The sequence below is a fragment of the Pseudomonas sp. ZL2 genome (assembly GCF_054788455.1).
Genome location: NZ_JBGOGX010000065.1, coordinates 1 through 56449, shown reverse-complemented (window position 1 = coordinate 56449; position 56449 = coordinate 1). Strand labels below are relative to the sequence as shown.

The 56449-nt window shown below is 59.6% G+C and carries 53 protein-coding genes and 1 pseudogene (1 of these 54 cut by a window edge); 39 read left to right on the top strand and 15 right to left on the bottom strand.

The genetic code is table 11. The features are described 5' to 3' along the window. From ABM562_RS27570 to ABM562_RS27555, 4 genes are all read left to right on the top strand, one after another. Positions 1-180: the 3' end of a DsbA family protein gene (locus ABM562_RS27570; RefSeq protein WP_115085815.1), read on the top strand. It extends 453 nt beyond the left edge of the window; the window shows 180 of its 633 coding nt (coding positions 454-633); its start codon lies off the left edge, out of view; it ends in the stop codon at positions 178-180. Beyond that, a complete protein-coding gene (locus tag ABM562_RS27565) occupies positions 173-2005 on the top strand; it encodes an ABC transporter ATP-binding protein (protein ID WP_115085816.1) in 1833 nt (610 codons plus the stop codon). Before ABM562_RS27570 ends, ABM562_RS27565 begins: the two co-directional genes overlap by 8 nt. A 105-nt stretch (positions 2006-2110) precedes the next feature. Next, entirely contained in the window at positions 2111-4567 is a 2457-nt protein-coding gene (locus ABM562_RS27560; RefSeq protein ID WP_258578222.1) for an EAL domain-containing protein, read from the top strand. A 36-nt stretch (positions 4568-4603) separates the two neighbouring features. After that, positions 4604-5398, top strand: coding sequence for a TenA family transcriptional regulator (locus ABM562_RS27555; protein ID WP_115085818.1), 795 nt, complete (start codon positions 4604-4606; stop codon positions 5396-5398). A 2-nt stretch (positions 5399-5400) separates the two neighbouring features. Here ABM562_RS27555 and ABM562_RS27550 read toward each other — a convergent pair whose 3' ends face one another. The 4 genes from ABM562_RS27550 to ABM562_RS27535 all read right to left on the bottom strand — a co-directional run bounded on the left by ABM562_RS27550 (position 5401) and on the right by ABM562_RS27535 (position 9030). After that, positions 5401-6141, bottom strand: a complete 741-nt coding sequence (locus ABM562_RS27550) for a YciK family oxidoreductase (protein ID WP_010224149.1) — start codon at positions 6139-6141, stop codon at positions 5401-5403. 123 nt (positions 6142-6264) lie between these two features. Continuing rightward, a complete protein-coding gene (gene mupP, locus ABM562_RS27545) occupies positions 6265-6936 on the bottom strand; it encodes an N-acetylmuramic acid 6-phosphate phosphatase MupP (protein WP_115085819.1) in 672 nt (223 codons plus the stop codon). A gap of 2 nt (positions 6937-6938) precedes the next feature. Continuing rightward, positions 6939-7637 carry a bifunctional 2-polyprenyl-6-hydroxyphenol methylase/3-demethylubiquinol 3-O-methyltransferase UbiG gene (gene ubiG / locus ABM562_RS27540; protein WP_115085820.1) on the bottom strand — a complete coding sequence of 233 codons (699 nt, stop codon included), beginning with the start codon at positions 7635-7637 and terminating at the stop codon, positions 6939-6941. A gap of 61 nt (positions 7638-7698) precedes the next feature. After that, complete coding sequence (locus ABM562_RS27535) at positions 7699-9030, bottom strand: TRZ/ATZ family hydrolase (RefSeq protein ID WP_460423930.1); 1332 nt, start codon at positions 9028-9030, stop codon at positions 7699-7701. 108 nt (positions 9031-9138) lie between these two features. Between ABM562_RS27535 and mtnA the strand changes: the two genes are divergently transcribed. From mtnA to ABM562_RS27410, 25 genes are all read left to right on the top strand, one after another. Continuing rightward, positions 9139-10215: an S-methyl-5-thioribose-1-phosphate isomerase gene (mtnA, locus tag ABM562_RS27530; protein ID WP_134061668.1), complete on the top strand. Its 1077-nt coding sequence runs from the start codon at positions 9139-9141 to the stop codon at positions 10213-10215. 278 nt (positions 10216-10493) lie between these two features. After that, on the top strand, positions 10494-13136 hold the full coding sequence (gene gyrA / locus ABM562_RS27525; RefSeq protein WP_115085823.1) for a DNA gyrase subunit A: 2643 nt from the start codon (positions 10494-10496) through the stop codon (positions 13134-13136). Positions 13137-13235: 99 nt separating this feature from the next. Beyond that, on the top strand, positions 13236-14321 hold the full coding sequence (serC, locus tag ABM562_RS27520) for a 3-phosphoserine/phosphohydroxythreonine transaminase (protein ID WP_166675659.1): 1086 nt from the start codon (positions 13236-13238) through the stop codon (positions 14319-14321). After that, positions 14321-15415: a prephenate dehydratase gene (pheA, locus tag ABM562_RS27515; RefSeq protein WP_134061674.1), complete on the top strand. Its 1095-nt coding sequence runs from the start codon at positions 14321-14323 to the stop codon at positions 15413-15415. Before serC ends, pheA begins: the two co-directional genes overlap by 1 nt. 44 nt (positions 15416-15459) lie before the next feature. Further along, positions 15460-17700 (top strand): bifunctional prephenate dehydrogenase/3-phosphoshikimate 1-carboxyvinyltransferase, encoded by a 2241-nt coding sequence (locus ABM562_RS27510; protein ID WP_177414840.1) that lies wholly within the window; start codon positions 15460-15462, stop codon positions 17698-17700. Beyond that, positions 17697-18383 carry a (d)CMP kinase gene (gene cmk / locus ABM562_RS27505; RefSeq protein ID WP_115085826.1) on the top strand — a complete coding sequence of 229 codons (687 nt, stop codon included), beginning with the start codon at positions 17697-17699 and terminating at the stop codon, positions 18381-18383. The genes ABM562_RS27510 and cmk overlap by 4 nt, the downstream gene beginning before the upstream one ends. Before the next feature lie 125 nt (positions 18384-18508). Beyond that, positions 18509-20185, top strand: coding sequence for a 30S ribosomal protein S1 (rpsA, locus tag ABM562_RS27500; RefSeq protein WP_115085827.1), 1677 nt, complete (start codon positions 18509-18511; stop codon positions 20183-20185). Positions 20186-20431: 246 nt separating this feature from the next. Beyond that, on the top strand, positions 20432-20731 hold the full coding sequence (gene ihfB / locus ABM562_RS27495; protein WP_134061676.1) for an integration host factor subunit beta: 300 nt from the start codon (positions 20432-20434) through the stop codon (positions 20729-20731). 21 nt (positions 20732-20752) lie between these two features. Next, the gene (locus tag ABM562_RS27490; protein WP_346617572.1) at positions 20753-20980 is read left to right on the top strand and encodes a DUF1049 domain-containing protein; all 228 of its coding nucleotides are present in this window, start codon (positions 20753-20755) and stop codon (positions 20978-20980) included. 162 nt (positions 20981-21142) lie between these two features. Then, positions 21143-22195, top strand: a complete 1053-nt coding sequence (locus tag ABM562_RS27485) for an LPS O-antigen chain length determinant protein WzzB (RefSeq protein ID WP_346617571.1) — start codon at positions 21143-21145, stop codon at positions 22193-22195. A gap of 189 nt (positions 22196-22384) precedes the next feature. Beyond that, on the top strand, positions 22385-23716 hold the full coding sequence (locus ABM562_RS27480; RefSeq protein WP_346617570.1) for a Wzz/FepE/Etk N-terminal domain-containing protein: 1332 nt from the start codon (positions 22385-22387) through the stop codon (positions 23714-23716). Between the two features lie 341 nt (positions 23717-24057). Further along, complete coding sequence (locus ABM562_RS27475) at positions 24058-24459, top strand: sugar 3,4-ketoisomerase (RefSeq protein WP_346617569.1); 402 nt, start codon at positions 24058-24060, stop codon at positions 24457-24459. A gap of 2 nt (positions 24460-24461) precedes the next feature. Further along, entirely contained in the window at positions 24462-24929 is a 468-nt protein-coding gene (locus ABM562_RS27470) for a GNAT family N-acetyltransferase (RefSeq protein WP_346617568.1), read from the top strand. Further along, complete coding sequence (locus ABM562_RS27465) at positions 24917-25849, top strand: GNAT family N-acetyltransferase (RefSeq protein ID WP_346617567.1); 933 nt, start codon at positions 24917-24919, stop codon at positions 25847-25849. The genes ABM562_RS27470 and ABM562_RS27465 overlap by 13 nt, the downstream gene beginning before the upstream one ends. Continuing rightward, complete coding sequence (locus tag ABM562_RS27460; RefSeq protein WP_346617566.1) at positions 25850-26971, top strand: DegT/DnrJ/EryC1/StrS family aminotransferase; 1122 nt, start codon at positions 25850-25852, stop codon at positions 26969-26971. A gap of 4 nt (positions 26972-26975) precedes the next feature. Beyond that, positions 26976-28238, top strand: a complete 1263-nt coding sequence (locus ABM562_RS27455; protein ID WP_346617565.1) for an O-antigen translocase — start codon at positions 26976-26978, stop codon at positions 28236-28238. Further along, positions 28238-29113: a glycosyltransferase gene (locus ABM562_RS27450; protein WP_346617564.1), complete on the top strand. Its 876-nt coding sequence runs from the start codon at positions 28238-28240 to the stop codon at positions 29111-29113. Before ABM562_RS27455 ends, ABM562_RS27450 begins: the two co-directional genes overlap by 1 nt. 4 nt (positions 29114-29117) lie before the next feature. Further along, positions 29118-30185: a hypothetical protein gene (locus ABM562_RS27445; RefSeq protein WP_460423929.1), complete on the top strand. Its 1068-nt coding sequence runs from the start codon at positions 29118-29120 to the stop codon at positions 30183-30185. Then, positions 30182-31159, top strand: a complete 978-nt coding sequence (locus ABM562_RS27440) for an NAD-dependent epimerase/dehydratase family protein (RefSeq protein WP_346617562.1) — start codon at positions 30182-30184, stop codon at positions 31157-31159. Before ABM562_RS27445 ends, ABM562_RS27440 begins: the two co-directional genes overlap by 4 nt. Then, positions 31156-32295, top strand: coding sequence for a glycosyltransferase (locus tag ABM562_RS27435; RefSeq protein ID WP_346617561.1), 1140 nt, complete (start codon positions 31156-31158; stop codon positions 32293-32295). The genes ABM562_RS27440 and ABM562_RS27435 overlap by 4 nt, the downstream gene beginning before the upstream one ends. Before the next feature lie 49 nt (positions 32296-32344). Beyond that, positions 32345-33307, top strand: a complete 963-nt coding sequence (locus tag ABM562_RS27430; protein ID WP_346617586.1) for a UDP-glucose 4-epimerase family protein — start codon at positions 32345-32347, stop codon at positions 33305-33307. Next, the gene (locus tag ABM562_RS27425) at positions 33304-34323 is read left to right on the top strand and encodes an MraY family glycosyltransferase (protein WP_460423928.1); all 1020 of its coding nucleotides are present in this window, start codon (positions 33304-33306) and stop codon (positions 34321-34323) included. Before ABM562_RS27430 ends, ABM562_RS27425 begins: the two co-directional genes overlap by 4 nt. Positions 34324-34432: 109 nt before the next feature. Then, positions 34433-36427: a polysaccharide biosynthesis protein gene (locus ABM562_RS27420; protein ID WP_346617559.1), complete on the top strand. Its 1995-nt coding sequence runs from the start codon at positions 34433-34435 to the stop codon at positions 36425-36427. Between the two features lie 221 nt (positions 36428-36648). Beyond that, on the top strand, positions 36649-36969 hold the full coding sequence (locus ABM562_RS27415) for a ComEA family DNA-binding protein (protein WP_346617558.1): 321 nt from the start codon (positions 36649-36651) through the stop codon (positions 36967-36969). Between the two features lie 143 nt (positions 36970-37112). Then, complete coding sequence (locus ABM562_RS27410) at positions 37113-37907, top strand: SDR family NAD(P)-dependent oxidoreductase (RefSeq protein WP_460423927.1); 795 nt, start codon at positions 37113-37115, stop codon at positions 37905-37907. A gap of 30 nt (positions 37908-37937) precedes the next feature. Here the strand turns inward: ABM562_RS27410 and ABM562_RS27405 are convergent, their stop codons facing one another. Then, complete coding sequence (locus ABM562_RS27405; RefSeq protein WP_010224101.1) at positions 37938-38105, bottom strand: DUF2897 family protein; 168 nt, start codon at positions 38103-38105, stop codon at positions 37938-37940. A 178-nt stretch (positions 38106-38283) separates the two neighbouring features. Between ABM562_RS27405 and pyrF the strand changes: the two genes are divergently transcribed. Next, positions 38284-38985 carry an orotidine-5'-phosphate decarboxylase gene (pyrF, locus tag ABM562_RS27400; RefSeq protein WP_115085845.1) on the top strand — a complete coding sequence of 234 codons (702 nt, stop codon included), beginning with the start codon at positions 38284-38286 and terminating at the stop codon, positions 38983-38985. Here the strand turns inward: pyrF and ABM562_RS27395 are convergent. Beyond that, a complete protein-coding gene (locus ABM562_RS27395; RefSeq protein ID WP_346617556.1) occupies positions 38975-39979 on the bottom strand; it encodes an NADP-dependent oxidoreductase in 1005 nt (334 codons plus the stop codon). The genes pyrF and ABM562_RS27395 overlap by 11 nt on opposite strands. 230 nt (positions 39980-40209) lie before the next feature. On the opposite strand from ABM562_RS27395, the gene ABM562_RS27390 reads away from it, so the two are divergent. Continuing rightward, positions 40210-40971 carry an SDR family oxidoreductase gene (locus ABM562_RS27390; RefSeq protein WP_233673633.1) on the top strand — a complete coding sequence of 254 codons (762 nt, stop codon included), beginning with the start codon at positions 40210-40212 and terminating at the stop codon, positions 40969-40971. Here ABM562_RS27390 and ABM562_RS27385 read toward each other — a convergent pair. Further along, a complete protein-coding gene (locus ABM562_RS27385) occupies positions 40964-42133 on the bottom strand; it encodes an MFS transporter (protein WP_115085848.1) in 1170 nt (389 codons plus the stop codon). The two genes, ABM562_RS27390 and ABM562_RS27385, sit on opposite strands and share 8 nt — an antisense overlap. Positions 42134-42245: 112 nt before the next feature. Here ABM562_RS27385 and ABM562_RS27380 point away from each other — a divergent pair, with 112 nt between their 5' ends. The 3 genes and pseudogenes from ABM562_RS27380 (at position 42246) to ABM562_RS27370 (ending at position 45699) form a co-directional block, all read left to right on the top strand. Further along, positions 42246-43643, top strand: a complete 1398-nt coding sequence (locus ABM562_RS27380) for an aminotransferase-like domain-containing protein (protein WP_460423926.1) — start codon at positions 42246-42248, stop codon at positions 43641-43643. After that, positions 43573-44838 (top strand): annotated as a pseudogene (locus tag ABM562_RS27375) (HAMP domain-containing protein); the annotation flags it as partial. The gene ABM562_RS27380 and the pseudogene ABM562_RS27375, both read left to right, overlap by 71 nt. Beyond that, positions 44818-45699, top strand: coding sequence for a methyl-accepting chemotaxis protein (locus ABM562_RS27370; RefSeq protein WP_460423937.1), 882 nt, complete (start codon positions 44818-44820; stop codon positions 45697-45699). The pseudogene ABM562_RS27375 and the gene ABM562_RS27370, both read left to right, overlap by 21 nt. Positions 45700-45737: 38 nt before the next feature. Here the strand turns inward: ABM562_RS27370 and ABM562_RS27365 are convergent, their stop codons facing one another. Continuing rightward, complete coding sequence (locus ABM562_RS27365) at positions 45738-46931, bottom strand: benzoate/H(+) symporter BenE family transporter (protein ID WP_134061729.1); 1194 nt, start codon at positions 46929-46931, stop codon at positions 45738-45740. Between the two features lie 146 nt (positions 46932-47077). Here ABM562_RS27365 and ABM562_RS27360 point away from each other — a divergent pair, with 146 nt between their 5' ends. Continuing rightward, positions 47078-47680, top strand: coding sequence for a glutathione S-transferase family protein (locus ABM562_RS27360; protein WP_115085851.1), 603 nt, complete (start codon positions 47078-47080; stop codon positions 47678-47680). A 4-nt stretch (positions 47681-47684) separates the two neighbouring features. Here ABM562_RS27360 and ABM562_RS27355 read toward each other — a convergent pair whose 3' ends face one another. The 5 genes from ABM562_RS27355 to ABM562_RS27335 all read right to left on the bottom strand — a co-directional run bounded on the left by ABM562_RS27355 (position 47685) and on the right by ABM562_RS27335 (position 50325). Beyond that, on the bottom strand, positions 47685-48053 hold the full coding sequence (locus tag ABM562_RS27355; RefSeq protein ID WP_115085852.1) for a glutathione S-transferase N-terminal domain-containing protein: 369 nt from the start codon (positions 48051-48053) through the stop codon (positions 47685-47687). Between the two features lie 59 nt (positions 48054-48112). Next, on the bottom strand, positions 48113-48658 hold the full coding sequence (folE, locus tag ABM562_RS27350) for a GTP cyclohydrolase I FolE (protein ID WP_038994069.1): 546 nt from the start codon (positions 48656-48658) through the stop codon (positions 48113-48115). Positions 48659-48727: 69 nt separating this feature from the next. Beyond that, complete coding sequence (locus ABM562_RS27345; RefSeq protein WP_134061731.1) at positions 48728-49285, bottom strand: Smr/MutS family protein; 558 nt, start codon at positions 49283-49285, stop codon at positions 48728-48730. A gap of 52 nt (positions 49286-49337) precedes the next feature. Continuing rightward, on the bottom strand, positions 49338-49658 hold the full coding sequence (locus ABM562_RS27340) for a hypothetical protein (protein WP_115085857.1): 321 nt from the start codon (positions 49656-49658) through the stop codon (positions 49338-49340). 76 nt (positions 49659-49734) lie between these two features. Further along, positions 49735-50325 (bottom strand): cysteine hydrolase family protein, encoded by a 591-nt coding sequence (locus tag ABM562_RS27335; protein ID WP_010224084.1) that lies wholly within the window; start codon positions 50323-50325, stop codon positions 49735-49737. A 189-nt stretch (positions 50326-50514) separates the two neighbouring features. On the opposite strand from ABM562_RS27335, the gene prmB reads away from it, so the two are divergent. Further along, entirely contained in the window at positions 50515-51423 is a 909-nt protein-coding gene (gene prmB, locus ABM562_RS27330; protein ID WP_115085858.1) for a 50S ribosomal protein L3 N(5)-glutamine methyltransferase, read from the top strand. A gap of 84 nt (positions 51424-51507) precedes the next feature. Here the strand turns inward: prmB and ABM562_RS27325 are convergent, their stop codons facing one another. Together ABM562_RS27325 and ABM562_RS27320 are read right to left on the bottom strand one after the other, a co-directional pair. Beyond that, a complete protein-coding gene (locus ABM562_RS27325) occupies positions 51508-52305 on the bottom strand; it encodes a hypothetical protein (RefSeq protein WP_115085859.1) in 798 nt (265 codons plus the stop codon). 106 nt (positions 52306-52411) lie between these two features. After that, a complete protein-coding gene (locus tag ABM562_RS27320) occupies positions 52412-53374 on the bottom strand; it encodes an alpha/beta hydrolase (protein WP_115085860.1) in 963 nt (320 codons plus the stop codon). Positions 53375-53507: 133 nt separating this feature from the next. Between ABM562_RS27320 and aroC the strand changes: the two genes are divergently transcribed. From aroC to ABM562_RS27305, 3 genes are read left to right on the top strand one after another with little or no spacing between them, the layout of a single operon-like run. Then, the gene (aroC, locus tag ABM562_RS27315; RefSeq protein ID WP_038994078.1) at positions 53508-54599 is read left to right on the top strand and encodes a chorismate synthase; all 1092 of its coding nucleotides are present in this window, start codon (positions 53508-53510) and stop codon (positions 54597-54599) included. A 38-nt stretch (positions 54600-54637) separates the two neighbouring features. Further along, positions 54638-55786 (top strand): MFS transporter, encoded by a 1149-nt coding sequence (locus tag ABM562_RS27310; RefSeq protein WP_115085861.1) that lies wholly within the window; start codon positions 54638-54640, stop codon positions 55784-55786. A gap of 36 nt (positions 55787-55822) precedes the next feature. Next, positions 55823-56341 carry a 1,2-dihydroxy-3-keto-5-methylthiopentene dioxygenase gene (locus ABM562_RS27305; RefSeq protein WP_460423925.1) on the top strand — a complete coding sequence of 173 codons (519 nt, stop codon included), beginning with the start codon at positions 55823-55825 and terminating at the stop codon, positions 56339-56341. The last annotated feature ends 108 nt before the right edge of the window (positions 56342-56449 follow it).

Genomic DNA, 56449 nt, shown 5'->3' with positions numbered 1-56449 from the left:
GAACAACGCTCGGCCACGGCGGCAGACTTCACCTGGGTCCAGGACCTGGGCATCGCCGGTTTCCCGACCCTGCTGGCCGAGCGCAATGGCCAGCTGGCCTTGCTGACCAACGGCTACCAGACCCTCGAATCCCTCGAACCGCTGCTCGGCCGCTGGCTGAAGCAGGCCGCCTGTGCTTGACCTGCCGGGTTCACCCGACCCGGTACCAGGGCCAGGCCCTGTGCATGCTGATCGCTTGAGCTGGGCAGAAATCCGCCGCCTGGCCTTGCGTCATAAAAAAGCCCTGTGGATCGCCAATGGCGTGGCCGTGCTGGCGGCATTGTGCAGTGTGCCGATCCCCTTGCTGCTGCCGTTGCTGGTCGACGAAGTACTACTCGGCCATGGCGATGCCGCACTGAAGTGGATGAACCAGTTCCTGCCCGGTAACTGGCAGGTTGCTGCTGGCTACATCGGCCTGATGCTGCTGTTCACCCTGACCCTGCGCTGCGCCGCCCTGGCCTTCAACGTGGTGCAGGCCAAGCTGTTCGCGGGCCTGGCCAAGGACATCGTCTACCGCTTGCGCATTCGCCTGATCGAGCGCCTCAAGCGCATCTCCCTCAGCGAGTACGAGAGCCTCGGTAGCGGTACCGTGACCACCCACCTGGTCACCGACCTGGACACCCTCGACAAGTTTGTCGGCGAAACCCTCAGCCGCTTTCTGGTGGCCATGCTGACCCTGACCGGTACCGCCGCCATCCTGATGTGGATGCACTGGAAGCTGGCGCTGCTGATTCTGCTGTTCAACCCGTTGGTGATCTTCGCCACGGTGCAATTGGGCAAGCGGGTCAAGCACCTGAAGAAGCTGGAGAACGACAGCACCTCGCGCTTCACCCAGGCGCTGACCGAAACCCTCGATGCCATCCAGGAAATCCGCGCCAGTAACCGCCAGGGCTATTTCCTCGGTCGCCTCGGCCTGCGCGCCCAGGAGGTGCGTAACTACGCCGTCGCCTCGCAATGGAAAAGCGATGCCAGCGGGCGTGCCAGTGGCTTGCTGTTCCAGTTCGGTATCGATATTTTCCGCGCGGCGGCGATGCTCACGGTGCTGTTCTCCGATTTGTCGATCGGGCAGATGCTGGCGGTGTTCAGCTACCTGTGGTTCATGATCGGCCCGGTCGAGCAACTGCTGAACCTGCAATACGCCTATTACGCCGCCGGCGGCGCCTTGAGCCGGCTCAACGAGCTGCTGGCGCGTGCCGACGAGCCGCAGTATCCCGGCGGCATCGACCCGTTCAAGGGCCGCGACACCGTCGGCATCGAAGTGCAGGGTTTGCGCTTTGCCTACAACGACGAGCCGGTGCTCGATCAGCTCAACCTGTCGATCGCCCCGGGCGAGAAGGTCGCCATCGTCGGCGCCAGCGGCGGCGGCAAGAGCACCCTGGTGCAACTGCTGCTGGGCTTGTACAGCGCCCAGGCCGGGACCATCCGCTTTGGTGGCTCGACCCTGCAGGAAATCGGCCTGGAAACCCTGCGCGAGCATGTCGCGGTCGTGCTGCAGCACCCGTCACTGTTCAACGACACGGTGCGCGCCAACCTGACCATGGGCCGCGACTGCAGCGATGATGCCTGCTGGCAGGCGCTGAACATCGCCCAGCTCGACGCCACCATCGCTGCCTTGCCGCAAGGCCTGGACAGCGTGGTTGGCCGCTCCGGGGTGCGTTTGTCCGGTGGCCAGCGCCAGCGCCTGGCGATTGCGCGGATGGTCCTGGCCGAACCCAAGGTGGTGATCCTCGACGAGGCCACCTCGGCGCTGGACGCGGCCACCGAATACAACCTGCATCAGGCCCTGACCCGCTTTCTCAGCGCCCGTACCACCCTGATCATTGCCCATCGCCTATCTGCAGTGAAGCAGGCCGACCGGGTGCTGGTGTTCGACGGCGGCCATGTCGCCGAGGACGGCGATCACCAGCAACTGATCGCCGATGGTGGCTTGTACGCCAAGCTGTACGGCCATTTGCAACAGAGTTAGGGCAAATTGGTGTGCAAGTGAGAAAAGCTCTGCAGTATTAATGGCAAATAGCCTAGGCTGTGCTTTGGTAGGTGGGATTCATCCGGCTCTGTTGCAAGGGACCTCATGAAGCGAAAACGGACTCTCGAAGCGCCAAAGTTGTTGGGCATTATCTGGCCATTTGTTGCTGTGGTGCTGTTTCAGGCCTTGCTCGGGAGCATCAGCCTGTACGCGCTGTCGGCAGTGCGTGGTTATGTGGCGGGGGAGAGCCTGTGGTCCAAGGGCCAGAAAGACGCCATCTATTACCTCAACCAGTACGCTGACAGCCGCGACGAGGTGGCCTTTCAGAAGTATCGCAAGGCGATTGCCGTGCCCCAGGGCGGGCATGACCTGCGCGTGGCCCTCGACCTGCCGACCCCGGATATCGACGCCGCACGCCGTGGCATCCTCCAGGGCGGCAACCATCCCGACGACGTTTCCAGTGTGATCTGGCTGTACCTGAACTTTCATCAGGTCAGCTATATGCAGAAGGCCATCGAGCTGTGGGCGGTCGGTGACGGATTTTTGCGCCAGCTGGATGAAGTGGCCGAGCAGATGTACAGCGGTTTTCGTGCTGGCCGTGCCGATGCCCGTAGCGTCGCGGGCTGGAAGGCGCAGATTGCTTCGATCAACGATGCCGTGACCCCGGCTGCCCGGGCGTTCAGCGATGCCCTGGGTGAAGGGTCGCGGATGTTGCTGCGGGTATTGCTGGTCACCAACCTGGCCACTGCGCTGTTCCTGATTGCCCTGGCCTGGATGCGTTCGAGCAAGCTGCTGGCTCAGCGCCAGGCCTTTGCCAATGCCCTCGAAGTGGAGAAGGAGCGGGCGCAGATCACCCTTGAGTCGATCGGCGATGGCGTCATCACCACCGATGTCGAAGGCTGCATCGCCTACATGAACCCGGCCGCCGAACAGTTGACCCACTGGCATGCGGCCCAGGCCCAGGGCTTGCCCTTGGCTGCGCTGTTCAGCCTGCTCGACGAGAATGCCGAAAAGGACAGCCTGACCCTGGTCGAGCGCGTGCTCGAAGGTGGCCTCAAGGGCGGCAGTGAACATACCAAGCTGATCCAGCGCCTGGACGGCAGCACCGTGTCGGTCACCCTGGTAGGTGCGCCGATCATGGCTGAGGGTAAGATCAGCGGCATCGTCCTGGTGCTGCACGACATGACCCAGGAGCGTCAGTACATCGCCAACCTGTCCTGGCAGGCGACCCACGACGCCCTGACCGGCCTGGCCAACCGCCGCGAATTCGAATACCGCCTGGAACTGGCGCTCAACGCCATGGCGCGCAAACCGGCGCGCCACTCCTTGATGTTCCTTGACCTGGACCAGTTCAAGCTGGTCAACGACACCTGCGGTCATGCCGCCGGCGATGAGTTGCTGCGGCATATCTGTGCTGTGCTCCAGGCCGGCCTACGCGAAGGCGACACCCTGGCGCGGCTGGGTGGTGACGAGTTCGGTATCCTTCTGGAGAACTGCCCCCAGGAGCAGGCCGAGCGCATTGCCGAGAGCCTGCGCCAGGCCGTGCAGAGCCTGCACTTCGTGTGGAAAGGGCGGCCGTTCATGACCACCGTCAGCCTGGGCCTGGTGCATATTGCCCAAGGGCCGACCACCCTCGAAGCCTCGCTGCGGGCCGCCGACATGGCTTGCTACATGGCCAAGGAGAAGGGCCGCAACCGCGTGCAGGTGTATCACGCCGATGACAGCGAGCTGTCCATGCGCTTTGGCGAGATGGCTTGGATCCAGCGCCTGCACGTGGCCCTGGAAGAAAACCGTTTCTGCCTATATGCCCAGGAAATTGCCGCCCTTGGACCCCATGAAGGCGCCGGGCATATCGAGATCCTCCTGCGCCTGCACGACGAGGGCGGCCGCATCATCCTCCCTGACAGCTTCATTCCCGCCGCCGAGCGCTATGGCCTGATGACCGCGCTGGACCGCTGGGTGGTGCGCAGTGTGTTCAAGGTCATCCGCCAGTGCCTGGACGAACAGCGCGATGGCCCGTTGGCCATGTGCGCGATCAACCTGTCGGGCAGCAGCATCGGTGATGACAAGTTCCTCGAGTACCTGCAGCGGCTGTTCAGCGAGTTCGCCATCCCGCCGCACATGATTTGTTTCGAAATCACCGAAACCAGCGCGATTGCCAACCTCGGCAGTGCCATCCGCTTTATCAACGAGCTCAAGGGCCTAGGTTGCCGGTTCTCGCTGGATGACTTTTGCGCCGGTATGTCGTCGTTCGCTTATTTGAAGCATTTGCCTGTAGACTTTCTGAAAATCGACGGGAGTTTCGTCAAGGACATGCTCGATGACCCGATCAACCGGGCCATGGTCGAGGTGATCAATCACATCGGTCACGTGATGGGCAAACGCACCATCGCCGAGTTCGTCGAAACCCCGTTGATCGAGCAGGCCCTGCAGGAAATAGGCGTGGACTACGCCCAGGGATACCTGATCGAGCGGCCACAGGTGTTCACCTGTGACAGCTTGCAGCGCAAACGGATTGCTGCAAGGCCCCTGTTGTTCAAGGCGCCGGGGACCTTTCGCTGAGATCCACCGATAATCACAAGGAACAAGGAGCTGACAGTGATTGACGCGTTTATTCGTACTGGTCCATTGATGGACCCCAGCAGTTACCCGCTTTGGGCCCAGCAGTTGATCAAGGACTGCAGCGAGAGCAAGCGTCGGGTGGTGGAGCACGAGCTTTATCAACGCATGCGCGATGGCCGCCTCAGTGGCCGGACCATGCGCCAGTACCTGATCGGCGGTTGGCCGGTGGTCGAGCAGTTTTCCCTGTACATGGCCAAGAACCTCACCAAGACCCAGTACGCCCGCCACCCCGGCGAAGACATGGCGCGGCGCTGGCTGATGCGCAACATTCGCGTCGAACTCAACCATGCCGATTACTGGCTGTTCTGGGCCCAGGCCCATGGCGTCAGCCTCGAAGACCTGCAGGCGCAGGAAGTACCTAGCGAACTCAACGCCCTCAGCGACTGGTGCTGGCATACCTGCGCGACCGATTCGCTGGTGGTTGCCATTGCTGCCACCAACTACGCCATCGAAGGCGCAACCGGTGAGTGGTCGGCGGTGGTTTGCTCGACTGGCGTCTACGCCCAGGGCTTCCCGGAAGAAGGCCGCAAGCGCGCGATGAAGTGGCTGAAGATGCACGCCCAGTACGATGACGCACACCCTTGGGAGGCCTTGGAGATCGTCTGCACCCTGGCCGGCAATAACCCGTCGGTGGCGCTGCAAACCGAATTGCGCCGGGCCATCTGCAAGAGCTATGACTATATGTTCCTGTTCCTTGAGCGCTGCATGCAGCAAGAGCAGGAACAGCGCCAGCAGCCCGCCCGGGCCCGGGCGGAGCTGGCCGAGGGCTGAGCTTACTGGGCGTTGAACGCCTGGCCGTTGATGCCGGTGCTGTCTGGACCCATCAGGTACAGGTAGACCGGCATGATCTGCTCTGGCAGCGGATTGTTTTCCGGTGTTTCCGCAGGGTAGGCCTGGGCGCGCATGCTGGTACGGGTGGCGCCCGGGTTGACACTGTTGGCACGCACCGGCGCCACACCTTCAAGCTCGTCGGCGAGGGTCTGCATCAGGCCCTCGGTGGCGAACTTCGACACTCCATAGGCACCCCAGTAGGCCCGGCCTTTGCGCCCGACGCTGCTGGAGGTGAAGATCACCGAACCATCCGCCGACAGCTTGAGCAACGGCAGCAGGGTGCTGGTGAGCATGAACATGGCATTGACGTTGACCTGCATCACGCGCATGAAGTTGTCGCCCGAAAGCTGCTCCAGCGGCGTGCGCGGGCCGATGATCGAGGCGTTGTGCAGCAGGCCGTCGATATGGCCGAACTCGGCTTCGATCATCGCTGCCAGCTCGTCGTACTGATGTGGCAGGGCAGTCTCCAGGTTGAACGGGATGACCGCGGGTTTCGGGTGGCCGGCCGCTTCGATCTCGTCGTAGACCTGGCTCAGGTTGGCTTCGGTCTTGCCCAGCAGCAAGACGGTGGCGCCATGGGCGGCATAGCTCTTGGCCGCAGCCGCGCCGATGCCGCGACCGGCGCCGGTGACCAGGATGGTCCGGCCTTTGAGCAGGTCGGGGCGGGCAGAGTAATCGAACATGGGGTTACCTCTAGGTAGGTGATGGCTTCATCGCTGGCAAGCCAGCTCCCACAAGGTTGATGGTGGCCTGTGGGAGCCGGCCTTGCCGGCGATGCAAGGCAAAGCCTTGCCAGTACGAAGGTTTCAGCAGCCGCAAAGCGCGTTATCGAGCACCTTGCGCAGCTCCAGCGGATGATCGACCACGACATCCGCGCCCCAGTTGTTGGGGTTGTCATCTGGATGAATATAGCCGTAGCGCACTGCCGCAGTGCGGGTGCCGGCATCGCGGCCCGACTCGATGTCGCGCAGGTCGTCGCCGACGAACAGCACGCTGGCCGGGTCCAGGTTGAGGGTCTTGCAGGCGAGGATCAGCGGCTCGGGGTCCGGCTTGCTGTTCTTCACGTGGTCCGGGCAGATCAACAGCGCCGAACGCTCGCTCAGGCCCAGCTGCTGCATGATCGGCTCGGCGAAACGCACCGGCTTGTTGGTGACCACGCCCCAGATCAGGTTGCTTTTCTCGATGTCGGCCAGCAGTTCGGCCATGCCGTCGTAAAGCTTGCTGTGCACCGCGCAACCTTGCTGGTAGCGCTCGAGGAATTCCAGGCGCAGAGCCTCGAAGCCTTCGGCTTCAGGGTCGAGGTTGAAGGTCACCGAGACCATGGCCTTGGCGCCGCCGGAGACCACGTCGCGGATTTTCTGGTCCTCGATGGCCGGTAGGCCGCGCTCGGCGAGCATGGCCTGGCAGATGGCGATGAAGTCCGGCGCCGTGTCGAGCAGGGTGCCGTCCATGTCGAAAAGTACCGCTCGCAAACGCATGCTTATTCCTCGCGCAGGGTCTGGATCATGTAGTTGACGTCAACGTCGTTGGCCAGCTTGTAGTGCTTGGTCAGCGGGTTGTAGGTCAGGCCGATGATGTCCTTGACGGTCAGGCCGGCGTCGCGGCTCCAGGCGCCAAGTTCGGACGGGCGGATGAATTTCTTGAAGTCATGGGTGCCGCGCGGCAGCAGCTTCATGATGTATTCGGCGCCAATGATGGCGAACAGGTAAGCCTTGGGGTTGCGGTTGATGGTCGAGAAGAACACCTGGCCACCCGGCTTGACCATGCGGAAGCAGGCGCGGATCACCGAGGACGGGTCTGGCACATGCTCGAGCATCTCAAGGCAGGTGACCACGTCGAACTGCTCGGGCAGCTCTTCGGCCAGGGCCTCGGCGGTGATCTGCCGGTACTCGACGTTGACCCCGGATTCGAGCTGGTGCAACTGGGCCACGGCCAGTGGCGCTTCACCCATGTCGATGCCGGTGACGGTGGCGCCACGCAGGGCCATGGCTTCACTGAGGATGCCGCCGCCGCAGCCGACATCGAGGACCTTCTTGCCGGCCAGCTTGACCCGCTCGTCGATCCAGTTGACCCGCAGCGGGTTGATGTCGTGCAGCGGCTTGAACTCGCTCTCGCGGTCCCACCAGCGGTGGGCCAGGGCTTCGAACTTGGCGATTTCGGCGTGGTCGACGTTGCTCATGGAACAGTCCTCTGAAACTTGGATAATTTGCTCTTGCCCGCCAGCACTGGCTGCCGGGCGCTTATTCGTTGTGCTCGCCGATCCGCTGGCCCCAGGCGCAGGCGGTGGCGTGCAGGGCCTGTTCGTCCAGGCGGGTCAGGCGCCGGTCGTCAAGCAGTGGCTTGCCGGCGACCCAGACGTGCTTCACGCAGTTCCGGCCGCTGGCGTAGATCAGTTGCGAAACCGGGTCATACACCGGCTGCTGGGCCAGGCCCGAAAGATCGAAGGCGACCAGGTCGGCAGCCTTGCCCAGCTCCAGCGAGCCGGTAATCGCCTCAAGGCCCAGGGCCCGGGCGCCGTTGAGGGTTGCCATGCGCAGCGCCCGATGGGCATCCAGGGCACTGGCCGAGCCGGCCACGGCCTTGGCCAGCAGGGCAGCGGTACGGGTTTCGCCGAGCAGGTCGAGGTCATTGTTGCTGGCCGCGCCGTCGGTACCGACGGCAACGTTGACGCCGGCCTGCCACAAGCGCTCGACCGGGCAGAAGCCGCTGGCCAGCTTGAGGTTGGACTCCGGGCAGTGCACCACACTGGTGTTGCTTTCTACCAGCAGGGCCAGATCCTCGTCGCTGACCTGGGTCATGTGAACCGCCTGCAAGCGTGGGCCGAGCAAGCCGAGGCGGGCAAGCCGGGCCAGGGGGCGCTCGCCGCGGGTCTGCAGCGATTGCTCGACCTCGAAGGCGGTTTCATGGATGTGCATGTGGATCGGCGCGTCCAGCTCTTCGGCGATGACGCGGATCTTTTCAAGGTTGTCGTCGCTCACCGTGTACGGCGCATGCGGGCCCAGGGCCACGGTGATGCGCGGGTGGTGGCGCAGGTCGCCGAATAGCTCGATGCCCAGTTGCAGGGCTTCTTCGGTGCTGCGCGCGCCGGGGATCGGGAAATCCAGCAGGGGCACGGCGATCTGCGCACGGATGCCGCTGTGGTGCACGCGCTCGCTGGCCACCTTGGGGTAGAAATACATGTCGCTGAAGCAGGTGATGCCGCCCTTGACCTGCTCGGCGATGGCCAGGTCGGTACCATCACGGACGAAGTCTTCATCGACCCAGCGCCCTTCGGCCGGCCAGATGTGCTCTTCGAGCCAGGTCATCAGCGGCAAGTCATCGGCCAGGCCGCGGAACAGGGTCATCGCCGCATGGCCGTGGGCGTTGACCAGCCCTGGGCTGAGCAGGCAGCCCGGCAGTTCGCGGGTTTCGCCAGCGATGAACGCCTGGGCCTGGCTGCGCGGGCCGATGAACACGATCTGCCCGTCGCGGATGCCCAGGGCATGATCCTTCAAAACCACTCCGGCAGGTTCGACCGGCACCAGCCAGGTAGGCAGGAGCAGCAGGTCGAGCGGCGTAGCGGGTTTGGGCATGACAGGTTTCCCTGGGCGACTGAAGGTGAGGGCGAAGTATACCCGAGCGTCCGCGCCTGGGGCTCGCTATAATCGTCCGCTTTTGATGTCCGAATGATGGGGTGAGGCATGCGCGATCGACTAATGGCTGCAGAGAAGGTGAAAGCCATCGATTGGCGGGATGGCACCCTTTATCTGCTCGACCAGCGCGCGCTGCCGGGCACGCAGGTCTGGCTGGCCTGCAGCGATGCCGCCGCAGTGGCGGAGGCCATTCGTTCGATGGTGGTGCGCGGTGCGCCGGCCATTGGCATCAGCGCCGCCTATGGCCTGGCCCTGGCGATTCGTCAGCGCCTGGCCGCCGGTGGTGACTGGGAGATGGCCCTGGAAGAGGATTTCGAGCTGCTGGTGCATGCCCGGCCGACCGGCGCCAACCTGTTCTGGGCCCTGAACCGCATGCGCGAGCGCTTGCTGCGGCTCAAGGAAGGTGATGACGTGCTGGCCATCATGGAGGCCGAAGCCATGGCCATCCATGAAAGCGACCGCGAAGCCAACCTGACCATGGCACAGCTGGGTGTCGACCTGATCCGCAAGCACCAGGGTAACGAGCAGGCAGTCCTTACCCACGGCAATACCGGCGCCCTGGCCACCGGCGGCTTCGGCACTGCCCTCGGGGTGGTGCGCGCCGCTTACCTGGAGGGCATGATCGAGCGCGTCTATGTCGATGAAACCCGCCCGTGGCTACAGGGTTCGCGCCTGAGTGCCTGGGAGCTGGCAGGCGAGGGCATCCCGGCAACCATTACCGCCGATTCCGCCGCCGCCCACCTGATGAAAACCAAAGGCATCACCTGGGTGATCGTCGGCGCCGACCGCATCACCGCCAATGGCGATGTGGCGAGCAAGATCGGTACCTACCAGCTGGCGGTCAATGCCATGCACCACGGCGTGCGTTTCATGGTCGTGGCGCCGAGTTCGAGCATCGACATGAACCTGGAGAGCGGCGACGACATCCTCCTCGAAGAGCGCAGCGCCAGCGAGTTGCTGGCGCTTGGCGGCGAGCCGCTGGGCGCTGCTTTCGAGGCGTTCAACCCGGTGTTCGACGTGACCCCGGCCGACCTGATCGACGTGATCATCACCGAGAAAGGCATCGTCGAGCGCCCGGACACGGTGAAGATGGCGCAACTGATGTGTCGCAAGCGTTTGCATTGAGACTTTGCCCCCGTCTGCGGCCTGCTGTAGCGGCTAGCGGGCGTTCTCGACGAGCAGTAGGGTAGTAGTGCCGCAGCCTACTCCCACCCTCTGGGCGATTGTGGTAACATCCGACGGTTTCCAAGGCTGCCCCGCGGGGCTGCCTTTACTGCGCAGATCCATGGCATAACTCGTTGATTTGTCGTAAGTCGTTGCAAGGAGTCACTTTGCAGCGGCGAGCTTCGTTCGTCCCATATGGATGTGACGAGGTTTCACCAGAAAAAGGAATCAGGCTTCTCATGGGCGAACTGGCCAAAGAAATCCTCCCGGTCAATATCGAAGACGAACTGAGACAGTCCTACCTCGACTACGCGATGAGCGTCATTGTCGGGCGTGCACTGCCCGATGCGCGTGATGGCTTGAAGCCCGTGCATCGCCGCGTTCTGTATGCGATGAGCGAACTGGGTAACGACTGGAACAAACCGTACAAGAAATCCGCCCGTGTGGTCGGTGACGTGATCGGTAAGTATCACCCGCATGGTGATACCGCCGTTTACGACACCATCGTACGCATGGCCCAGCCGTTCTCGCTGCGTTACCTGTTGGTCGACGGCCAGGGTAACTTCGGTTCGGTCGACGGCGACAACGCCGCCGCCATGCGATACACCGAAGTCCGCATGACCAAGCTGGCCCACGAACTGCTGGCCGACCTGCATAAAGAGACGGTCGACTGGGTACCCAACTACGACGGTACCGAGCAGATCCCGGCGGTCATGCCGACCAAGATCCCCAACCTGCTGGTCAACGGTTCCAGCGGTATCGCCGTGGGCATGGCGACCAACATTCCGCCACACAACCTCGGTGAAGTCATCGATGGTTGCCTGGCACTGATCGACAACGCCGACATCACCATCGATGAGCTGATGCAGTTCATCCCGGGCCCCGACTTCCCGACCGCCGCGATCATCAACGGCCGCCAGGGCATCATCGAGGCCTACCGCACCGGTCGCGGCCGCATCTACATGCGCGCCCGCTCGATGGTCGAAGACATCGACAAGGTCGGTGGCCGCCAGCAGATCGTCGTCACCGAGCTGCCGTACCAGCTGAACAAGGCGCGTCTGATCGAGAAGATCGCCGAGCTGGTCAAGGAGAAGAAACTCGAAGGCATCACCGAGCTGCGCGACGAGTCCGACAAGGACGGTATGCGCATCGTCATCGAACTGCGTCGTGGCGAAGTGCCGGAGGTGATCCTCAACAACCTCTACGCCCAGACCCAGCTGCAGAGCGTTTTCGGCATCAACGTGGTTGCGCTGATCGACGGCCGTCCGCGGGTGCTGAACCTCAAGGATCTGCTCGAAGCCTTCGTTCGTCACCGTCGTGAGGTGGTCACCCGTCGTACCGTGTTCGAACTGCGCAAGGCGCGTGAGCGCGGGCACATCCTTGAAGGCCAGGCGGTTGCCCTGTCCAACATCGACCCGGTAATTGCCCTGATCAAGGCCTCGCCGACGCCTTCCGAGGCCAAGGAAGCGCTGATCAGCACGCCGTGGGAATCCAGCGCCGTGCAGGTGATGGTCGAGCGCGCTGGCGCCGACTCCTGCCGCCCGGAAAACCTCGATCCGCAGTTCGGTCTGCGCGACGGCAAGTACTTCCTGTCGCCGGAACAGGCCCAGGCCATTCTCGACCTGCGCCTGCACCGCCTGACCGGTCTTGAGCACGAGAAGCTGCTGGCCGAGTACCAGGAGATCCTCAACCAGATCGGCGAGCTGATCCGCATCCTCAACAGCGCCGAGCGCCTGATGGAAGTGATCCGCGAAGAGCTGGAACTGATCCGTGCCGAATACGGCGACGTGCGCCGCACCGAGATCCTCGATGCACGCCTGGACCTGACCCTGGGTGACATGATTCCGGAAGAAGACCGGGTCGTGACCATCTCCCATGGCGGCTACGCCAAGACCCAGCCGCTGGCCGCCTACCAGGCCCAGCGTCGCGGTGGTAAAGGCAAGTCGGCTACCGGCGTCAAGGACGAGGACTACATCTCGCACCTGCTGGTCGCCAACAGCCACACCACCCTGCTGCTGTTCTCCAGCAAGGGCAAGGTGTACTGGCTCAAGACCTATGAAATTCCCGAGGCCTCCCGTGCCGCGCGCGGTCGACCGCTGGTCAACCTGCTGCCGCTGGACGAGGGCGAGTACATTTCGACCATGTTGCCGGTCGAGGAGTACACCGAAGGTCACTTCATCTTCATGGCGACCGCCAACGGCACCGTGAAGAAGACCCCGCTGGAGTCCTTCAGCCGTCAGCGCAGCGTCGGCCTGATCGCCCTGGAGCTGGACGAAGGCGACGTGTTGATTTCCGCGGCCATCACCGATGGCGAGCGTGAGGTCATGCTGTTCTCCGACGCCGGCAAGGTCACCCGCTTCAAGGAATCCGACGTTCGCGCCATGGGTCGTACCGCCCGCGGTGTACGCGGCATGCGTCTGACCGAAGGGCAGAAGCTGATCTCCATGATCATCCCGGAAGAAGGCAGCCAGATCCTTACCGCTTCCGAGCGTGGTTACGGCAAGCGTACCGAAATCGCCGAGTTCCCCGAGTACAAACGTGGCGGTCAGGGCGTTATCGCCATGGTCAGCAACGAGCGTAACGGTCGCCTGGTGGGTGCAGTGCAGGTGCAGGATGGCGAGGAAATCATGCTGATTTCCGACCAGGGCACCCTGGTGCGTACCCGTGTCGGTGAAGTCTCCAGCCTGGGTCGTAACACCCAGGGTGTGACCCTCATCAAACTGGCCAGCGACGAGACCCTGGTGGGGCTGGAACGGGTCCAGGAGCCATCCGAAGAGGAAGGCGACGAGGACTTCGACGCCGAGGTGGATGGCGCTGAAGTGGACGCCGATGCGGCACCACAGGCCGACGCCGCTGCCGACGAAGAGGCACAGCCGGAATAAATTAGTAGCGCAACCCTGGTGGGGGAAGGCCGCGGCAGTCGAGCACAGCTCGCTGCCCGGCCGGCTCCTGCGGACATCGAGAGCAGAGCGAGAGTGGATGTGAGCAAACGAGCCTTTAACTTCTGCGCAGGCCCTGCTGCGCTCCCTGACGCTGTACTGCAGCGCGCCCAGGCTGAAATGCTGAACTGGCGTGGCAAAGGCCTGTCGGTGATGGAGATGAGTCACCGTAGCGACGACTACGTGGCGATCGCCGAGAAGGCCGAGCAGGATCTGCGCGACCTGATGTCCATTCCTTCCAATTACAAGGTGCTGTTCCTGCAGGGCGGCGCGAGCCAGCAATTCGCTGAAATCCCGCTAAACCTGCTGCCTGAAGACGGCACTGCCGACTATATCGAAACCGGTATCTGGTCGAAAAAGGCCATCGAGGAAGCCCGTCGTTACGGCAACATCAACGTTGCTGCCAGCGCCAAGGCTTACGACTACCTGGCCATCCCTGGCCAGAACGAATGGAACCTGAGCAAGAACGCCGCCTATGTGCACTACGCCTCGAACGAGACCATCGGTGGTCTGGAGTTCGACTGGGTGCCGCAGACCGGTGACGTACCGCTGGTGGTCGACATGTCGTCGGACATCCTCTCGCGTCCGGTTGACGTCTCCGACTTCGGCCTGATCTATGCGGGTGCCCAGAAGAACATCGGCCCGAGCGGCCTGGTGGTGGTGATCGTCCGTGAAGACCTGCTCGGCCGTGCCCGCAGCAGCTGCCCGACCATGCTCGACTACAAGGTCGCGGCCGACAACGGCTCGATGTACAACACTCCGGCGACCTATTCCTGGTACCTGTCCGGGCTGGTCTTCGAGTGGCTGAAAGAGCAGGGCGGCGTCGAGGCCATGGAGCAGCGCAACCGGGCCAAGAAGGATCGTCTGTACGGTTTCATCGACAACAGCGACTTCTACACCAACCCGATCAGCGTCAACGCCCGTTCGTGGATGAACGTGCCGTTCCGCCTGGCTGACGAGCGCCTGGACAAAGCCTTCCTCGCTGGCGCCGACGCCCGTGGCCTGCTCAACCTCAAGGGTCACCGTTCGGTTGGCGGCATGCGCGCCTCGATCTACAACGCCCTGGGCCTGGACGCCGTCGAAGCGCTGGTTGCCTACATGGCTGAATTCGAGAAGGAGCACGGCTGATGTCGGAGCAGGAACTCAAGGCGCTGCGGGTGCGCATTGACAGCCTCGACGAGAAGATCCTCGAGCTGATCAGTGACCGCGCCCGTTGCGCGCAGGAAGTGGCGCGGGTCAAGACCGCGACCCTGGCCGAAGGCGAGACGCCGGTGTTCTACCGCCCCGAGCGGGAGGCGCAGGTGCTCAAGCGCGTCATGCAGCGCAACCAGGGGCCACTGGGCAACGAAGAGATGGCGCGCTTGTTCCGCGAAATCATGTCGTCGTGCCTGGCTCTGGAGCAGCCGCTCAAGATCGCTTACCTCGGCCCTGAGGGTACCTTTACCCAGGCTGCGGCAATGAAGCATTTCGGCCATGCGGTGATCAGCAAGCCGATGGCGGCGATCGACGAAGTGTTCCGTGAAGTGGCGGCCGGTGCCGTCAACTTTGGCGTGGTGCCGGTGGAAAACTCCACCGAAGGTGCGGTCAACCACACCCTCGACAGCTTCCTCGAGCATGACATGGTGATCTGCGGCGAAGTCGAGCTGCGCATTCACCACCACCTGCTGGTGGGTGAGAACACCAAGACCGACAGCATCAGCCGTATCTACTCCCATGCCCAGTCGCTGGCCCAGTGCCGCAAGTGGCTGGATGCCCACTACCCGAATGTCGAGCGCGTGGCGGTATCGAGCAACGCCGAAGCGGCCAAGCGGGTCAAGGGCGAGTGGAACTCGGCGGCCATCGCCGGCGACATGGCGGCGGGCCTGTACGGCCTGACCCGTCTGGCCGAGAAGATCGAAGACCGTCCGGACAACTCCACGCGCTTCCTGATGATCGGTAACCAGGAAGTACCGCCGACCGGCGACGACAAGACCTCGATCATTGTCTCCATGAGCAACAAGCCGGGCGCTTTGCACGAGTTGCTGGTGCCGTTCCACGAGAACGGTATCGACCTGACCCGTATCGAGACCCGTCCGTCGCGCAGCGGCAAATGGACCTACGTGTTCTTCATCGATTTCGTCGGCCACCACCGCGATCCGCTGATCAAGGCCGTGCTCGAGCAGATCAGCCAGGAAGCCGTGGCCCTGAAGGTGCTGGGTTCCTACCCGAAAGCGGTACTCTGAGGCTATGAATGGCGTGCATGCAGTTTTGAACAGGGTCCAGCTCCGTGGGTGAAGTCGTGGTAAACAAGCCTGGGCCGGTCATCGGTCGCCTGGTGGTAGTCGGGTTGGGCCTGATTGGCGGGTCCTTCGCCAAAGGCTTGCGTGAAAGCGGCCTGTGCCGCGAAGTAGTCGGTGTCGACCTTGACCCGCAGTCGCGCAAGCTGGCGGTGGAACTGGGCGTGGTCGACCGCTGCGAAGAAGATCTCGCCGTCGCCTGCGTCGGCGCCGATGTCATTCAGCTTGCCGTGCCGATCCTGGCCATGGAAAAACTCCTCACCCGCCTGGCTCGGCTCGATCTGGGGCAGGCGGTGCTGACCGACGTCGGCAGTGCCAAGGGCAATGTCGTGCGCGCAGCCCGCGAGGCCCTTGCCGGGCGTTTGCCGCGTTTCGTGCCTGGCCATCCGATTGCCGGCTCCGAGCAGAGCGGGGTGGAGGCTTCCAATGCTTCTCTGTTCCGCCGCCACAAAGTCATTCTTACACCGCTGGCCGAAACCGATCCGGCTGCCCTGGCGCTGGTCGATCAGCTCTGGCGTGCGCTGGAGGCCGATGTCGAGCACATGCAGGTCGAGCGCCACGACGAAGTCCTGGCCGCTACCAGCCACTTGCCACACCTGCTGGCCTTCGGCTTGGTCGATTCCCTGGCCAAGCGCAATGAAAACCTCGATATCTTCCGTTACGCTGCCGGAGGCTTCCGCGATTTCACGAGAATCGCCGGAAGCGACCCGGTCATGTGGCACGACATCTTTCTCGCCAACCGCGAAGCTGTCCTGCGCACACTCGATACATTTCGCAGCGATCTCGACGCCTTGCGCGACGCGGTCGATGCAGGGGATGGGCATCAACTGCTGGGCGTCTTCACTCGCGCCCGTGTTGCCCGCGAGCATTTCAGTAAAATCCTGGCCCGCCGGGCCTATGTGGACGCTATGAACTCCAACGACCTGATTTTCCTGGCAAATCCTGGTGGCCGCGTGTCTGGCCGTATTCGTGTACCAGGTGACAAATCGATTTCCCATCGCTCGATCATGCTCGGCTCCCTGGCCGAAGGCACCACCGAAGTGGAAGGTTTCCTCGAGGGCGAAGACGCCCTGGCGACCCTGCAGGCCTTCCGTGACATGGGTGTGGTCATCGAAGGCCCGCACCATGGCCGGGTGACCATCCACGGCGTTGGCCTTAATGGTCTGAAGCCGCCACCGGGCCCGATCTACCTGGGCAACTCCGGTACCTCGATGCGCCTGCTCTCCGGCCTGCTGGCCGCGCAGCCGTTTGACACCGTGTTGACTGGCGATGCCTCGCTGTCCAAGCGGCCGATGAATCGCGTGGCCAACCCGCTGCGGGAAATGGGCGCAGTGATCGAAACCGCCGCTGAAGGTCGTCCGCCGATGACCATCCGTGGCGGCCACACGCTCAAGGCCTTGACCTACACGTTGCCGATGGCCAGTGCCCAGGTCAAATCCTGCCTGCTGCTGGCCGGCCTGTATGCCCAGGGCAAGACCACTGTCACCGAGCCTGCGCCAACCCGTGACCACACCGAGCGCATGCTCCGCGGTTTCGGCTACAGCGTTAAAGTCGACGGTCCTACGGCTTCGCTGGAATCCGGCGGCAAGCTGACGGCAACTCATATCGAAGTGCCAGCGGACATTTCCTCGGCAGCTTTCTTCCTGGTGGCGGCGTCGATCGCCGAAGGTTCCGAGCTGCTGCTCGAGCACGTCGGCATCAACCCGACCCGCACCGGCGTCATCGACATCCTGCGCCTGATGGGCGGCGACATCACCCTGGAGAACCAGCGTGAGGTCGGCGGCGAACCGGTGGCTGACCTGCGCGTGCGCGGGGCTAAACTCAAGGGTATCGAGATTCCCGAGCATCTGGTGCCGCTGGCCATCGACGAGTTCCCGGTGCTGTTCGTCGCTGCCGCCTGTGCCGAAGGCCGTACCGTGCTGCGCGGCGCCGAAGAGCTGCGGGTCAAGGAATCCGATCGCATCCAGGTCATGGCCGACGGCCTGCTGGCCCTGGGCGTGAAGTGCGAGCCGACCCCGGACGGTATCATCATCGACGGCGGCGTGATCGGTGGCGGTGAAGTGCACGGTCATGGCGACCATCGCATTTCCATGGCTTTCAGCGTTGCCTCGTTGCGCGCTACGGCACCGATCCGTATCCATGACTGCGCCAACGTCGCGACCTCGTTCCCGAACTTCCTCGCCCTGTGCGCCGAAGTCGGTATCCGCGTGGCAGAAGAGGGCAAGTCGTGAACTCCAACGCACCGGTCATCACCATCGACGGGCCAAGCGGTTCGGGCAAGGGTACCGTTGCCGGCCTGCTGGCTCGGGAGCTTCGGTGGAAGCTGCTGGATTCGGGCGCGCTATACCGCTTGCTGGCCTTTGCCGCCAGCAACCACGGTGTCGACCTGACCAATGAAGAGCTGCTGGTCAAGATCGCTGCCCACCTGGATGTGCAGTTCATCGCCGCCGAGCCGGGCAAGCTGCAGCAGATCATTCTTGAAGGCGAGGATGTCAGCAATGTCATCCGTACCGAAACCGTGGGTGCCGGCGCCTCCATGGTCGCCTCGCTGCCGGCGGTGCGCGAAGCCCTGCTGCAACGCCAGCGGGCGTTCCAGGAAGCGCCGGGGCTGATTGCCGATGGTCGCGACATGGGCACCGTGGTGTTCCCGGACGCACCGCTCAAGGTATTTCTGACCGCCAGCGCCGAGGAACGTGCCCGTCGCCGTTACTTGCAGTTGAAGGCCAAGGGCGAAGATGTTAGTCTGTCGAGTCTGCTAGATGAGATTCGTGCGCGTGATGAGCGCGACACCCAGCGCGCAGTGGCCCCGCTCAAACCGGCGGCCGATGCGATCCAGCTGGATTCCACGGAGTTGTCCATCGAGCAGGTGTTGCAACGCATCAAGAGCGAGATCGCCCTGCGCGATATCGCCTGATGACCAGGAAGGCAGGCAGGGGCACCAGTCAACGTCCTGTCGGCTTTCCTTTATATGAACGAAACCCACATTGTCTGGAATGTGGCTGATGGGCGTATGTCCCGCCCTAATCTACAGGAATTAAAATGAGCGAAAGCTTTGCAGAACTCTTTGAAGAAAGCCTGAAAACCCTCAATCTTCAGCCGGGTGCGATCATCACCGGTATCGTTGTCGACATCGACGGCGACTGGGTTACCGTACATGCTGGCCTGAAGTCCGAGGGCGTCATCCCGCTCGAGCAGTTCTACAACGAAGCTGGCGAGCTGACCATCAAGGTCGGTGACGAAGTTCACGTTGCGCTGGACGCGGTCGAAGACGGCTTTGGCGAAACCAAACTGTCCCGTGAAAAAGCCAAGCGCGCCGAGTGCTGGATTGTTCTGGAAGCAGCTTTCGCCGCCGAAGAAGTGGTCAAGGGCGTTATCAACGGTAAGGTTAAAGGCGGCTTCACTGTCGACGTTAACGGTATCCGTGCGTTCCTGCCTGGTTCCCTGGTTGATGTCCGCCCAGTGCGCGACACCACCCACCTGGAAGGCAAAGAGCTGGAATTCAAGGTCATCAAGCTGGACCAGAAGCGCAACAACGTTGTCGTTTCCCGTCGCAGCGTCCTGGAAGCCGAGAACAGCGCCGAGCGCGAAGCTCTGCTGGAATCCCTGCAGGAAGGCCAGCAAGTCAAAGGTATCGTCAAGAACCTCACCGACTACGGCGCATTCGTTGACCTGGGCGGCGTTGATGGTCTGCTGCACATCACCGACATGGCTTGGAAGCGTATCAAGCACCCATCGGAAATCGTCAACGTTGGCGACGAGATCGATGTCAAGGTTCTGAAGTACGATCGCGAGCGTAACCGTGTATCCCTGGGTCTGAAGCAACTGGGTGAAGACCCATGGGTTGCTATCAAGGCTCGTTACCCAGAAAGCACCCGCGTCATGGCGCGTGTTACCAACCTGACCGACTACGGCTGCTTCGCAGAGCTGGAAGAAGGCGTGGAAGGCCTGGTACACGTTTCCGAAATGGACTGGACCAACAAGAACATCCACCCTTCGAAAGTCGTACAAGTCGGCGACGAAGTGGAAGTCATGGTTCTGGACATCGACGAAGAGCGTCGTCGTATCTCCCTGGGCATCAAACAGTGCAAGTCCAACCCATGGGAAGACTTCTCTGGCCAGTTCAACAAGGGCGACAAGATCTCCGGCACCATCAAGTCGATCACCGATTTCGGTATCTTCATTGGTCTGGACGGCGGCATCGACGGCCTGGTTCACCTGTCGGACATCTCCTGGAACGAAGTCGGCGAAGAAGCCGTACGTCGCTTCAAGAAGGGCGACGAGCTGGACACCGTCATCCTGTCTGTTGACCCAGAGCGCGAGCGCATCTCCCTGGGTATCAAGCAGCTGGAAAGCGATCCGTTCTCCGAGTACGTTGCTGCTAACGACAAGGGTGCAATCGTTAAGGGTGTTGTAAAAGAAGTTGACGCCAAAGGCGCCATCATCACCCTGGCCGACGACATCGAAGCCACTCTGAAAGCTTCTGAAATCAGCCGTGACCGCGTTGAAGACGCGCGTAACGTCCTGAAAGAAGGCGAAGAGATCGAAGCGAAGATCATCAGCGTTGACCGCAAATCGCGCGTCATCCAGCTGTCGATCAAGTCGAAAGACGACGCTGAAGAGAAAGAAGCTATCCAGAGCCTGAAAGAAGCTCCTGCGGAAGCTGCTGACACCACCATGGCTGCGCTGCTGCGTCAGGCAATGGCCAAACAGAACTAAGTTCTGCTGGTGTTTAAAAAAGGGCGACTTCGGTCGCCCTTTTTTGTGCCTGCGATTTCTTGTTGCGGCTGGAACCCTTGTGCCAGCGCGCTTTGCCGGGGGCAGTGGTAAAGCGCCACTATACATTTGTCCTACGCCCATTTTTTGAGAATCCGATTAAGTCAAGAACCGCCCTGTTCAAATCCCTCAGGTCGTGCTAAAAACAACGAAGCAATGATCTAGCTGCTTGATAAAGAAGGGAAAAATATGACGAAGTCGGAGCTGATCGAACGTATTGTCACCCATCAAGGGCTGCTCTCATCCAAGGATGTCGAGCTGGCCATCAAGACCATGCTTGAGCAGATGTCCCAATGCCTGGCTACTGGCGACCGCATTGAAATCCGCGGCTTCGGCAGCTTCTCCCTGCATTACCGCGCCCCCCGCGTAGGCCGCAACCCGAAAACCGGCCAGTCCGTCAGCCTGGATGGCAAGTTTGTGCCACACTTCAAACCAGGCAAGGAGTTGCGGGATCGAGTGAATGAGGAAGAAGGGCAGGACGAACACTGAATCGGATAAAAGGGAGCTTCGGTGAGGAACTTCAAACGGTTGATTTTGGTCGTATTTCTGTTGTTGCTAGCGTTGGCTGTGTTGATCTTTGTGCTGGAGAACCAGCAGCTTGTCTCCCTCGTATTTTTGGGTGTAGCGCTGCCGGACTTGCCCGTTTCCGTCTTTATGTTGTTAGCGCTTCTTCTCGGTCTTGCGGTTGGCCCTGGGGTGGTGCTGTTAAATCGATCGCTGGGTAACAGCAGGCGATAGAGTCGAAAACATGGGGGGTTAGAGGTCCTGTGATTGTTATTCGAAGTTTTTACCGGTAATACCAAGAATTTCGGTTTTCACTCTCCGATGTATTGTCTAAGCTTGTTGTGAGCTGCACAGCCAATTTAAAAAATAGCAGCGTGACCTGATAAGGGCTAGATGATGCAAGAGAGAATCCAGGGAACTCAACTCAAGGATGAGATTGATCTGATTGACTTGTTTCGCTGTATAGGCGAGCAACGTTGGCTTGTGTTGGCGGTACTGGTATTGGCTTTGGTAGTGGCAAGTGGCTATGCTTTTTTAAGCAGACCGATTTATGAGGCCAGGGGTTATGTCATCCCGCCTACCCAGAATGGAATTGCAGATTTTAACTACGGTCGCACCAAGGAGTCTGGGCTGGAACCTTTCTCTGTAAAGGATGTGTATGAAGTGTTCCTTCGCAACCTTCAGGGGGAGTCGCTGCGTCGCGAGTTTTTTGAAAACCAGTATTTGACCAGTTTGACTGAGGCCCAGCGCTCAGAGCCTCAAAGTTTGCTGTATCAACGCTTCTCCCGGGAGGTTACGGTATTACCCGCTGATAAAGCGGCGAGTGATCGCTATGTCGTGGTGGTCAGAAACAGCGACCCGGTCAAAGCTGCAGAGTGGACCAAGCTCTATATAGAGCGCGCTGGCCAGCAGGCGACTTCGGAGATGGTCCGGAACGCCACTCGAGAGGCTGAAGTCCGTGCAAGAAACATCAGTCAGCAAATCAGCAACATGCGGGAAAGTGGGCAGAAGGTTCGCGAAGATCTCATCGTCAGGTTGCGTGAAGCACTGCGTGTTGCCAAGTCCATAGGATTGGAGAATCCGCCAATTATCAGTGGTGATCTCACCGCTGAGGTTTCTGCCAAGATGGATGGAGAGCTTGCGTATATGCGCGGGAGCAAAGCCCTTCTTGCTGAGATTGAAAATCTTGAGCAGCGTAGATCAGACGATCCTTTTATCGAGCGGCTTAGGGAGCTTCAGACGAGCTACTCCTTCTATTCTGGGCTTGATGTGAGTCCTGAAAATGTATCTGTTTACCGAGTCGATGGCGTCGTCGAGCTCCCGGATGAGCCCGTCAAACCAAAAAAACTCCTGATCGTCGGTGCTGCTACGGTGCTTGGAGCGGGTCTTGGTCTGGTGCTGGCGGTCGGGTGGGGGCTTTATTCTCGGGGGCGTAAGCGTACGGCTTGATCCTCGGCTAGCTGAGCTACGTCAAGGTTCTTTTTAATCGAGGAGAATGCTGGCACAATGCCGAGCTCCTCGATTGTCACGCGGCGTTACGGCTTTCTGGATGCTTTGCAGAAATGCCATTTCATTAGAGATACGCCTCGATACTGCTGATAAACGAGAAAGGACTTTCTTTAATGGCAGGAATTTGCTTTGAACATTCTCAATCGTCCCGCTGTGGTTACCAACGATCAGGTGGACCTTTTCTCGCTGTTGCAGGTAATTTTCAATAATAAAAAAGTTATCGCACTGGTTGCAGCGCTGTTTGCGGTGCTGGCCATTGTCTATGCTTTTTTCATTGCTGAGCCAGTATATAAAGTTGAAAGTGTTGTGCGTCCGCCCGATATTAATCAGCTCGATGCAATTAATCGCTCAAATATTTATTCGATTTCGCCAGCAGAGGCCTTGCGGCAGGTAGGTCTCGCCCTTGATTCCTACGATGTTCGCCTGAGGTTCTATCAGCAGAATCCGCAGTTCTTCAAGCCGTCAAACGATGATGAGGATGCCCGTGATCGAGCATTTGAAAAATTCAATCGGGACTGGCTGCGTGTGACGATGCCGGCCGCCGCCGATATTTCTGGGCGTGTTATTACTGAAATGGAGTATCCGCAAGGTGTTGCTGGTGCCGATGTATTGAACGGCCTGGTGAACTTTGCTGTCGAGACAGAGTTGGCAACGATTCGCACGGATATGAGTGTCATCGTCAAGAACCGTCTTGCAGAAATCGAAGCGCAATTGAACGCTGCACGAGCCGTTTATGAAGACGGTAAAAAAAGTCAGATTGCCACGTTGCAAGAACAAGACAGCTTGAAACGAGCATTGTTGCTCGATGAGCTCAAGGGACTGCGTCAGCAGTTGAAAGCACAGCGCACTGACCGTATTGCTCAGTTGAATGAATCCATTGGCATTGCCAAAGCGCTCGGAATAAAACGCCCGAGTACGCCATCCTCGCTGGGGGAAACCGACCGCGTTGCAGGTAACGTGGTGCGTACAGAGATCAATAATCAGGCAGTCCCATTGTATTTCATGGGCTCCGATGCGTTGGAGGCCGAGCGTGCGGCGCTGATGAGGCGGACTACGGATGACTTCGTTGCCGGGCGCATCTCCGAGATTAACAAGGAGCTGCTGTTGCTGAAGGCCAATCGCCAAGTGGAAGTTCTGAATGGCCGGCAGCATGAAGATCTTTTCCTGCAAGGGGTAGAGCCGCTACGCAAGGAAATCGTTCGTCTGAATAGTCTCGACCTGAATCTTGAGGGCCTGAAGCTGGTGGCAGTCGACCGCATGGCGGTGCAAGCTAAATCGCCTTTCAAGCCAAAGCGCATGCTTCTGGTTGTAGCGGGGCTGATTGCGGGTGTGTTTATGGGGATGATATTGGTGTTGCTACGCCATTACCTGCAAACCCAGCGCAATCTTCGAACGTTGCAGCTCAAGGCGCCTGCACTGGATGTAATTGCGGGTGAAAAGCAGCCTATAACCCTTTCGTGAGTGCGGCTCACGGCAGGGAAGTCAGCCGCAGGGGGTCGCGACCTCCCTGCGGCGTCTACCGGGATTCGGTTTTCTTTAACATTCCCGCTCCGGCCAAGTACAATCCATTGGCTCCGCTACGTTTACTTCAAGCGACCGGAATGGCGCGTGTTGTTATCACACCCTTGCGATCATTTGCTTTCCGTGCTTGCGACTATGCTGCTTGGGGTCAGGGTATTGGATCGCAGCAGGTGGCGCGCGAAGGGGGATGCCGGTGTCTACGTGGGCAGCAGATTGAGCTTCGTGACCTTGATAGTGATTTGACGTGATTACCTGATTTGACAGGAAAGTTGAGGGAGCCGATGAGTTTGGTGCAGTGGATTGAGTTTCAGTCAATAGGTGATGACCGAGGTGCCCTCGTTTCTCTTGAGGGTACCAAGAACATCCCGTTCGACATCAGGCGCGTGTATTACATGACCGGCCTGGATGCCAACATGCCTCGCGGATTTCATGCGCACAAGGATTTGCAGCAGGTGATTATCTGCCTTTCCGGTAGTTTCAAGCTGACTGTTGATGATGGTAAGCACCGGGAAAGTGTGACGCTTGACTCGCCAGCAAAGGGGGTTTTGCTGGGTAATATGTTGTGGCGCGAGATGCATGACTTCAGTGAGGGGTGTGTGTTGATGGTTGTCGCCAGTAATTACTATATTGAAGACGATTATATTCGTAGTTACAGCGACTTTGTCAGTCTGGTAAGGGGTTAGTTATGCTAACGCTGGTTCCCTATGATGAGAAATTCCTGGAGAAAAGTCGTGTTTGGCTGCGTGACCCTGAAATCAGGCTGTTGACGCGTACTCCTGAATTTACAGATCAGCAGCAACGGGCCTTTTTCGACTCTCTTCCGACGCGCTTGGATTATCGGATCTATGGCTTGCAGTACGAAGGCGAGGCCATCGGCGCTGCGGGGCTCAAGCATATTGATGCGGGGCGCGCGGAGTACTGGGGGTATATCGGTGAAAAGTCTCTGTGGGGCAAGTCGCTGGGGACCCTCATTGTTAGCCAGATGTTTGAAGAAGCAAAGCGCCTTCATCTTGCACGTCTGTACCTCAAGGTGGGTGCGAGCAATGAAAGAGCTATAGGGCTTTATCGCAAGATGGGTTTCGCAGTTGTGGAAACCTACGACGACCATCTTGTCATGGATATTTTGCTTGGGGATGCTAAGTGTTTTCGTTAAAGAAGTATGACTCAGCGCTCAAGGCTGATTGGGATCAGGTTGTCGTGAATTCAAAAAACGGCACCTTTTTACACACGATTGACTACTTCAAATACCATGAGGCGCGATTTGAAGATGCATCGCTGATTGTGTATAAAAAAAACAAACCTGTCGCTGTGTTTCCTGCAAACCGCACAGGGCAAGTGGTCTATAGCCACGCTGGCCTGACCTATGCAGGGCTGATCTATTTGAACGAGTTGCACTGCAAGAACGTACTGGATGTGTTCGACTTGTTGATCGAGCATTACCGTGCAGAGGGTGCGAAAGAGCTGCTCTATAAATGTATCCCAGCTGTGTTTTCCCGCTATCCCGCGGAGGAGGACCTTTACGCCTTGTTCCGGTTGGGCGCAAAATTGGTGCGCCGAGATGTTTCCTCGGTCATTGAGTTGGCGAAAATTCCCAAGCTTTCCGACTCTCGAAAATGCGTCATTCGCAAAGCTGAGAAGAATGATGTCAGTTTTGTTTCCAATGTGGATGCAGGCGATTTTCACGGGCTATTGTCAGATGTATTGATGAAGTTTGGTGCTCAACCCGTTCACTCCAGGGCCGAGCTCGAGCTGTTGATGTCGCGTTTTCCGCAACAGTTGAAGATTTTTGGTGCGCACGGCGCTGGCGAGTTGTTGGCGGCCACCTTGGTTTTCGACTTTGGCGACACTGTCCATACTCAATATATGGCAGCCAGTCACAATGGAAGACAGGTGGGGGCATTAGACTTCTTGCTTCACCAATTGATTTCCAATGAATATAAAGATCGACGATTCTTTAGTTTTGGAATTTCAACTGAAGATGCTGGGCGCCATCTTAATGAAGGCTTGATCGCGCAAAAAGAAGGTTTTGGTGCTCGGGCGATTGTTCACGATTTTTATAAATTGGAGTTTTAAATGGTTAGCTTTCTGGATCTGAAGGATGTCAATGCTGGCGTGCGTGACGATCTCGTTCAGGCGTGCGCCCGTGTTATTGATTCTGGCTGGTATATTAATGGTCAAGAGCTGGAGAGTTTCGAGAAGAAATTTGCAGCTTACTGTGGCGTGAAACATGCGATTGGCGTAGCCAATGGCCTTGATGCGTTGACCCTCACACTGCGTGCCTGGAAGCAACTGGGGAAACTTCAGGAAGGCGATGAAGTGATCGTTCCGGCCAACACCTACATCGCCAGTATCCTGGCGGTTACCGAGAACAAGCTGGTTCCGGTCTTGGTCGAGCCCGACGTGAATACATTCAACATCGACCTTGCGGCTATCAAGAGCAAATTGACGTCCCGAACCCGAGTGATCCTGCCGGTGCATTTGTATGGTCGCCTCGCTGACATGCAAGGCATCATGGCCTTGGCCGAGGCACATGACCTGCTGGTCCTTGAGGACTCTGCGCAGGCACATGGCGCTTCTGTTGCCGGGAAGAAAGCGGGTGCCTGGGGTGATGCGTCCGGATTCAGTTTCTATCCCGGCAAGAATCTTGGTGCATTGGGTGATGCGGGCGCCATTACCACTGATAATGATGAGCTAGCGCAAACTCTGCGCGCCTTGCGAAATTATGGCTCGCACGAAAAGTACAAGAACCTCTTCCAGGGGGTTAACAGTCGTTTGGACGAGATTCAGGCGGCGATGCTCAGCGTGAAGCTGGATCATCTGGATGAGCAAACCAGTCGCCGCCGTCAGGTAGCCCAAGCGTACATGGACGGTATCAAGAATCCTGCCATCGAGCTGCCTCTTCCTGACGCAGTGGCACCGGTGACATTCTCCGAGCACGTCTGGCACTTGTTCGTCGTGCGCTGCGCTCGACGTGATGAGCTGCAAGCGTTCCTAGCCGAGAAAGGTGTGCATACACTGATCCATTATCCGATTCCGCCGCATAAACAAGATGCGTATCCCGAAATGAATGGCTTTTCCTTCCCGGTAACCGAGACGATTCACCAGGAAGTTCTCAGCTTGCCAATCGGTCCAACCATCACTGCGGAAGAAGTAAAAACAGTTATCGACGCCTGTAATATGTTTTGCATCGGCTGATCAAATGAACCTTTTGAAAACCAGTGCATTGAATGGCATTGCAGTCGTTATCAAAATGCTTACCCTACTGGGTATCAACAAGGTCCTTGCGATTTATGTTGGGCCTGCAGGGTATGCAGCCATAGGGCAGTTTCAAAACGCTGTCCAGATGATAACAACGTTCGCCAGTGGTGCGATAAATACCGGTGTTACAAAATACACGGCGGAGTATCAGGAACAGCCTCAGGAACAGTACAAGGTCTGGCGCACAGCCTTTGCGGTTTCACTGTTAGGTGCGTTGTTGGCTGCTGTGTTGATTGTGGTGTTTAATCAATATCTTGCAGTGTGGATACTTAAGGACGAAGCACTGGGTGACGTATTCATCTGGTTTGCTGCCACCTTGGTATTTTTCACGCTCAATGCGTTGCTTCTGGCTGTGCTCAATGGCAAGAAGGAAATTGTTCGTTATGTCGTGGCGAATATCGCCGGTAGCCTGTTTGCGCTTCTAGTGACCGTGCTGATGACGATGAGTCTCGGGCTTTATGGGGCTTTGGTCGCATTAGCAGTGTATCAATCGCTCAGCTTTTTTGTGACCGTTGTCCTCTGTTTGAGGTCAAGCTGGTTCAGGTGGCAGCATTTCATTGGGCGGGTGGAGCGCAGTGCGTTTGTCAAGCTGTCCAATTACACATTGATGGCATTGACTTCCGCTATCTGCGTTCCCCTCAGTCACATGTACGTTCGGCAGTACCTCGGCGATAACTTCAGTTGGGTTGAGGCCGGTTACTGGGAGGCCATGTGGCGCATGAGTGCGGCCTATTTGCTGTTGGTGACGACCACGCTCAGTGTTTACCTATTGCCTAGATTGTCAGCGCTGCAAGAGAAAGGGGAGATACGCAAAGAATTATTATCGGTGTTCAAGTTGATGCTGCCGGTGACCGCAGCGGGCTGTGCACTGATTTACCTGTTTCGCGATTTGGTTATTGCTCTTTTGTTTTCGAAAGAATTCATGCCGGTCGGTGATTTGTTTTTGTGGCAACTGGTTGGTGATTTTCTGAAAATTGCCGGCTGGGCAATGGCGTATCTCATGCTAAGCAAGCCGATGGTGAAAACGTATGTGGCAACCGAGGTTCTATTTTCTTTGAGTTTTTACCTGTTGACCGTTGTGTTGACGAAGAAATTTGGATTTTCCGGCGTGGCATTGGCGCATGCAGTGAATTACCTGGTGTACTTGGTTGTGATGTATGTCGTTATCTTTAAAATTTATCTGCGCACGGATAGAGAGAGCTGATGAGTAGTCCCCTGGTAAGTATGTGTGTCCCTGTATACAATCATGCGTCCTATGTGACTGCTTGTCTCTCCAGTATTATTGCCCAGCGTTACGATAATATAGAATTGATTGTCATTGACGACGGTTCGCAAGATGCTTCCGCTGAGTGTGTGGCACAAATGGTGGCTGAGTGTGAGAAACGGTTTGTTCGTTTCAAGTTCATCAGTCGCCCGAACAAGGGGTTGTCCCGCACGCTCAACGAAGCTATAGAGTGGGCGGAAGGTGAGTATTTTTGTGCGTTAGCGTCTGATGACATGATATTGCCGAGCAAGACCGATATTCTTGTTGCGCACCTTGAGAAAAACCCGTCATGCGTTGCCGTTTTTGGTTCTATCTATCTCGTTGACGAGCACGGGGTCCGCAAGGGTGAGCGTAAGCGGCAATCGACCTACACATTCGATGATGTTTTTCTGCTAAAGGCAGAGCTGCCCGCACCCGCCAGTTTGATGCGCCTGTCGTCCCTTAAGGAGCAGGGCGGTTTCAATGTCGAGACGCGTCTGGAAGATCTCGATATGTGGTTGAAACTGACCGGGCAGGCGGGGCGTTATTTGGAAGTGCTACCCGTGTTGCTGGCAGAGTACCGACTTCACCCAGCGAATAACTGGAAGCAGGTTGATGTCATGTATGCAGAGCAACTGCGGATTATCCAGGCATATCAAGACAATCCTTTGTTTTCCTCGGCCAAGGCCGCGCTGGATTGTTCAAGATTTCGCAATCTTGCAAGTTTGAATAAAAAAAGTGCGTTGCAAAGCCTGGGTCCCTTGTTGTTCAGGTCGTCGACTTATAGAGAGATGCGCTTTTATCAAGGTTTTTTGCATTTAATGGTCCGGTGGTAAGGTAGTGAAGATTTCCAAGCAAAGCCTCAGCCGTTGTCTGTTAGCAATGCAGGTGTTTTTTGTTGTCTGCCTGGCTGCCTATTTGCTATCGCTGATTGTTGCAACGAATGAAACTATTACCGATGCGCGGAATTATTATTACTTCTACAACCTGTTCCTCGCAGATGATCTTCCCGGTTTTCTGGCTCGTCTAACTTCAGAGACTGGAAAGCTCGAGCCTGCGATCTACTTGCTGGTATTCACGGTGTTCGGTCCGATGGTCTCGGACATGCAATCGTTTGCCTTCGCTTGCACCTTCAGTGTCATGTTCTTGCTTGTGGTTCTGGCGCGAGTGTGTGCAGGGCGGAATGGATTCACCACCGCGCAGATTTTTTGGTTCGCCGTTTTCAGCATTGTTATATTTGTGTTTTGGTATCCCTCTTATTCGTCAGTGTTGTGGGTGTGGCGGTCGCACCTGGCATTTACCCTGGTGTTCCTGATTTTTGTTATCAATCGCGCACCTTGGACAATTATCCTGCTGCCGGTCGCATTTTTACTGCACTATTCAGGGTTGGGTTTGTTTCTGGTCGTGTGGATGTTCGATTTCCTGATGCGCCGCATTGGCGGTGTCTCTCGTGGGGTCAAGTTTCTTGCCGCGTTTGGTGCCGGTGGGGTTGCATCGATGTTGGTCGGTTATCTCAAGCGAGCGATCGTGTCTGGAGACGGCGATTGGTCAAGCAGCACCAGTGCAGGCATTTATGTCTACATTTATGTGGCCCTGTTTACCCTGGCCATGTTACCTCTGTACCGGCGACTGATTGCTTTGCAGGCGTTCTCGCCTCGCCATGTTGCAATACTGGACTGTTTTTTTGCAGTAGCTTTGTTTTTCGTCGGTCTGTCACTAACCAGTTCCTCGTCGCATCAAGATCTCATGCGTATCATGCAGCCGGTGTTCATTGTGCTGCCTATTTGCTTTCTGCTGGTGTGGGCCAGGAGTTTGCTGGTGGGCAGGATGTTTTTGTTCTTGATGTTGAGTCCTGGAATACTCATGGGCTTGAAGTCGATCAGTACCTATCTTGAGGGGGCAATGTGAGAAGCTTGGTTACCGGGGCCAATGGATTTATCGGACGGCTCCTGAGCAGTGCCTTGCTTGCGCGTGGCGATGAGGTTGTTGCGCTAACGCGTCAACAGGATGTTGGCATTCCTGGCGTGCAATGTGTTCAGGGTGACCTCACTCAACCACTCAGTTTAACGCAGGGCCTACTGGAGGGCGTTGACGTCATTTATCATTGCGCCGGTGAGCTCAATGATTCAGATAAAATGTACCCCTTGCACGTTGCCGGTACGCGAAATTTGCTCAATCTCGTTCATAAACATATCGAGAAAACCGGTCTCCCTGTGCATTGGGTGCAACTGAGTAGTGTCGGTGCCTATGGGCCGGGCGAAGGTCCTGCTGACCAGTACCGAAGCATTGATGAGGCTTCTCTGCCTACGCCACTGGGGGTGTACGAAGTCACCAAAACAATCGCTGACGAATTGGTTGTTTCGCTGGCGGGTCTCGATGCCAGGTTTACCTTCAGCCTGTTGCGACCTTCAAATGTCGTTGGTGCTTCAATGGTAAATCGCTCGTTCTTTCAGATGGCGAGTATGGTCAGAAGGCGGTTATTCTTCTACCTCGGCAAAGGTGACGCGGTGGCGACCTATGTTCACGTCGACGACGTAGTCCGCGCCCTCATTCTGTGCGGTACCCTCAAGGCAGCCCAGCAGCAGATCTACCTTCTTTCCAATGACTGTCCACAACGTGATCTGATAAACGCAATCGCGGATTTTTATAACGTTGCCCACCCAACATTGCGGCTACCAGCAGGTCTGTTTCGTTGGCTTATTGCGGTACTGCCGAAAGGTGCGACACCGTTGACCCACGCACGACTCGATGCGTTGCTCAAGCGCACAACCTACTCGAGCAGCAAAATACATAGCGATCTGCAATTTGAATTTACGTCCTCTATTCCGGACAGTATTGCCGAGTTGCTGGGAGCATCGTCCAACCGGAACAGTAGTGTATGAACTCGCGTAAGAAGCTTTGCATTGTCGCTACCGTCCCAATGGTGTTGCATGTCTTCATGGGCGCTCATATCAAAGCGTTGTCTGAGAACTATGATATTACCCTGCTTTCCCCTGGCACACGTGAGGATGTCGCGGCGTTGTTAAGTGATCGGGTCAAGTTTGTGTCCTTTTCCATCGAGAGAAAGATTTCGATCGTTGAGGACCTGCGATCCCTTTTCGTGTTGTGGCGATTCTTGTCGACGCAGCGCTTTGATTGCGTCTTGTCATTGATGCCGAAATCGGGGCTGGTGGCGATGCTGGCCGGATTCTTTTCGCGGACACAATCTCGTATTCATTTTTTTACGGGTCAGGTGTGGGCCACGAAACAAGGGCTTGGGCGAAAGTTGTTGATGTTCCTTGATCGCTTGCTGGCGGCTGCTGCCACCCACCTGTTGACTGACAGCAACTCTCAGCGCGCATTTCTCATCGAGTCGGCGATTACCTCAGCAGAGAAGATTCAGGTGTTGGGCAAGGGGTCCATCTGCGGAGTAGATGTCCAGCGTTTTCAACCAGATGAACACACTCGAAAAGAACTACGCGAGCAAATGGGCATTGCGCAATCGTCCGTGGTGTTTCTGTTTCTTGGTCGGGTCAATCGCGCCAAAGGAGTTCTTGACCTCGGGCAAGCGTTCAGTTCGTTGGGGGCGGGGTACGAGGATGCACATCTGGTCGTGGTCGGGCCAGATGACGAGGGAATCGATCCTGAGCTCGCAGCGTTGCTTGCCTCCCGGCCTGGGCGCTTCCATCGTGTAGGGTTTACTTCGACGCCCGAGCGCTACATGGCAATGGCTGATGTCTTTTGTATGCCAAGTTATCGAGAGGGGTTTGGCTCGGCGGTTATCGAAGCCGCTGCGGTCGGCTTGCCAAGCATGGTCTCGCGTATCTATGGTTTGACCGATGCAGTTGAGGAAGAAGTGACCGGGGTTTTCCATGAGCCTGGTGATGTCGAAGATATTCATCGTGCCTTGGGGCGGCTCTATAGTGACTCCGAGCTTCGTGATAGACTGGGAAATTCCGCACTGAACAGAGCGCGTCGAGACTTCTCGCAAGAAGAGGTCGTTGGGGAAATGCAGGTGTTTATCCGCTCGGTTGTTTGATCGCGGCGTTGATTTCGCCTGTGATAATGGAAAACCTTGGGAGGAGTGGATGCGGGTACTTTTAACAGGTGGTTCAGGGTTCGTTGGTCAGGCCATCTTGAAGCGATTGGGCCTGGACACTGATGTGCAGGTCGTGGCCGCACTGAGGAAACAACTTTCGTCTTTGCCGGATGGCGTGCAGGCTCATCTTTTTGATGATCTTGCAAGTCCTATGGCATGGCCTGTTGAGGATCCGGCTTTCGATGTTGTAATCCATTGCGCTTCCCGCGTGCATGTCATGAATGAAGTCGCCGCAGACCCGCTGGCCGAGTTTCGTAAGGTGAACGTGAGTGCAACCCTGGCCTTTGCCAGGCGCGCCGCCGACGCTGGCGTCAAACGCTTTGTGTTTATCAGCTCCATCAAGGTCAATGGCGAAGGAACGGCGCGTGGTCGACCATATACGGCAGATGACGTGCCTGCCCCCATTGACCCTTACGGCGTCTCCAAGCAAGAAGCCGAGACGCAATTGAAGGCGCTTGGCGCAGAGACGGGCATGGAGATTGTGGTCATCCGACCGGTGCTGGTTTATGGGCCGGGGGTCAAAGCGAACTTCCGCAATATGATGGTCTGGCTGGACAAGCGCATCCCATTGCCGTTCGGGGCGATAGAGAACAAGCGCAGCCTGGTCGCAGTGGAAAACCTCGTCGATCTAATCGTGCTGTGTTGTTCTCATCCGGCGGCGGCAAACCAAACGTTTCTTGTCAGCGATGATGAAGATGTGTCCACCACTCAATTGTTGAGGAAGATGGCGCAGGCGCTTGGAAAGCCGGCCTTGCTTGTTCCGATTCCCGCTTCCTGGCTTTCATGGGTGGCCCGAGCGTTGGGCAAAGCCTCACTTTCGCAGCGCTTGTGTGGCTCCCTTCAGGTCGATATAACAAAGACCAAGAGCCTACTGAATTGGGTGCCGCCGGTAACCCTTGAAAATGCTTTGAAAGTTACCGCACAAAACTATCTGGAAAGTAAGAGCAGATGAGCTACTGGGTTTTGTTGTTAAGTGTTCTTGTCCTCTCGTTTCTGATGACCGTAGCTTTACGCCGATACGCCATTTCGCAAAGCTTGATGGATGTGCCCAATGCCCGTAGCTCGCACTCCGTTCCAACGCCTCGTGGCGGTGGTGTGGCGATCGTTTTGGCGTTTCTGGTGGCATTGCCGGTGGCCTATGGTTTCGAACTTGTTTCCTTGGAGTTGCTGGTAGGCTCGCTGGGGGCAGGCGGCCTGGTAGCGATCATTGGATTCCTTGACGATCATGGCCATATCGCTGCGAGGTGGCGGCTGCTCGGCCATTTTGCCGCTGCCGCGTGGGGGCTCTATTGGCTTCAGGCTGCGCCAGCGCTGATGATTTTCGGCAGCGTGTTTGATCTGGGTGCGGTGGGTTATGTGCTTGCGGCGCTGTATCTGGTCTGGATGCTCAATCTTTACAATTTCATGGACGGTATCGACGGTCTGGCTAGCCTGGAGGCTATCACGGTATGTCTGGGCAGCTGTGTGCTGTACTGGCTGATAGGGATGCCTGGACTGATCTGGGGGCCGGCCTTGTTAGCATTGGCGGTCGCAGGGTTTCTGTTCTGGAATTTCCCTCCTGCACGAATCTTCATGGGGGATGCCGGTAGCGGTTTTCTAGGTATGCAACTCGGGTTGTTGTCCTTGCATGCCATGAATGCCCAGCCAAGTCTGTTGTGGGCCTGGATCATATTGTTGGGCAGCTTCATCGTCGATGCGACGTTCACACTGGCTCGCAGGTTGCTGCGAGGCGATAAAGTGTACGAAGCTCATCGCAGTCACGCTTATCAGTACGCGTCTCGTCAGTTTGGCAAGCACCGCCCGGTGACCCTGGCGATCACTGCGATCAACCTGTTCTGGTTGCTGCCCATGGCGGTGGTCGTCGTGAAGGGGGGCGTGGACGCTATCTTCGGTGTGGTCATTGCTTATGTGCCATTGGTACTGTTGGCGGTAAAATTCAAGGCAGGCGAGAAGGAACACGCTAGCTGACAGTCTACGTGATCAGCCTTTCTGAAGTTTTTATGGCACGTATCTGACAAGATACCATTTGCAGATTCAGCTCAGGATTTAGCAACAGGAGAAGGTTTTGGAAGGGGTCATGGATAAGGTAAGAACGTTTTTGCTGGGCTTGCCTCGCCGGCAGAAGCGTCTGCTGCAAGTTACGGTTGATATTTTTCTGGTGTGGGTCGCGCTATGGCTGGCGTTTGTCGTTCGCCTAGGCATTGAAGAACTGTCCAATCCGATCAGCGAGCACCTCTGGTTGTTCTTGAGTGCGCCGGTGATTGCCATCCCGCTTTTTGTTCGCATCGGTATGTATCGTGCGGTCATGCGCTATTTCGGCAATGACGCACTGATCGCAATCGTTAAAGCAGTCAGCCTTTCATCGTTGATCCTTGCGGTGGTTGTCTATTGGTACAGCAACCATCAGGCAGTGGTTCCTCGTTCGATCATTTTCAATTACTGGTGGCTCAGCCTCATTCTGATAGGTGGGCTGCGGTTGATGATGCGTCAGTACTTTTTGGGTGATTGGTTCGCTGCTACCCAGCATGTGCCTTTTACTAACCGTGACGACGGATTGCCGAAGGTTGCAATCTATGGCGCAGGCGCTGCTGGTAACCAATTAGTTGCGGCCTTGCGTCTCGGACGGGTGATGCGTCCCGTGGCTTTTATCGATGATGACAGCTCAATTGCAGATCGCACGATCGCCGGCTTGCAAGTTTTCAAACCCCGAAACATCCAGCGAATGATTGACGTCACAGGTGCCCAGGAAGTGCTGTTGGCAGTTCCATCCGCTACGCGGGGTCGCCGCCGCGAGATCCTGGGTTTTCTGGAAGGCTTCCCGCTGCACGTGCGTAGCGTGCCCGGGTTCATGGACTTGGCCAGTGGTCGAGTAAAAGTCGATGACATTCAGGAAGTTGACATTGCTGACTTGCTTGGGCGTGACCCCGTCCCGGCCCAGTCTGACCTGTTGCAACGTTGTATTGTCGGCCAGGCTGTATTGGTAACGGGAGCCGGTGGCTCCATTGGCTCGGAACTGTGTCGGCAGATTCTTACTTTGGGGCCGACAACCTTGTTGTTGTTCGAGCACAGTGAATACAACCTGTACAGCATTCTCAGCGAGCTTGAGCAGCGCGTTGCTCGTGAGTCGTTGCCGGTGCGAGTACTGCCGATTCTGGGGTCTATTCGCAATCAGGGGCAGCTTGTCGATGTGATGCGAACCTGGCGTGTCGATACGGTTTACCATGCCGCTGCGTACAAGCATGTACCCATGGTTGAGCACAATATTGCTGAAGGCGTATTGAACAATGTTATTGGTACGCTGAATACCGCCCAGGCTGCGTTGCAGGCGGGCGTTTCAAATTTTGTCTTGATCTCGACGGACAAGGCTGTGCGTCCTACCAATGTAATGGGCAGCACCAAGCGCCTTGCTGAAATGACCCTGCAAGCATTGAGTCGGGAGCTGGCGCCGGTGTTGTTCGGCGATGATGGGAAAATTTCGCAAGTCAATAAGACGCGGTTCACCATGGTACGGTTCGGCAATGTGCTGGGGTCTTCGGGCTCAGTCATTCCCCTGTTCCACAAGCAGATCAAATCTGGCGGGCCGCTGACGGTTACCCATCCGAAAATTACTCGCTATTTCATGACCATCCCGGAGGCCGCACAGTTGGTCATTCAAGCCGGCTCGATGGGGCAAGGAGGCGATGTATTTGTTCTGGATATGGGCGAACCCGTGCGTATCGTCGAGCTTGCGGAGAAGATGATTCATTTGTCTGGGCTGAGTGTGCGTTCCGAGCGCAACCCGCACGGCGATATTGCCATCGAATTTACCGGGCTGCGCCCGGGTGAAAAGCTGTATGAAGAACTATTGATTGGCGATAACGTTGTTGCGACTCAGCACCCAATGATCATGAGCGCCAATGAGGACTACCTGTCCTGGGAAGTGCTCAAGTCGAAGTTGTCCAGCCTGCTTGTTGCCGTCTCCGCAGATGACTATGGAACAGTCAGGCAATTGTTGCGAGAAACCGTCAGTGGCTACACGCCGGATGGTGAAATTGTCGACTGGATCTATCAGCAGCGGCGCCTCGAGCCCTGATCGGCAGTGGCCTGTTCTATGGCCGGTGGCTGTTTAGGCAACATCGCAAGGCAGCCCAGGGGGCTGCCTTTTTTGTCACTGTACGTCTGTGAAGTCGTTGCTGGTCTAATTTGGTAAAGGTTCCAGTGAGCAATTTGGTTTGACTCTCGTCCAGACCGTTCTAGGTTTCAGAGGCAGCTACGGAAAAGCTGTCTTTGCAAACCACTCAAGGAGTCTTATCCATGCGCAACACTGTCCTGTCCTACCTCCTTCTGCCTCTCTTCGCTGCCGTATCCCTTACGACAACGGCCGCGGTGCAGCCCGAAGATAATCCCGCACCGATCATGGTCTCCATGCAGCCGGCGGCTAAACTGGACCTGAACCAGGCCGATGCTGCCACCCTGCAATCCACCCTGACCGGCATCGGCAAAACCAAGGCCGAAGCCATCATTGCCTATCGCGAAGAGCATGGGGCGTTCACCTCAGTGGATGAACTGCTGGAAATCAAAGGTATTGGCAAGGCACTGCTGGACCGTAATCGGGACAAGCTTTCAGTCAACTGACACCAAGGAAGAGGCCGGTCATTGACCGGCTTTTCTTTGTTGGCATATGCCTTCGGTCGGCTCTGGTTGATCGAATATTACGAGTATAATATTTTGATCTGGCACTGCACATCCTCTTCTGCAAGCCTTTGGAGATCACCGCAATGTCAGTTATTTCGGCAGTACCCACCGCCCTTGTCACAGGGGCTTCTTCCGGCATCGGCGCGGTGTACGCCGAGCGTCTGGCCGCCCGCGGGCACGATCTGTTGCTGGTTGCACGGGACCGTCAGCGTCTCGAAGCCCTGGCGAGCGACCTCCAGGCGCGTCACGGTATCAATGTCGAGGTATTGGCCGCAGACCTCGCCCAGGCAAACGATCTGGCCCGGGTCGAGCAGCGCCTGCGCGACGATGAGCAGATCGGCGTGCTGGTCAACAACGCCGGGATCGCCCTGCATGGCACCTTGGCTGAGGCTACGCCGGCGCAGATCGAGTCGCTCGTTGCGTTGAACATCGTGGCTGTGACCCGCCTGGCTGCTGCGGCAGCTGACCGGTTTTCCGGGGCAGGTCGCGGCACAATCATCAACATCGCCTCGGTCGTGGCTTTGGCGCCAGAGATGTTCAATGCGGTCTACAGCGCGAGCAAGGCGTACGTCCTGAGCCTCAGCCAGACGCTGCATGGTGAACTGAAAGATAAAGGGGTGCAGGTCCAGGTCGTGCTGCCCGGGGTCACCCGTACGGAAATCTTCGAGCGCTCCGGCCTTGATGTAACCCAAATCGACCCGCAGATGGTGATGGAAGTAGGGGAGATGGTTGACGCTGCGCTCAGCGGTCTGGACCAGAAAGAACAGGTGACTATTCCTTCACTGCCGCAGGCGACGGATTGGCAGGCTTATATCAAGGCCCGGGATGCTCTGGGGCCAAATCTGTCGCGCAGTTCGGCGGCGGCGCGCTACAAGTAAGGCCGCGTTACGCCAAGTCGTGTAAACGGCTCAGCGGTCCTGCGCATCCTTGGCATCCATCTCGGCATTGCGCTCATGCACACGTTTAAGCTGCTCCTCGGTCAGGGGCAGCTTTTTCGCGGTATCACGCAGTAGCATCAGGCCACCGACGATGGAACCGATTGCGAGCACCAGAATCAACCAGGCGTACCAGGGCATGTAGTTCTCCTTCGGGCGGGGAATGACGCCGCTCCTGTTCGTTGGAGCCAAAGCATCATTCATTGGTTCAATTATAGGGGGCTGCCCGTTTGGCGGCCATTTCGCGATCATCGGCCCCCCACGGGCCGCCGCTTCGTTTACAATGCGCGCCGTTCAAGACTTGCCAAGAGACCCGCCCATGTCCGCCTGCCAGACGCCCATCATCGTCGCCCTGGATTTCCCTACCCGTGACGCCGCCCTGAAGCTGGCCGATCAGCTCGATCCTGCACTGTGCCGGGTCAAGGTCGGCAAGGAGCTGTTCACCAGCAGCGCATCGGGCATTGTCGAAACCCTGGTCGAGAAGGGCTTCGAAGTGTTCCTCGACCTGAAATTCCACGATATCCCCAACACCACCGCCATGGCCGTCAAGGCCGCCGCGGAGATGGGCGTGTGGATGGTCAACGTGCATTGCTCCGGTGGCCTGCGCATGATGGCGGCCTGCCGTGAGGTGCTGGCCCAGCGCAGCGGCCCGCAGCCGTTGCTGATCGGCGTGACCGTGCTGACCAGCATGGAGCGTGAAGACCTGGCCGGCATCGGCCTGGATATCGAGCCGCAAGAGCAGGTGCTGCGCCTGGCGGCACTGGCCGAGAAGGCCGGCATGGACGGGCTGGTGTGCTCGGCGCTGGAAGCGCCGGCACTGAAGGCCGCGCACCCGTCGCTGCAACTGGTCACCCCGGGGATCCGCCCGGCCGGCAGCGCCCAGGACGACCAGCGTCGCATCCTGACCCCGCGCCAGGCCCTGGATGCCGGCTCCGACTACCTGGTGATCGGTCGTCCGATCAGCCAGGCTGCCGATCCCGCCCAGGCGCTGGCGGCGGTGGTCGCCGAGATCAGGGCTTAAGCACCAGCTTGCCGAAATTTTCCCCGCTGAACAGCTTCAACAGTGTCTCGGGGAAAGTTTCCAGCCCTTCGACCACGTCTTCCTTGCTCTTCACCTTGCCGGTTGCCAGCCAGCCGGCGATCTCTTGCGCCGCCTTGCCATAGTTGGCGGCATGGTCCATCACTACAAAGCCTTCCATGCGCGCACGGTTGACCAGCAGTGACAGGTAGTTGGCCGGGCCTTTGACCGCCTGCTTGTTGTTGTACTGGCTGATGGCGCCGCAAATGACTACCCGCGCCTTGAAGTTAAGGCGACTGAGCACGGCGTCGAGAATGTCGCCGCCGACGTTGTCGAAGTAGACATCGACCCCTTTCGGGCACTCGCGCTTGAGGCCTTGCAGGACATCTTCGGCCTTGTAGTCGATGACCCCGTCAAAGCCCAGGTCATCCTTGAGGTACTGGCACTTCTCGGCGCCGCCGGCGATACCCACCACGCGACAACCCTTGAGCTTGGCGATCTGCCCGGCAATGCTGCCGACGGCGCCCGCAGCACCGGAGATCACCACGGTTTCTCCTTCTTTGGGTGCACCAACCTCGAGCAGGGCGAAGTAGGCGGTCATGCCGGTCATGCCGAGGGCGGACAGGTAACGCGGCAGCGGCGCCAGTTTCGGATCGATCTTGTAGAAGCCCTGGGGCTCGCCGACGAAATAGTCCTGGATGCCCAGTGCGCCGTTGACGTGATCGCCGACGGCATAGCCCGGGTGTTTCGAGGCAACCACCTCGCCGACGCCCAGGGCGCGCATCACCTGGCCGAGGCCCACCGGCGGGATGTACGACTTGCCTTCGTTCATCCAGCCGCGCATGGCCGGGTCCAGTGACAGATAGAGGTTCTTCACCAGAATCTGACCTTCAACCGGTTCTGCCACCGGCACCTGTTCATAGCTGAAGTCGTCGCGGGTGACGGCGCCGGTCGGGCGTTTGACGAGGAGGAAGCGGCGGTTGGTCTGGGCAGTCATGGCAAGGCTCTCGTTTGAAGGGCAATGCTTGTTGATAGACCCTGATTGGCCAGTCGGCAAGGTTTACCCGCTTGGCGAATGCACGGTAATCCACTGCGCTGATTGATCCTGGCCAACACAATCACCCACGCCGATAGTGCTTCAACCGGCGCCCTGATGATGCTGCCCAACGCCGCGGATCGCTGCCTAGACTCCTGATCACTGACCTCACTTTGTTGCAGGAGCTAGCGATGAGCATGAGTTTTTCCGGCCAGGTTGCCCTGGTCACCGGTGGTGCTGCGGGGATTGGCCGGGCGACGGCACTGGCGTTTGCCGCCGAGGGTTTGAAAGTGGTGGTGGCCGACCTTGATGCCGCCGGTGGCGAAAGCACGGTCGAGCTGATCCGCAATAACGGCGGCGAGGCCTTGTTCGTCAGCTGCAACGTCACCCGCGAGGCGGATGTGCGGCAGCTGATGGGGCGCACGGTCGAGGCTTACGGGCGTCTGGACTACGCCTTCAATAACGCCGGTATCGAGATCGAGCAGGGCCGCCTGGCCGAAGGCAGCGAGGCTGAGTTCGACGCGATCATGGGCGTCAACGTCAAGGGTGTGTGGTTGTGCATGAAGTACCAGTTGCCATTGATGCTGGCCCAGGGCGGCGGCGCCATCGTCAATACGGCATCGGTGGCTGGCCTTGGGGCCGCGCCGAAGATGAGTATCTACAGCGCTTCCAAGCATGCGGTGATCGGCCTGAGCAAATCGGCGGCCATCGAGTACGCCAAGAAGAAGATCCGTGTTAACGCCGTGTGCCCGGCGGTGATCGACACCGACATGTTCCGCCGCGCCTATGAGGCTGACCCGCGCAAGGCTGAATTCGCCGCAGCCATGCACCCGGTCGGGCGTATTGGCAAGGTCGAGGAAATTGCCAGTGCCGTGCTTTACCTGTGCAGCGATGGCGCTGCGTTCACCACCGGCCAGGCCCTGGCAGTCGATGGCGGCGCCACGGCTATTTGACGGTTGCCAGCGTCGGCACGGCAAGCGCCTTGTGGCTGCGTGCCAGGGCCAGGCCAACCAGCAGGCAACCGGCCAGCAGCACCAGGCCGAATAGCAGCAGGGCGGTGCCTGGGCCGAGGCGGTCGACCAACAGCCCGGTGAGGATCACCGGCAGGCTGAAGCCCATGTAGGCCAAGAGGAAGAAGCCGGCGCTGGCGCGGGTTTTTTCCTCACCGGCCAAGGTGTTCACCGCCGACAATCCACCCAGGTACACAAAGCCATAGCAGGCGCTGCTGGCGGCGATGGTGCCCAGCAGCACGGCAGCCAGCGCGCCGCTGTCCGCGCCCCAGGCCAGCAGCGCATAGCTGCAGGGCAATATCACCAGGCCAATGGCCGTGGCGCGCACCGGTGCCAGGCGCTTGGCCAGTGGCTGGAACAGTAATCCGCAGCTGATCACGCAAAAAGTCGAAAACCCCGACCAACTGGCCAGGCCATGCTGTTTGAGGATCGACGGCAGCAAGGCGATCACCAGGCCGACACAGGCCCAGGCCAGCAGGATCGCCAGGCCATAGGGCAGGCTGCCGGTTGGGTAGTAGGGCAGGCGCAACAGGGCGGCGGGATTGTCCAGGCGCCGGTCGGGCAGCTGCCATACCGCCAGCATCGCCAGGCAGGCCAGCGCCAAATGCAGGTAAAAACTGCCCGGTGTCAGGCTTGGACCACTGAGCAGGAACAGGCTGGTCAGCGCCGCACCCAGGCCGAAACCCAGCGAGGTGCTGGCGGTGACCCAGGTGGCGGCGTGACGGTTGTCGCCGCTGTGCATCAGTTCGCTCATGTAGGCGGTGCCGGTGGCCGACGCCAGTGCGGTGCCGATGCCGAGCAGCAGGCGCGCCAGGCCCAGGGTTTCAAGGCCAGGGGCCAACAGCATCAGCAGGGTGGCGAACATCGACAAGGCCAGGGCGACGAGGATCAGCGGGCGACGCCCGACCCGATCGGCCAGGCCGCCAAGCAACAGCAACACTGGAATCACCCCCAGTACATACCCGGAGAACGCCATTGCCGTGGCCCCGGCGCCATAACCGGAAAGCTCGGCGTAAGCGGTGTACAGCGGTGCCTGCAGGTTGACCGCAAAGGTGATCAGGCACAGGGCAAAAGCCAGTAGGGCAGGGTGGCGCTGGGTGGGCATGGTCGGCTCCTTGTCGATGGGCCGACTATCCGGTGATCAGCAGGGCCTCACAAGGCACACTGGCAAGGGTTTTGTGATTAACTGTTCGGACAAAATCTGCGAACACTTTGCCATGCACCTCAGCCTTGATCGTCACTCCGCCATCCCGCTGGCACAGCAATTGACTGGGCAACTGCAGGCCTGGATCGAAGGCCAGCGCTTGCGTCCCGGTAGCCGCTTGCCGTCGATACGTCAGTTGGCCCGGGAGCAGGGCGTCAGCCAGTCCTGCGTGATCGAAGCCTACGACCGGCTGGTGGCAGCAGGCTGGCTGGAGGCGCGCCATGGCGCCGGATTTTTTGTCGCTGAACAGCGCCTCAAGACACCTCTGGTCGATCAGCCGATCCGCGACGAAGCGTTCGACAGCCGCTGGCAGCAATTCACGGACGATCCGGGCGAGCTGCTCAAGCTGTGCTGTGGCTGGGTGCCCTCCAGCTGGCGCGCCACCGAGGCGATTGCCCAGGCAGTGCGTCAGGTCAGCCGTGGCGCGGTCGATGAGCTGATCGACTATTGCCCGCCACTGGGCCTGGCCAGCCTGCGTACCCAATTGCACAAGGGCCTGGGGCAGATCGGCATCCACGCCGCGCCCGAGCAGATCCTCACCACTCAGGGCGCCAGCCACGCCCTCGACCTGCTGGTGCGCACCCTGCTCAAGCCAGGTGACAAGGTGCTGGTGGAAAGCCCGGGTTACTACAACCTGTACAGCCTGTTGCGCCTGCATCAAATCGACATGCTCGAAGTGCCGCGTACCCCGCACGGTCCCGATCTGCAGGTGCTGGAGGACCTGCTCAAGCAGCACCGCCCGCGCTGCCTGTACATCAACAGCCTGTACCAGAACCCCACCGGCAGCAGCCTGTCGCCCAAGGTCGCCTATCGCTTGCTGGAACTGGCCCGTGAACATGACCTGCTGATCATCGAGGACGACATCTACGCGGACTTTCAGGACGGTACAGTCACGCGTCTGGCAACCCTGGATGCCGAGCAGCGGGTGATCTACCTGGCCAGTTTCTCCAAGACCCTGAGCAGTTCGCTCCGGGTCGGCTACCTGGTGGCCGGGCCTGAGCTGGTCGCCCGCCTGGCGGAACTGAAAATGGTCAGCGGGCTGGGGACTTCGCGCTTTACCGAGCAGGTGGTGGCGCAGATGCTTGGCAACGGCAGCTACCGAAAAAGCACGGCACGCCTGCGCCTGCGCCTGGCCCAGCACATGGCCAAGGCCCTGGGGCAACTGGAGGCCAACGGCTGGGAAGTGTTCACCGAGCCCTATGGCGGCATGTTCGTCTGGGCCCGTTGCCCGGGGCGCAGTTTTGCCGAGCTCAACCACGAGGCGCAGGCCTGTTCGGTGCTGTTGGCGCCGGGCAGTGCCTTCGATCCCCAGGGCGCTGCCTGCGACTGGTTGCGGATCAATGTCGCCTATGCCCAGGACCAACGGGCACAGACGTTCTTCCAGCGCGCCGGGCGACCTCGGCTGTCCTGAAAACGACGCAACTGTAGCTTTTTGCCATTATTCCGACGCCGGGATCTTGTGCCACCAGCCACGCCATTGCCACTCTTCACGCTTGATGCATTTGCGGGCAGCAGGGGGAAGTGCGATGAGTTCGGCCAAGCGTGGTTTTTTCGCCAACCTGGGCATGGCCCGCAAGCTCGGGCTGGGGTTTGCCCTGGTCTTGCTGCTGACTGCCGTGGTGGCGGCAGCGGGAGTTGCCGCCCTGCATAGCGTCGGGCAACGCTTCGACGGTTTGAAGCAGATGGCGGCGCTCAATACCGCGCTGCTCGACACTCGCTTGCAGGAACAGGCATTCGCCCTGCGCTCCGATCCCAAGGCGGTAGAAGCAGTGCACCAGCGCCTCGAAGCCCTGCAAGAGCAAGCACGGGCGCTGCCGCAACTGAGCGGCGTCGAGCAGGCGCTGAACGATTACCGCCAGGCCTTCGACCAGTTCGTCGAGCTGACCCAGGCCAAGGAGCTGGCGCTGGACATGGCCAGTTGGTCAGTCTCCAGTGTTGCCAACAACCTCGATGTGCTGCAGTCGGGGCTGGCCGATGATGGCACCTATACCCTCAAGGATAGTCAGGGCCAGCAGGGCGCCGAGTTCGTAGAGCAGGCCGGGCAAGTCGCTCAGGTTGCCCGCTTGATGTTGCAGGCCATGGATGAGGCGCGGGTGCGCCTGGAGCAGAACCGCAAGGGCGCCGAAGATGCGCGCCAGGGGCGCATCGAACAGACCGAACAAGCCGCTGCCCTGGTCGAGCAGTTGAAGACTGCGGTAACCGACGCCGGCTATCAAACCGTGCTTGGCGAAGTCAGCACGCATATCGCCAGTTTCAGCGAGAAGCTTGCCGAGTACACCGATCTGCTTGGCCGTGAGCAGCAGCTCAAGCAGCAATTGCAGGCGCGGGCCGAGCAGGTCACCCGTCAGGTCGATCAAGCCTATCTCGCTGAAGACCAGGCCATGCAAGGCGAGTTGCAGCGCAACGCCGTGCTGATCCTCGCTGCCTCGCTGCTGGCATTGCTGGCGGGCGTGCTGGCGGCCTGGTTGATCACCCGCGCGGTGGTCGGGCCGTTGCGGCAGGTAATGGGCCGGGCCCAGCAGATTGCCGCCGGCGACCTGCGCGGCGAAATCAGTATCGATCGGCGTGACGAGGTCGGCCAGCTGATGCTGGCCATGCAACAGATGGGCACAGGCTTGAGCGCGATCGTCAGTGGCCTGCAAAACGGTATCGAACAACTGGCCAGCAACGCCCAGTCGCTGTCGGCGGTCACCGAGCAGACCAATCGCGAGGTCAACAGTCAGAAGGACGAGACCGAGCAGGTGGCCACCGCCATGCAGCAGATGACCGCCACCGTGCATGATGTTGCACGCAACGCCGAAGAAGCCGCCCTGGCGGCGCAAACGGCGGATGACAAGGTCGAGAGCGGCCAGCAGGTGGTGCGCCAGAGCATGCAGCGAATCGAGCAGTTGGCCAGTTCCGCCGAGTCGGCCAGCCAGAGCATCGACACCCTCAGCAGCGAAGTGCAGAACATCGGTCAGGTGCTGGAGGTGATCAAGAGCGTCGCCGAGCAGACCAACCTGCTGGCGCTCAACGCCGCCATCGAAGCTGCACGGGCCGGCGAGCAGGGCCGGGGCTTTGCCGTGGTTGCCGACGAGGTGCGGGCACTGGCGCGGCGCACCCAGCAATCGACCGAGGAGATCGAGCGCCTGGTCAGCAGCTTGCGCAGCGGTGCCCAGGCATCGGTAGCGCAGATCCAGGGCAGTGCCGAGCTGGTCAAGTTGGCCGTCAGCGATGCCCTGCACACTGAAAGCGCACTGGGCAGCATTGCCGCAGCGGTGTCGTTGATCCAGCAGATGAACCAGCAGATTGCTGCGGCAGCGCAGCAGCAGAGCTCGGTGGCCGAGGAAATCAACCGCAGCGTCACCCAGATCCGCAGCAGCGCCGATCAGTCGGCATTGGCCATGCAAGGCAACGCCAGCTCAAGTATCGAGCTGGCGCAGCTGGGCAACGACTTGAAGGGCATGGTCGGGCATTTTCGCCTGTAGGAGCGGCGGTGCGGCTCCCGACTTGCCCCGCGATTTGCCTACGCCGATTTACGCCAGTTGAGGATCATCAAGGTCAGCACTCCGGCGACAATCCCCCAGAACGCCGAACCGATCGAGAACAGGGTAAAGCCAGACGCTGTGACCATGAAGGTAATCAGCGCCGCTTCCCGCTCCTTGGCTTCGTTCATCGCCACGGTCAGGCCGTTCATGATCGAGCCGAACAGCGCCAGGGCAGCGATCGACAGCACCAGCTCCTTGGGCAGGGCTGCGAACAGCGCCGCGAGGGTGGCGCCGAAAACGCCAGCGATACCGTAGAAGATCCCGCACCAGACCGCCGCGGTGTAACGCTTGTTCGGGTCTTCATGGGCGTGCGGCCCGGTGCAGATCGCCGCGCTGATGGCCGCCAGGTTGATGCCGTGGGAGCCGAACGGCGCCAGCACCAGCGAAGCCAGGCCGGTTACCGAGATCAGTGGCGAGGCGGGTACCTGGTAGCCATCCGCACGCAGTACGGCGACACCGGGCATGTTCTGCGAAGTCATGGCAACCACGAACAGCGGAATGCCGATGCTGATAGTGGCGGCCAGGGAGAAGCTTGGCGTGGTCCACACCGGGGTGGCCACTTCCAGGCTGAAACCGCTGAAATCAAGCAGGCCCATGGCGCCGGAAAGGGCGGTACCCACGACCAAAGCGGCTAGCACCGAGTACCGCGGCGACACGCGCTTGATCAGCAGGTAGCTGAAGAACATCCCCAGCACCAACGCGGTCCGATGCTGGGCGGCAATGAAGATCTCGCTGCCGATCTTGAACAGGATCCCGGCCAGCAGCGCCGAGGCCAATGATGCCGGAATGCGTTTGACCAGGCGCTCGAAGCTGCCGGTCATTCCGCAGATCACCACCAGCACCGCACAGGTGATGTAAGCGCCGATGGCTTCGCCGTAGCTGACCCCGCCCAGGCTGGTGATCAGCAACGCCGCCCCGGGGGTCGACCAGGCAACGGTGATCGGCGTGCGATAGCGCAGCGACAGGCCGATGCTGCATATCGCCATACCGATCGACAGCGCCCAGATCCAGGAGGAGATTTGCGCGGTGGTCAAGCCGGCTGCCTGGCCGGCCTGAAACATCAGCACCAGCGAGCTGGTGTAGCCGGTGAGCATGGCGATGAAGCCGGCCACGACCGCGGAAGGGGATGAGTCGGCCAAAGGGCGCAATTGCGCAGACGTGGCGTCGGACATGGGGCTTTCCTTGTTCTGGGTGTAAGCAGTTTTTTCAGACTAACGCGCAGACTGTTGATCTTTGCCATACAGCAGGCATTGCAATTAGCCGTACAGTCGCCAACTATGGGCGCGGGTTCGATTCAGCATTACGAAGAGGGGGAGCGATGTACAAGGTTTACGGCGACTACCAGTCGGGCAACTGCTACAAGATCAAACTCATGCTGCACCTGCTTGACCTGCCTTACGAATGGCACTCGGTGGATATCCTCAAGGGCGAGACGGAAACCCCGGCGTTCCTGGCCATGAACCCCAACGGCAAGGTGCCGGTACTGGAGCTCGAGGATGGCACCTATCTGTGGGAATCCAATGCGATTCTCAACTTCCTCGCCGATGGCAGCGAATTCCTGCCTACCGAACCGCGCTTGCGCACCCAGGTGCTGCAATGGCAGTTCTTCGAGCAGTACAGTCATGAGCCGTACATTGCCGTAGCACGCTTCATCCAGTTCTACCTGGGGCTGCCGCAAGACCGGCTGGAGGAGTACAAGACGTTGCACAAGGGCGGCTACAAGGCCCTGCGGGTGATGGAGAAACAGCTGCAGCTAACGCCGTACCTGGTGGGCGATACCTACTCGATCGCCGATGTGGCGCTGTACGCCTACACCCATGTCGCCCATCAGGGTGGGTTCGACCTCAATGAATACCCGGGCGTTCAGGCATGGCTGGAGCGTGTGGCCAGCCATCCCCGTCACGTGACCATGCTCGGTTGAGCGATCAGGCGGCAAAACGCTTGTTGAGGTAGTCGATGATCACCTTGGATTCATACATCCAGGTGGTCTTGCCGTCTTCCTCGATGCGCAGGCATGGCACCTTGATCTTGCCACCTTCGGCGAGCAGGGTCTGGCGATCCTGTTCGTTGTTCTTGGCATCACGCAGCGCCACCGGCACGTTCAGGCGGTGCAGGGTGCGGCGGGTTTTCACGCAGAACGGGCAGGCGTGAAACTGATACAGGCTCAGGCCGCTGGCTTGCTGTTCGACCTGGGCCTGGGCGGCCGGGTCGCGCTTGAGCTTGGCTGGGCGGCTGATCCAGTCACCGAACACAATCAACTGGCCAAGGCCCACACGCAGTGCTTTGACGATCATGGCAACTCCTCAGAATAAAAAAAGCCGACCACGACAGGTCGGCTTGCAGTCTGGCCCGATTACTTGATCAGGCTGAGAAACTCGCTGCGGGTCGCGGCGTTTTCGCGGAATTCGCCGAGCATCACCGAAGTGATCATGGTCGAGTTCTGTTTTTCCACACCGCGCATCATCATGCACATGTGCTTGGCCTCGATGACCACCGCCACGCCCAGGGCGCCGGTGACCTGCTGGATCGCTTCGGCGATCTGGCGGCTGAGGTTTTCCTGGATCTGCAGGCGACGGGCGTACATGTCGACGATCCGCGCCACCTTGGACAATCCCAGGACCTTGCCGTCAGGGATGTAGGCAACATGGGCCTTGCCGATGAACGGCAGCATGTGGTGCTCGCACAGCGAGTACAGCTCGATGTCCTTGACCAGGACCATTTCGCTGTTATCGGAGCTGAACAGGGCGCCGTTGGTCACTTCTTCCAGGGTTTGCTCATAACCGCGGCAAAGGTACTGCATGGCCTTCGCAGCCCGCTTGGGCGTGTCGAGCAGGCCCTCGCGGGAGACATCCTCGCCAAGCTGGCCAAGGATCGCGGTGTAGTTCTGTTCCAGGGACATGGATCTACCTGTGGGATTTATCGCAAACGCGAAGGGTACGGCGGCGACGGCGGCGCTGCAAGTACGGCGTTACTCGTCACGGCCTTCGAGCATGGTTCGCTTGAGCATGACATACACCGCGCCCGTACCGCCATGGCGGGCCTGGCACGAAGTAAAGCCGAGTACTTGCGGGTGCTGGCGTAGCCAGGTGTTGACGTGGCTCTTGATCATCGGCCGCTTGCCATCCAGGCGTACCGCCTTGCCGTGGGTGACGCGCACGCAGCGCACTTCGAAGCGGGTGGCCTCGGCGAGGAAGGCCCAGAGGGTTTCCCGGGCTTTTTCGACGGTCATGCCATGCAGGTCGAGGCTGCCTTCAAAGCCGATCTGGCCGAGCTTGAGCTTGCGCATCTGGCTTTCCTGGACGCCGTCACGGCTCCAGTGCAGGTCGTCTTCGGGGCCGACATCAATGACAAACTGGTCCGACAGGCCGTCGACCACGGTCTGGTCGCTGCGCACTGTCGCGGCCTGGCGCAGGCTCGCCAGCTTTTTGCGGTCGGCCTTGGGTTTGCCGACCTCGGCGCGATCATGCGTGATCGGCTTGACGCCGCGCATCTCGCTTTTGAACAGGGAAAATTCGTCGTCTTGCATGTAAGCCTCCGCCTGGGCGGCGTAGTTTACGCGACTCCCCTAAGGCGTGCAGTCAATCGTGTTTTTTCATCAGGTGCGGTGACAGGTTGAGCTCGCGGCTGCGGCGCAGACGCAAGCGGCTGCGGCGCCAGAACCAGATGCCCAGGTACAGCAGTAACAGGCCAAGGCCGAGCAAGATGCTGGCGCCAGCCGGGTTGGCATTGAGCTCGCCCAGGGCCGCGGGGCGGCCCAGCAGGCTGGCGGCGCCGGCCATGGCCAGCAGCACGCCGGCAGTTGCCAGTAACGCCGAAAACGCCGCAGCCAGGCGCATGCCCCAGTTACGGGGCGTGCGGGGGCGCAAGCGCTTGGCATCAAAACCATCGGATATTTTCATTCCGATTTCCTCTATGGATATCCGGCGTTGGACCGAAAAGCCGTGAGGTGGTTCCGCCCGGCTGCCGGGCGGTCGCTCAGATCAGGCTGGTAGTCGGCGCCACACAGGCAAAGTTGTCGGCCATGATCGCCATTTCGCTCTGCTGGATCTGCGCCGCAGGGATGACGCCATCCTTGAACGGAAGGTCGCGGGTGGCGCAGGCATCTTCGATCAGGGTGCAACGGTAGCCGTAATCCTTGGCCCGGCGCACGGTGGTGCTGACGCTGGAGTGACTCATGAAGCCGCAGACGATCAGGTCCAGGTGGCCGTATTTCTGCAGGGTCTCATGCAGGGTGGTGTTCTTGAAGGCGTTGGGCATGCGCTTTTCGATGATCACTTCGTCACCCTGTGGCTCCAGGCCCGGGATGAATTCACCGCGTGGGCCCTGCGGGTCGAACATGCCGCCGACGGTACCCAGGTGACGCACGTGGATGATCGGGCGCCCGGCCTTGCGGGCCGCCTCGAGCATTTTAGCGATGTTGGCCACGGCCGCGTCCATGCCCGAGAGCGCCAGAGGACCGCTGAGGTACTCCTTTTGCGCATCGATAATCACCAGGCTGGCGTTGTTCAGCTTGGCCGGCGGATAACCGCGACCGCTGAGGTGGAACATCGTCGTTGGAACAGACATCAAGGGCTCCTTTGGATAGGGCTTTTACCCTATTGTCCCCTGCCTGAGCACTTATGTGAATCGCTTCGCGTACAACCAGCGTCGTTAGTGGCCTGCAGCCACCTTGGCGATATCCTTACAAGGTGTTTTTGCCGATCATTTCTTTGGCCGGGCTGTTAGAATCGCAGGTCGTCTTTCAAGGAGTCTGTTGTGATCACTTCTCGCTTGCGCACCCTGCGCGATCATATCCGTTGGGCCGTCAGCCGTTTCCACGAGCATGGCCTGTTTTTCGGTCATGGCGCCGACAACGCCTGGGATGAAGCGCGGCTGCTGGTGCTGGGCTCGGTGCACCTGCCCTGGGAAGTCGCCGACGCCTACCTCGACTGCCAGCTGGAAGACGATGAGCTGGTCAACCTGCAGCGTATGCTCAAGCGCCGTATCGAAGACCGCGTGCCCACGGCTTACTTGCTGGGTGAAGCCTGGTTCTGCGGCTTGTCGTTCATTGTCGATGAGCGCGTGCTGATCCCGCGCTCGCCGATTGGCGAGCTGATCGAAAAGCGCTTCGAGCCATGGCTGGCCGGTGAGCCGGCACGCATCCTCGACCTGTGCACCGGCTCCGGTTGCATCGGTATCGTCAGTGCCGAAGTATTCCCCGAGGCTGAGGTGGTGCTCGCCGACCTGTCCTTCGAGGCGCTGGAAGTCGCCAACCAGAACATCGAACGTCACGGCCTGGAAGAACGCGTCTATACCGTGCAGGGCGATGGTTTCGCCGGTCTGCCGGGTCAGCGTTTCGACCTGATCCTGTCCAACCCTCCGTATGTCGATGCCGAAGACTTTGCCGACATGCCCGAGGAATACCACCACGAGCCGGAGCTGGGCCTGGCGTGCGGCAATGACGGCCTGGACCTGGTGCGGCGGATGCTGGCCGAAGCAGCGGATCACCTGACCGAGAAGGGCTTGTTGATTGTCGAGGTGGGCAACAGCCAGGTGCATGTCGAGGCGCTTTATCCGCAAGTGGATTTCGCCTGGCTGGAGTTCGAGCGGGGCGGGCACGGGGTGTTCATGCTCACGGCTGAGCAGTGCCGTCAGCACCAGGGGTTGTTTGCCTCGAAGGTGTAAGGCTTCAGGTTTGCAGTGAATCTATCGCTGGCAAGCCAGCTCCCACAATTGCCCTTGTGGGAGCTGGCTTGCCAGCGATGCTTTTTAGCGGTGAGTCGCAATCCAGATCAACAACCCCGCCTGAAACACCGCAAAGGCCACCAGGCAGGTGATGGTAAAACGCAGCCCACTGTCTTCACGGCGGTACTTGCTGACCCGCTCATCACGCTCGCGCAGTTGCGCCTCTTTTTCCTGCAAGCTCTGCTCGGCCTGTTGCAGCATCTGCGCGGCATCGAGAATCTCGACCCGCTGCAGCTTGTCACTGTTCCAGCCGCCCTTGAGTTCACCGACCTGCACATCGACAAAGCGCCCCTTCAGGTGCTGGGCATCGGCGTACTCGACCTCCAGGCCATGGCTGCGCAGCACATGGTCACGGCGCAGGCGGGTGTCTTCGTTGAGGGCGTCCTTGCTTGGCAGGGCAGCACCTTCGACTCGGTAATGCGGCCACTTGCGCTGCGCCCATTGCACTGCCTGGTTCAGCAGGAAGCGCCCCAGGCCACGGTTCAGCGGCTCGATCTGCAGGCCTGAATCGGGGGTGAAAGTTACGCGTTTTTCTTCATGGTCGACCCACACATCCAGGTGGTTCTGTTCCTTGCGCACCTTTTGCGCCGGCAGCTGGATAGCCATGCGCAGCAGGCTGGTCTGCTTGTTGTGGCGTTCGGCATAGCCGTACTGGACAAAGCGCAGCGGCCGCGCACCGCTGTTGCGGTCGGTCGGCAACGGCGCCAGGCGCAGCATCTGGAAGTGTTCGGGGGCAACATCGGCCCAGGGCAGTGGGGCGGCCTCCGGTGCTGCCTGCTCGGCAGTCGTCTCGGCGGTGTCCTGGGGGGCGGCTTCGGTCATCACGGCAATCCTCATGTGCGCAGCGGGCTGGTCGCATTGACGATGCCAGCACCGCTATATCGGCAGGATTGTCCTGGGCTGGAGGCGTAATTTCTGCGATTTGGCCTCAGCTGGCAGGCAACCGCTGAATGAAGTCGATAACGCGCTGGCCCAGTTCGGCCGCTTGCGGCAGTTGCGGATCAAGATAGCTGTCACGTTGCTGGCTGATTTCCTCGGGGGCAATGCGCAGCATGTGGTTCATGCCCTTGATCACTGCAAGCTCGGCATCCGGCTTGGCGGCCTTGAGGATTTCGGCGTTGTCGACATTGACCTGGAAGTCATGGGTGCCCTGGATGATCAGTGCCGGTACCTTGACCTTGGCAAAGGCATCCGCCGGGTCCTGGCGGAACAGCGAAATCAGGTAGGGCTGCACGCTCGGGCGCAGTACGTCCTGCAGGGGCAGGGGCACCCGGGAGGAGGTCTTGCCGTTTTTAAGGCGATCGAGGATGTCCCCGGCACTGGCCATGTAGCGCCCGGGTACCCGCTCAAAGATCTGTGCACGCAACGCCTTGTCGATCGGCCAGCCGCTGCCGGCGATGCTGATTACGGCACTGGCGCCGCTTTGCTCGGCGGCCAGGCTGGCGATCAGCGCACCTTCGCTGTGGCCAAGCAGGATCAGGCGGCCGAAGCGCGGGTCGGCCTTGATCTTCTGGCTCCAGGCCACCGCGTCGGCGACGTAGCGCTCCACCGTCAGGTCGCGTTCATCCGGGGTGGCCGCCAGGCTCGCAGCGACGCCGCGCTTGTCGTAGCGCACGCTGGCGATATTGTTTTTCGCCAGGGTCAGGGCCAGTTGCTTGAGGTTGTCGGTGTTGCCGCCGTAAGGATTGTTGCCGTCGCGGTCGGTGGGCCCCGAGCCGGCAATGATCAGCACCACCGGTGGCGGCTGCTCGGTGCGCGGCAACAGCAGGCTGCCATGTAACACGCCGCTGCCGGTGTCGAGGCTGACCGGGCGCTGGAATACGGTGGGGGCAGCAGCCTGGACCAGGCCGCTGAACAGCAGGGCGATTACTGCAACAATACGCAACATCATCAGGCCACTATCGAGAGAGTGCGGTTTGGACCGGGCCGGGCGCAGAAGGTTCGCCGTCAGGGATGAACTGAATGGTTAGCCTGCGTATACTGGCGGCCTTGTTCAAATCTGGCTGATTCGCGGAGCGTCCTGCATGTCCGGCAATACCTACGGCAAGCTGTTCACTGTCACCACCGCTGGCGAAAGCCATGGTCCGGCGTTGGTCGCCATTGTCGATGGCTGCCCGCCGGGCCTGGAAATTTCCCTGGCCGACCTGCAGCACGACCTGGATCGGCGCAAGCCCGGCACCAGCCGCCACACCACCCAGCGCCAGGAAGCCGACGAAGTCGAAATCCTCTCGGGAGTGTTCGAAGGCCGCACCACCGGCTGCTCCATCGGCCTGCTGATTCGCAACACCGACCAGAAGTCCAAGGACTACTCGGCGATCAAGGACCTGTTCCGACCGGCCCACGCCGACTACACCTATCACCACAAGTATGGTGAGCGTGACTACCGCGGCGGTGGCCGCAGCTCGGCGCGGGAAACCGCCATGCGCGTGGCCGCCGGCGCCATCGCCAAGAAGTACCTGGCCAGCCAGGGCATCCGCATCCGTGGCTACATGAGCCAGCTCGGCCCGATCGAAATCCCTTTCAAGACCTGGGACTCGGTGGAGCAGAACGCCTTCTTCAGCCCTGACCCGGACAAGGTCCCGGAGCTTGAGGCGTACATGGACCAGCTGCGCCGCGACCAGGATTCGGTCGGGGCGAAGATCACCGTGGTGGCGGAAGGCGTCATGCCTGGCCTGGGCGAGCCGATCTTTGATCGCCTGGATGCCGAGCTGGCCCACGCGCTGATGAGCATCAACGCGGTCAAGGGCGTGGAAATCGGTGCAGGCTTTGCCAGCGTCGCCCAGCGCGGTACCGAGCACCGTGACGAGCTGACCCCGGAAGGTTTCCTCAGCAACAACGCCGGCGGCATTCTTGGCGGTATTTCCTCCGGTCAGCCAATCGTTGCCCACCTGGCCCTCAAGCCGACCTCTAGCATCACCACCCCGGGCCGTTCCATCGACGTCGATGGCAACCCGGTTGAAGTGATCACCAAGGGCCGTCACGACCCGTGCGTGGGTATCCGTGCCACGCCAATCGCCGAAGCAATGATGGCTATCGTGCTGATGGATCACCTGCTGCGTCACCGCGGGCAGAACGCCGACGTGCGAGTGAAGACGCCGGTGCTGGGCCAGCTGTAATGCTGGCACCTGCCATTCGCGCTGCGGCTCGCTGAGCCGTGGCGCCGATTCCCTACTGGCGGCTGTCCAGTTTCTACCTCTTTTACTTCGCCTTGCTCGGCTCGACAGCGCCGTTTCTGGCGTTGTATTTCGATCACCTGGGTTTTTCCAGTGCGCGCATCGGCGAGCTGGTCGCCATTCCCATGCTGATGCGTTGCGTGGCCCCCAACCTGTGGGGCTGGCTGGGTGACCGCAGTGGCCAGCGCTTGCTGATCGTGCGCGTGGGCGCCGTGTCGACCCTGGCGACCTTTTCGTTGATCTTTTTCGGCAAAAGCTATGCCTGGCTGGCGCTGGTGATGGCCCTGCATGCGTTCTTCTGGCATGCGGTATTACCGCAGTTCGAGGTCATCACCCTGGCCCACCTGCAAGGGCAGACCGCACGCTACAGCCAGATCCGTCTGTGGGGCTCGATCGGCTTCATCCTCACCGTGGTCGGCCTTGGCCGGCTGTTCGACGGCTTGAGCCTGGATATCTACCCGGTCACGCTGGTGATCATCATGGCCGGTATCGTCCTGGCCAGCGTCTGGGTGCCCAATGCCCAGCCACCGGGGCAGAATGATCGTACCGCCAGCGGCGGTTTTCTCAAGCAACTGGCCAGCCCCGGTGTTGCCGCGTTTTACCTGTGCGTGGCATTGATGCAACTGAGCCACGGCCCGTACTACACCTTTCTGACTCTGCACCTTGAGCACCTGGGTTACAGCCGCGGCACCATCGGCATGCTCTGGGCGCTGGGGGTGGTGGCCGAGGTGCTGATGTTCCTGGCCATGAGCTGGATCCTGGCGCGGGTGTCGCTGCGCCGGGTGCTGCTCGCCAGTTTTGCCCTGGCGGCAGTGCGCTGGGCGTTGCTGGGCAACTTTGCCGAGCACCTGGGCGTGCTGTTGCTCGCCCAGGTCTTGCATGCGGCCACCTTCGGCAGCTTTCACGCTGCCGCCATCGCCTTCGTGCAACGCAGCTTCGGCGCCCGCCAGCAAGGCCAGGGGCAAGCGCTGTATGCAGCGCTCGCCGGCACCGGCGGCGCCTTGGGCGCCTTGTACTCGGGGTACAGCTGGAACCTGCTGGGGCCGGCTACCACCTTTAGTATTGCCAGCGTCGCAGCCCTGGCTGCAGCCGTTATCATTGCACTTCGAATGAAAGAGGACAGGGCATGAGCCTTGGCCGTAAACCGGTAGTAAGGAGTTGCCCCGATGAGCAGCCTTAGCGTGTATCACCAGTCCACCCCGGACATTCCCAACAAGGTACTGACTCACCTGGAGGATATCGCCGCGACCCTGGCCGAGCAGGGCGTGCGTTTCGAGCGTTGGCAGGCAGCCGCGCCCATCCAGGCGGGCGCCAGCGATCAGCAACTGATCGGCGCTTATCAGCCTGGTATCGATGCGCTGAAGGCCGAGACCGGTTACGCCAGTGTCGAGGTGACCCGCGAAGCGGACGCCAGCTTGCTCGCCGAACATACCTGTGACGAAGATCGACTGCACTTTTTCGCCGCCGGGCGCGGGCTGGTCAGCCTGCGGATCGAGGACTACATCTATGCGGTGTTGTGCGAGAAGGGCGATTTGATCGGCGTGCCGGCAGGGGTTCGGCACTGGTTCGACATGGGCGAGGAGCCGCGGTTCGTGGCGATCCGGGTGTTCAACCGGCCGGAAGGTGGGCTTGCACGATTTACTGGCGATTCGATTGCCAAGAATTTCCCGCGGCTTGACGACTGACAAACGCCATCGCGGGGGAAAACCACCCCCCCAAAGAAGAGAAAGACTTTCCCCCCAAACCCCCCCCAAAGCAAAAAAAAAAAAAACCCCCCTACCCCCAACACACAA

What these genes read in the sequence shown, in the direction of transcription:
- ABM562_RS27550 (WP_010224149.1), bottom strand. Translation starts at nt 6,141, where the DNA reads ATGTTCGATTACTCTGCCCGCCCCGACCTGCTCAAAGGCCGGACCATC.
- ABM562_RS27340 (WP_115085857.1), bottom strand. Translation starts at nt 49,658, where the DNA reads ATGAAAATATCCGATGGTTTTGATGCCAAGCGCTTGCGCCCCCGCACG.
- ABM562_RS27390 (WP_233673633.1), top strand. Translation starts at nt 40,210, where the DNA reads ATGAGCATGAGTTTTTCCGGCCAGGTTGCCCTGGTCACCGGTGGTGCT.
- ABM562_RS27455 (WP_346617565.1), top strand. Translation starts at nt 26,976, where the DNA reads ATGAACCTTTTGAAAACCAGTGCATTGAATGGCATTGCAGTCGTTATC.
- ABM562_RS27460 (WP_346617566.1), top strand. Translation starts at nt 25,850, where the DNA reads ATGGTTAGCTTTCTGGATCTGAAGGATGTCAATGCTGGCGTGCGTGAC.
- ABM562_RS27450 (WP_346617564.1), top strand. Translation starts at nt 28,238, where the DNA reads ATGAGTAGTCCCCTGGTAAGTATGTGTGTCCCTGTATACAATCATGCG.
- pyrF (WP_115085845.1), top strand. Translation starts at nt 38,284, where the DNA reads ATGTCCGCCTGCCAGACGCCCATCATCGTCGCCCTGGATTTCCCTACC.
- ABM562_RS27325 (WP_115085859.1), bottom strand. Translation starts at nt 52,305, where the DNA reads ATGACCGAAGCCGCCCCCCAGGACACCGCCGAGACGACTGCCGAGCAG.
- ABM562_RS27360 (WP_115085851.1), top strand. Translation starts at nt 47,078, where the DNA reads ATGTACAAGGTTTACGGCGACTACCAGTCGGGCAACTGCTACAAGATC.
- ABM562_RS27485 (WP_346617571.1), top strand. Translation starts at nt 21,143, where the DNA reads ATGCAAGAGAGAATCCAGGGAACTCAACTCAAGGATGAGATTGATCTG.
- ihfB (WP_134061676.1), top strand. Translation starts at nt 20,432, where the DNA reads ATGACGAAGTCGGAGCTGATCGAACGTATTGTCACCCATCAAGGGCTG.
- ubiG (WP_115085820.1), bottom strand. Translation starts at nt 7,637, where the DNA reads ATGAGCAACGTCGACCACGCCGAAATCGCCAAGTTCGAAGCCCTGGCC.
- ABM562_RS27320 (WP_115085860.1), bottom strand. Translation starts at nt 53,374, where the DNA reads ATGATGTTGCGTATTGTTGCAGTAATCGCCCTGCTGTTCAGCGGCCTG.
- folE (WP_038994069.1), bottom strand. Translation starts at nt 48,658, where the DNA reads ATGTCCCTGGAACAGAACTACACCGCGATCCTTGGCCAGCTTGGCGAG.
- ABM562_RS27435 (WP_346617561.1), top strand. Translation starts at nt 31,156, where the DNA reads ATGAACTCGCGTAAGAAGCTTTGCATTGTCGCTACCGTCCCAATGGTG.
- ABM562_RS27535 (WP_460423930.1), bottom strand. Translation starts at nt 9,030, where the DNA reads ATGCCCAAACCCGCTACGCCGCTCGACCTGCTGCTCCTGCCTACCTGG.
- ABM562_RS27470 (WP_346617568.1), top strand. Translation starts at nt 24,462, where the DNA reads ATGCTAACGCTGGTTCCCTATGATGAGAAATTCCTGGAGAAAAGTCGT.
- ABM562_RS27425 (WP_460423928.1), top strand. Translation starts at nt 33,304, where the DNA reads ATGAGCTACTGGGTTTTGTTGTTAAGTGTTCTTGTCCTCTCGTTTCTG.
- ABM562_RS27385 (WP_115085848.1), bottom strand. Translation starts at nt 42,133, where the DNA reads ATGCCCACCCAGCGCCACCCTGCCCTACTGGCTTTTGCCCTGTGCCTG.
- ABM562_RS27305 (WP_460423925.1), top strand. Translation starts at nt 55,823, where the DNA reads ATGAGCAGCCTTAGCGTGTATCACCAGTCCACCCCGGACATTCCCAAC.
- ABM562_RS27370 (WP_460423937.1), top strand. Translation starts at nt 44,818, where the DNA reads ATGCTGGCCATGCAACAGATGGGCACAGGCTTGAGCGCGATCGTCAGT.
- mupP (WP_115085819.1), bottom strand. Translation starts at nt 6,936, where the DNA reads ATGCGTTTGCGAGCGGTACTTTTCGACATGGACGGCACCCTGCTCGAC.
- ABM562_RS27335 (WP_010224084.1), bottom strand. Translation starts at nt 50,325, where the DNA reads ATGTCTGTTCCAACGACGATGTTCCACCTCAGCGGTCGCGGTTATCCG.
- ABM562_RS27560 (WP_258578222.1), top strand. Translation starts at nt 2,111, where the DNA reads ATGAAGCGAAAACGGACTCTCGAAGCGCCAAAGTTGTTGGGCATTATC.
- mtnA (WP_134061668.1), top strand. Translation starts at nt 9,139, where the DNA reads ATGCGCGATCGACTAATGGCTGCAGAGAAGGTGAAAGCCATCGATTGG.
- aroC (WP_038994078.1), top strand. Translation starts at nt 53,508, where the DNA reads ATGTCCGGCAATACCTACGGCAAGCTGTTCACTGTCACCACCGCTGGC.
- ABM562_RS27395 (WP_346617556.1), bottom strand. Translation starts at nt 39,979, where the DNA reads ATGACTGCCCAGACCAACCGCCGCTTCCTCCTCGTCAAACGCCCGACC.
- ABM562_RS27415 (WP_346617558.1), top strand. Translation starts at nt 36,649, where the DNA reads ATGCGCAACACTGTCCTGTCCTACCTCCTTCTGCCTCTCTTCGCTGCC.
- ABM562_RS27380 (WP_460423926.1), top strand. Translation starts at nt 42,246, where the DNA reads ATGCACCTCAGCCTTGATCGTCACTCCGCCATCCCGCTGGCACAGCAA.
- ABM562_RS27420 (WP_346617559.1), top strand. Translation starts at nt 34,433, where the DNA reads ATGGATAAGGTAAGAACGTTTTTGCTGGGCTTGCCTCGCCGGCAGAAG.
- gyrA (WP_115085823.1), top strand. Translation starts at nt 10,494, where the DNA reads ATGGGCGAACTGGCCAAAGAAATCCTCCCGGTCAATATCGAAGACGAA.
- ABM562_RS27410 (WP_460423927.1), top strand. Translation starts at nt 37,113, where the DNA reads ATGTCAGTTATTTCGGCAGTACCCACCGCCCTTGTCACAGGGGCTTCT.
- ABM562_RS27430 (WP_346617586.1), top strand. Translation starts at nt 32,345, where the DNA reads ATGCGGGTACTTTTAACAGGTGGTTCAGGGTTCGTTGGTCAGGCCATC.
- ABM562_RS27475 (WP_346617569.1), top strand. Translation starts at nt 24,058, where the DNA reads ATGAGTTTGGTGCAGTGGATTGAGTTTCAGTCAATAGGTGATGACCGA.
- ABM562_RS27405 (WP_010224101.1), bottom strand. Translation starts at nt 38,105, where the DNA reads ATGCCCTGGTACGCCTGGTTGATTCTGGTGCTCGCAATCGGTTCCATC.
- ABM562_RS27355 (WP_115085852.1), bottom strand. Translation starts at nt 48,053, where the DNA reads ATGATCGTCAAAGCACTGCGTGTGGGCCTTGGCCAGTTGATTGTGTTC.
- rpsA (WP_115085827.1), top strand. Translation starts at nt 18,509, where the DNA reads ATGAGCGAAAGCTTTGCAGAACTCTTTGAAGAAAGCCTGAAAACCCTC.
- pheA (WP_134061674.1), top strand. Translation starts at nt 14,321, where the DNA reads ATGTCGGAGCAGGAACTCAAGGCGCTGCGGGTGCGCATTGACAGCCTC.
- ABM562_RS27365 (WP_134061729.1), bottom strand. Translation starts at nt 46,931, where the DNA reads ATGTCCGACGCCACGTCTGCGCAATTGCGCCCTTTGGCCGACTCATCC.
- ABM562_RS27345 (WP_134061731.1), bottom strand. Translation starts at nt 49,285, where the DNA reads ATGCAAGACGACGAATTTTCCCTGTTCAAAAGCGAGATGCGCGGCGTC.